This window comes from Umezawaea sp. (genome assembly GCF_057122925.1).
On sequence record NZ_DBNGPQ010000153.1, the window covers coordinates 1 to 56853 of the forward strand.

52 protein-coding genes and 1 pseudogene (1 of these 53 only partly in view) are annotated in these 56853 nt (G+C 70.6%); 24 read left to right on the top strand and 29 right to left on the bottom strand.

Going from position 1 to position 56853, the window contains the following annotated elements:
- Nucleotides 1-62 precede the first annotated feature (62 nt).
- Nucleotides 63-1259: a sensor histidine kinase gene (locus AC156L_RS34195; RefSeq protein WP_330882128.1), complete on the bottom strand. Its 1197-nt coding sequence runs from the start codon at nucleotides 1257-1259 to the stop codon at nucleotides 63-65.
- Between the two features lie 105 nt (nucleotides 1260-1364).
- Here AC156L_RS34195 and AC156L_RS34200 point away from each other — a divergent pair, with 105 nt between their 5' ends.
- Nucleotides 1365-1526: a hypothetical protein gene (locus AC156L_RS34200; RefSeq protein WP_330882126.1), complete on the top strand. Its 162-nt coding sequence runs from the start codon at nucleotides 1365-1367 to the stop codon at nucleotides 1524-1526.
- Between the two features lie 29 nt (nucleotides 1527-1555).
- On the opposite strand, the gene AC156L_RS34205 is transcribed toward AC156L_RS34200, so the two are convergent.
- The 3 genes from AC156L_RS34205 to AC156L_RS34215 all read right to left on the bottom strand — a co-directional run bounded on the left by AC156L_RS34205 (nucleotide 1556) and on the right by AC156L_RS34215 (nucleotide 4083).
- Nucleotides 1556-2719: a nitric oxide synthase oxygenase gene (locus tag AC156L_RS34205; protein WP_330882124.1), complete on the bottom strand. Its 1164-nt coding sequence runs from the start codon at nucleotides 2717-2719 to the stop codon at nucleotides 1556-1558.
- 147 nt (nucleotides 2720-2866) lie between these two features.
- Nucleotides 2867-3520, bottom strand: coding sequence for a tRNA (guanosine(46)-N7)-methyltransferase TrmB (gene trmB / locus AC156L_RS34210; protein ID WP_330882140.1), 654 nt, complete (start codon nucleotides 3518-3520; stop codon nucleotides 2867-2869).
- 104 nt (nucleotides 3521-3624) lie between these two features.
- Nucleotides 3625-4083 carry a hypothetical protein gene (locus AC156L_RS34215; RefSeq protein ID WP_330882122.1) on the bottom strand — a complete coding sequence of 153 codons (459 nt, stop codon included), beginning with the start codon at nucleotides 4081-4083 and terminating at the stop codon, nucleotides 3625-3627.
- A 424-nt stretch (nucleotides 4084-4507) separates the two neighbouring features.
- Here AC156L_RS34215 and AC156L_RS34220 point away from each other — a divergent pair, with 424 nt between their 5' ends.
- Complete coding sequence (locus AC156L_RS34220; protein WP_330882120.1) at nucleotides 4508-5671, top strand: S8 family serine peptidase; 1164 nt, start codon at nucleotides 4508-4510, stop codon at nucleotides 5669-5671.
- Here the strand turns inward: AC156L_RS34220 and AC156L_RS34225 are convergent.
- From AC156L_RS34225 to AC156L_RS34240, 4 genes are all read right to left on the bottom strand, one after another.
- Nucleotides 5668-6570, bottom strand: a complete 903-nt coding sequence (locus AC156L_RS34225; protein WP_330882117.1) for an ABC transporter ATP-binding protein — start codon at nucleotides 6568-6570, stop codon at nucleotides 5668-5670. The genes AC156L_RS34220 and AC156L_RS34225 overlap by 4 nt on opposite strands.
- 40 nt (nucleotides 6571-6610) lie before the next feature.
- Entirely contained in the window at nucleotides 6611-7372 is a 762-nt protein-coding gene (locus AC156L_RS34230) for an ABC transporter permease (RefSeq protein WP_330882115.1), read from the bottom strand.
- A gap of 178 nt (nucleotides 7373-7550) precedes the next feature.
- On the bottom strand, nucleotides 7551-8309 hold the full coding sequence (locus AC156L_RS34235; protein WP_330882113.1) for a hypothetical protein: 759 nt from the start codon (nucleotides 8307-8309) through the stop codon (nucleotides 7551-7553).
- A 4-nt stretch (nucleotides 8310-8313) separates the two neighbouring features.
- Nucleotides 8314-9225, bottom strand: coding sequence for an ABC transporter ATP-binding protein (locus AC156L_RS34240; protein ID WP_330882110.1), 912 nt, complete (start codon nucleotides 9223-9225; stop codon nucleotides 8314-8316).
- 241 nt (nucleotides 9226-9466) lie between these two features.
- On the opposite strand from AC156L_RS34240, the gene AC156L_RS34245 reads away from it, so the two are divergent.
- Nucleotides 9467-9901, top strand: a complete 435-nt coding sequence (locus AC156L_RS34245) for a PPOX class F420-dependent oxidoreductase (RefSeq protein ID WP_330882108.1) — start codon at nucleotides 9467-9469, stop codon at nucleotides 9899-9901.
- Nucleotides 9902-9914: 13 nt separating this feature from the next.
- Here the strand turns inward: AC156L_RS34245 and AC156L_RS34250 are convergent, their stop codons facing one another.
- On the bottom strand, nucleotides 9915-10718 hold the full coding sequence (locus AC156L_RS34250) for an HAD family hydrolase (protein ID WP_330882106.1): 804 nt from the start codon (nucleotides 10716-10718) through the stop codon (nucleotides 9915-9917).
- A 53-nt stretch (nucleotides 10719-10771) separates the two neighbouring features.
- Between AC156L_RS34250 and AC156L_RS34255 the strand changes: the two genes are divergently transcribed.
- The 3 genes and pseudogenes from AC156L_RS34255 to AC156L_RS34265 form a co-directional block, all read left to right on the top strand.
- Nucleotides 10772-11344, top strand: coding sequence for a TetR/AcrR family transcriptional regulator (locus tag AC156L_RS34255; protein ID WP_330882104.1), 573 nt, complete (start codon nucleotides 10772-10774; stop codon nucleotides 11342-11344).
- The gene (locus AC156L_RS34260; RefSeq protein ID WP_330882102.1) at nucleotides 11344-12258 is read left to right on the top strand and encodes an SDR family oxidoreductase; all 915 of its coding nucleotides are present in this window, start codon (nucleotides 11344-11346) and stop codon (nucleotides 12256-12258) included. Before AC156L_RS34255 ends, AC156L_RS34260 begins: the two co-directional genes overlap by 1 nt.
- A gap of 801 nt (nucleotides 12259-13059) precedes the next feature.
- A pseudogene (locus AC156L_RS34265) lies at nucleotides 13060-13335 on the top strand (RlpA-like double-psi beta-barrel domain-containing protein); the annotation flags it as partial.
- 60 nt (nucleotides 13336-13395) lie between these two features.
- Here the strand turns inward: AC156L_RS34265 and AC156L_RS34270 are convergent.
- A complete protein-coding gene (locus AC156L_RS34270) occupies nucleotides 13396-14052 on the bottom strand; it encodes a response regulator transcription factor (RefSeq protein ID WP_330882098.1) in 657 nt (218 codons plus the stop codon).
- A 9-nt stretch (nucleotides 14053-14061) separates the two neighbouring features.
- Nucleotides 14062-15222 (bottom strand): sensor histidine kinase, encoded by a 1161-nt coding sequence (locus tag AC156L_RS34275; RefSeq protein ID WP_330882138.1) that lies wholly within the window; start codon nucleotides 15220-15222, stop codon nucleotides 14062-14064.
- Nucleotides 15223-15339: 117 nt separating this feature from the next.
- Here AC156L_RS34275 and AC156L_RS34280 point away from each other — a divergent pair, with 117 nt between their 5' ends.
- The gene (locus tag AC156L_RS34280; protein WP_330882096.1) at nucleotides 15340-16113 is read left to right on the top strand and encodes a hypothetical protein; all 774 of its coding nucleotides are present in this window, start codon (nucleotides 15340-15342) and stop codon (nucleotides 16111-16113) included.
- Complete coding sequence (locus tag AC156L_RS34285) at nucleotides 16110-16499, top strand: GntR family transcriptional regulator (protein WP_330882094.1); 390 nt, start codon at nucleotides 16110-16112, stop codon at nucleotides 16497-16499. The genes AC156L_RS34280 and AC156L_RS34285 overlap by 4 nt, the downstream gene beginning before the upstream one ends.
- On the opposite strand, the gene AC156L_RS34290 is transcribed toward AC156L_RS34285, so the two are convergent.
- Entirely contained in the window at nucleotides 16484-16957 is a 474-nt protein-coding gene (locus AC156L_RS34290; RefSeq protein ID WP_330882142.1) for a hypothetical protein, read from the bottom strand. The genes AC156L_RS34285 and AC156L_RS34290 overlap by 16 nt on opposite strands.
- Before the next feature lie 105 nt (nucleotides 16958-17062).
- On the opposite strand from AC156L_RS34290, the gene AC156L_RS34295 reads away from it, so the two are divergent.
- The 5 genes from AC156L_RS34295 (at nucleotide 17063) to AC156L_RS34315 (ending at nucleotide 23834) form a co-directional block, all read left to right on the top strand.
- Nucleotides 17063-18595 carry a dynamin family protein gene (locus tag AC156L_RS34295; protein WP_414720108.1) on the top strand — a complete coding sequence of 511 codons (1533 nt, stop codon included), beginning with the start codon at nucleotides 17063-17065 and terminating at the stop codon, nucleotides 18593-18595.
- 56 nt (nucleotides 18596-18651) lie between these two features.
- Nucleotides 18652-18978 carry a nucleotide exchange factor GrpE gene (grpE, locus tag AC156L_RS34300; RefSeq protein ID WP_330882134.1) on the top strand — a complete coding sequence of 109 codons (327 nt, stop codon included), beginning with the start codon at nucleotides 18652-18654 and terminating at the stop codon, nucleotides 18976-18978.
- A gap of 4 nt (nucleotides 18979-18982) precedes the next feature.
- On the top strand, nucleotides 18983-20806 hold the full coding sequence (locus AC156L_RS34305; protein WP_330882092.1) for a dynamin family protein: 1824 nt from the start codon (nucleotides 18983-18985) through the stop codon (nucleotides 20804-20806).
- A gap of 110 nt (nucleotides 20807-20916) precedes the next feature.
- On the top strand, nucleotides 20917-21618 hold the full coding sequence (locus AC156L_RS34310) for a DUF6802 family protein (RefSeq protein WP_330882091.1): 702 nt from the start codon (nucleotides 20917-20919) through the stop codon (nucleotides 21616-21618).
- A 404-nt stretch (nucleotides 21619-22022) separates the two neighbouring features.
- Complete coding sequence (locus AC156L_RS34315; RefSeq protein ID WP_330882090.1) at nucleotides 22023-23834, top strand: phosphoenolpyruvate carboxykinase (GTP); 1812 nt, start codon at nucleotides 22023-22025, stop codon at nucleotides 23832-23834.
- 150 nt (nucleotides 23835-23984) lie between these two features.
- Here AC156L_RS34315 and AC156L_RS34320 read toward each other — a convergent pair whose 3' ends face one another.
- The gene (locus tag AC156L_RS34320; protein ID WP_330882089.1) at nucleotides 23985-25277 is read right to left on the bottom strand and encodes a hypothetical protein; all 1293 of its coding nucleotides are present in this window, start codon (nucleotides 25275-25277) and stop codon (nucleotides 23985-23987) included.
- Between the two features lie 50 nt (nucleotides 25278-25327).
- A complete protein-coding gene (locus AC156L_RS34325) occupies nucleotides 25328-26101 on the bottom strand; it encodes a LamB/YcsF family protein (protein WP_330882088.1) in 774 nt (257 codons plus the stop codon).
- Between the two features lie 77 nt (nucleotides 26102-26178).
- Here AC156L_RS34325 and AC156L_RS34330 point away from each other — a divergent pair, with 77 nt between their 5' ends.
- The 3 genes from AC156L_RS34330 to mctP all read left to right on the top strand — a co-directional run bounded on the left by AC156L_RS34330 (nucleotide 26179) and on the right by mctP (nucleotide 28908).
- Complete coding sequence (locus AC156L_RS34330) at nucleotides 26179-26874, top strand: GntR family transcriptional regulator (protein WP_330882087.1); 696 nt, start codon at nucleotides 26179-26181, stop codon at nucleotides 26872-26874.
- A gap of 118 nt (nucleotides 26875-26992) precedes the next feature.
- Nucleotides 26993-27274 carry a DUF3311 domain-containing protein gene (locus tag AC156L_RS34335; RefSeq protein ID WP_330882086.1) on the top strand — a complete coding sequence of 94 codons (282 nt, stop codon included), beginning with the start codon at nucleotides 26993-26995 and terminating at the stop codon, nucleotides 27272-27274.
- Entirely contained in the window at nucleotides 27274-28908 is a 1635-nt protein-coding gene (gene mctP, locus AC156L_RS34340; protein WP_330882085.1) for a monocarboxylate uptake permease MctP, read from the top strand. The genes AC156L_RS34335 and mctP overlap by 1 nt, the downstream gene beginning before the upstream one ends.
- Nucleotides 28909-28950: 42 nt before the next feature.
- Here the strand turns inward: mctP and AC156L_RS34345 are convergent, their stop codons facing one another.
- A complete protein-coding gene (locus tag AC156L_RS34345; protein WP_330882084.1) occupies nucleotides 28951-29481 on the bottom strand; it encodes a CGNR zinc finger domain-containing protein in 531 nt (176 codons plus the stop codon).
- Between the two features lie 71 nt (nucleotides 29482-29552).
- Between AC156L_RS34345 and AC156L_RS34350 the strand changes: the two genes are divergently transcribed.
- On the top strand, nucleotides 29553-30461 hold the full coding sequence (locus AC156L_RS34350) for a DMT family transporter (protein WP_330882083.1): 909 nt from the start codon (nucleotides 29553-29555) through the stop codon (nucleotides 30459-30461).
- A 28-nt stretch (nucleotides 30462-30489) separates the two neighbouring features.
- Here AC156L_RS34350 and AC156L_RS34355 read toward each other — a convergent pair whose 3' ends face one another.
- The 11 genes from AC156L_RS34355 to AC156L_RS34405 form a co-directional block, all read right to left on the bottom strand.
- Nucleotides 30490-31395, bottom strand: coding sequence for an ROK family protein (locus tag AC156L_RS34355; protein ID WP_330882082.1), 906 nt, complete (start codon nucleotides 31393-31395; stop codon nucleotides 30490-30492).
- A 38-nt stretch (nucleotides 31396-31433) separates the two neighbouring features.
- Entirely contained in the window at nucleotides 31434-32573 is a 1140-nt protein-coding gene (locus AC156L_RS34360) for a hypothetical protein (protein WP_330882081.1), read from the bottom strand.
- The gene (locus AC156L_RS34365) at nucleotides 32564-33637 is read right to left on the bottom strand and encodes a hypothetical protein (RefSeq protein WP_330882132.1); all 1074 of its coding nucleotides are present in this window, start codon (nucleotides 33635-33637) and stop codon (nucleotides 32564-32566) included. Before AC156L_RS34365 ends, AC156L_RS34360 begins: the two co-directional genes overlap by 10 nt.
- Nucleotides 33638-33727: 90 nt before the next feature.
- Entirely contained in the window at nucleotides 33728-34450 is a 723-nt protein-coding gene (locus AC156L_RS34370) for a hypothetical protein (protein WP_330882080.1), read from the bottom strand.
- A 142-nt stretch (nucleotides 34451-34592) separates the two neighbouring features.
- Entirely contained in the window at nucleotides 34593-36770 is a 2178-nt protein-coding gene (locus tag AC156L_RS34375; RefSeq protein WP_330882078.1) for a hypothetical protein, read from the bottom strand.
- A complete protein-coding gene (locus AC156L_RS34380; RefSeq protein WP_330882076.1) occupies nucleotides 36771-37532 on the bottom strand; it encodes an amino acid ABC transporter ATP-binding protein in 762 nt (253 codons plus the stop codon).
- Complete coding sequence (locus AC156L_RS34385; protein ID WP_330882074.1) at nucleotides 37529-38356, bottom strand: amino acid ABC transporter permease; 828 nt, start codon at nucleotides 38354-38356, stop codon at nucleotides 37529-37531. Before AC156L_RS34385 ends, AC156L_RS34380 begins: the two co-directional genes overlap by 4 nt.
- 76 nt (nucleotides 38357-38432) lie before the next feature.
- Entirely contained in the window at nucleotides 38433-39251 is an 819-nt protein-coding gene (locus tag AC156L_RS34390) for a transporter substrate-binding domain-containing protein (RefSeq protein WP_330882072.1), read from the bottom strand.
- A 206-nt stretch (nucleotides 39252-39457) separates the two neighbouring features.
- Nucleotides 39458-42118, bottom strand: coding sequence for an MGH1-like glycoside hydrolase domain-containing protein (locus AC156L_RS34395; protein ID WP_330882070.1), 2661 nt, complete (start codon nucleotides 42116-42118; stop codon nucleotides 39458-39460).
- 91 nt (nucleotides 42119-42209) lie between these two features.
- Nucleotides 42210-43637, bottom strand: coding sequence for a M20/M25/M40 family metallo-hydrolase (locus AC156L_RS34400; protein ID WP_330882130.1), 1428 nt, complete (start codon nucleotides 43635-43637; stop codon nucleotides 42210-42212).
- 20 nt (nucleotides 43638-43657) lie between these two features.
- Nucleotides 43658-46681: a glycosyl hydrolase family 95 catalytic domain-containing protein gene (locus tag AC156L_RS34405; RefSeq protein ID WP_330882069.1), complete on the bottom strand. Its 3024-nt coding sequence runs from the start codon at nucleotides 46679-46681 to the stop codon at nucleotides 43658-43660.
- 565 nt (nucleotides 46682-47246) lie between these two features.
- Between AC156L_RS34405 and pdhA the strand changes: the two genes are divergently transcribed.
- From pdhA to AC156L_RS34425, 4 genes are all read left to right on the top strand, one after another.
- Complete coding sequence (pdhA, locus tag AC156L_RS34410; protein ID WP_484407622.1) at nucleotides 47247-48443, top strand: pyruvate dehydrogenase (acetyl-transferring) E1 component subunit alpha; 1197 nt, start codon at nucleotides 47247-47249, stop codon at nucleotides 48441-48443.
- Nucleotides 48443-49468: an alpha-ketoacid dehydrogenase subunit beta gene (locus AC156L_RS34415; protein WP_330878685.1), complete on the top strand. Its 1026-nt coding sequence runs from the start codon at nucleotides 48443-48445 to the stop codon at nucleotides 49466-49468. Before pdhA ends, AC156L_RS34415 begins: the two co-directional genes overlap by 1 nt.
- A gap of 13 nt (nucleotides 49469-49481) precedes the next feature.
- Entirely contained in the window at nucleotides 49482-50846 is a 1365-nt protein-coding gene (locus AC156L_RS34420) for a dihydrolipoamide acetyltransferase family protein (RefSeq protein WP_330878686.1), read from the top strand.
- A gap of 99 nt (nucleotides 50847-50945) precedes the next feature.
- Complete coding sequence (locus tag AC156L_RS34425; protein WP_330878687.1) at nucleotides 50946-51878, top strand: MerR family transcriptional regulator; 933 nt, start codon at nucleotides 50946-50948, stop codon at nucleotides 51876-51878.
- Here AC156L_RS34425 and AC156L_RS34430 read toward each other — a convergent pair.
- Nucleotides 51868-52257 (bottom strand): VOC family protein, encoded by a 390-nt coding sequence (locus tag AC156L_RS34430; RefSeq protein ID WP_330878688.1) that lies wholly within the window; start codon nucleotides 52255-52257, stop codon nucleotides 51868-51870. The genes AC156L_RS34425 and AC156L_RS34430 overlap by 11 nt on opposite strands.
- 61 nt (nucleotides 52258-52318) lie before the next feature.
- Here AC156L_RS34430 and AC156L_RS34435 point away from each other — a divergent pair, with 61 nt between their 5' ends.
- Both AC156L_RS34435 and AC156L_RS34440 read left to right on the top strand, forming a co-directional pair.
- Nucleotides 52319-52714, top strand: coding sequence for a hypothetical protein (locus tag AC156L_RS34435; protein WP_330878689.1), 396 nt, complete (start codon nucleotides 52319-52321; stop codon nucleotides 52712-52714).
- A gap of 179 nt (nucleotides 52715-52893) precedes the next feature.
- Nucleotides 52894-53355 (top strand): hypothetical protein, encoded by a 462-nt coding sequence (locus tag AC156L_RS34440; RefSeq protein WP_330878690.1) that lies wholly within the window; start codon nucleotides 52894-52896, stop codon nucleotides 53353-53355.
- A gap of 904 nt (nucleotides 53356-54259) precedes the next feature.
- On the opposite strand, the gene AC156L_RS34445 is transcribed toward AC156L_RS34440, so the two are convergent.
- Nucleotides 54260-55474: an acyl-CoA dehydrogenase family protein gene (locus tag AC156L_RS34445; protein ID WP_330878691.1), complete on the bottom strand. Its 1215-nt coding sequence runs from the start codon at nucleotides 55472-55474 to the stop codon at nucleotides 54260-54262.
- 15 nt (nucleotides 55475-55489) lie between these two features.
- Nucleotides 55490-56140, bottom strand: a complete 651-nt coding sequence (locus AC156L_RS34450; protein WP_330878692.1) for an SCP2 sterol-binding domain-containing protein — start codon at nucleotides 56138-56140, stop codon at nucleotides 55490-55492.
- 96 nt (nucleotides 56141-56236) lie between these two features.
- Here AC156L_RS34450 and AC156L_RS34455 point away from each other — a divergent pair, with 96 nt between their 5' ends.
- On the top strand, nucleotides 56237-56853 hold the 5' portion of the coding sequence (locus tag AC156L_RS34455; RefSeq protein WP_330878693.1) for a TetR/AcrR family transcriptional regulator. 46 nt of this gene lie beyond the right edge of the window; 617 of the gene's 663 nt are visible here — the first part of the coding sequence; the start codon lies at nucleotides 56237-56239; its stop codon lies off the right edge, out of view.

Consider the following 56853-nt stretch of genomic DNA (forward strand, 5'->3'; position numbering starts at 1 on the left):
CCCACGAGGGGCCCGGCGCGGAGGAACGCGTCGGGCCCCTCGAACCTCCGCCCGCGGGCGGTTCAGGCCGTGATGGGGATCTGGGCCCGCACCTCCCAGCCGTCGCCCGAGCGGGTGCCCGCGGTGAACGTCCCACCCAGCAGTTCGACGCGTTCGCGCATGCCGACGAGCCCGTAGCCGCCGGACCCGCCGACCGGCGCCTGCCTCGTGCCGCGCCCGTTGTCGGCGACGCGGACGTGGACCGCGCTCTCCCTGGTGGACACCGACACCTCGACCCTGGTCACGTCGGTGGCGTGCTTGCGGGAGTTGGTCAGCGACTCCTGGACCAGGCGCAGCACCGAGCGCTCGAACTCGGGCGGGACCTGCTCGGCCCGGTCGAACTCCAGGTGGACCGGGAGGCCGGACTCCTCGGTCACGGCCCGGACGTCGGCGGCGAGGTTGCTGGTCGAGCCGACCGACCCCGAGCCCGCGGGCTCCGAGCCGCGCAGCGTGCCGACGAGCTTGCGCATGGCGGCAAGCGCCTCCGTGCCGCTGTTGGTGATCACCGGCAGGACCTCGCGGGCCGCGTCCGGGTTCAGCTCCAGCACCGCCTCGGCGGCCTGCGAGTGCACGACGATGCTCGTCACGTAGTGCGCGACCACGTCGTGCAGCTCGCGGGCCAGCGCCATCCGCTCGGCGTGCTGCGCCGCCAGCACCTCCGCCTCGACCGACTGCCTGCGCTCCCGGTCGCGCGACCGGAAGTACAGGCCGGTGCCGACCGAGATGATCAGGAACACGGTGCCGCCGATGACGTTGGGCCACAGCTCGGGCCCGTACGTCTTGGGGCCCTCGCCCCAGTCGATCTGGTAGTCGGGCCTGATCCACGTGGTCGCGGCGATCGTGGCGACCAGGACCACCACGCCCAGCGCCGCCCGCCACCTCGGGGCCTCGCGGACCAGGATCGCGATCAGCGCCATCAGCGCGGCGGTCTCGGTGATCAGGAGCTTGCCGACGATCGGCGGGGACACCCCCAGGCCGCTCAGCCTGAGCACCGCGGAGCCGATCACCAGGGTCGCGGCCGCGGTGAGCGCGGCGTCGAACGGACGGCGCGGCGTCAGCACCGCGATCACGCACAGCACGACCACGCCGGGCAGCTGCCAGGACCGCGAGCCGAGGTCGAACGTGCTCGCCGCGTCCAGGGCCAGCAGGATGAGCAGGGCACAAGCCAGGGGCCACTGACGTCTGACCATGGTCCGCCAGCTCAGGTTGGTGCTCTCCACGTGGACAACCTAGGTCCTGCGGGCTGATACCGCGTCCGACTCCGGTCGGGTCCCACATCAGCCGTAAGGCTGACCCCCGGTCACCGGAAAATACCCCGGTGGCCGATGTCGGATGACGTCGTGAACAGCGACTCTGGAGAGGCGGAGTTCGGGGAAACGGAGGACGTCATGTTCACGGTTGTCGCTACTTGGTTCGGTGCGGTGCTCGGTCTGCTGGTGCTCGTTCTGATGGCCCTATCAGGCGTGATGGTCGACTCGCAGCGCTGAGGAAATCGCCGGGAATTACCGGTGTGTAATTAGGTGGATTCGTCGGCGTGCAGGCCGCTCGAACGATCCTGGTGGTGCTTGAGCAGTTCCGCCAATCGCCCTGGGGATTGCGGTTGGGTGGTTTCCGCGGCCGTTCCGGAAAAACGAGCCGGGCCACCGGTGCGCGCGCGCCGCGCCGCACCGGGGTCGAGGCGGAAGGTCGGGCGGTTGCCGGTGTGCCGCTGCCTGCCGCGCAACCACGACAGCCGGTGCAGCGATTCGGCGTGGTGGTCGGTGATGGTGACCTCGGCGCGGTCGAACGAGTGCAGCACCGCGCGGTTCAGCTCGACGACGGCCCGGTCGCGCCACAGCGTGCGCTCGGAGCTGGTGTCCAGGCCAAGGGCTTGCGCGACGGGTTTCGCGGCGGCGTAGCCGTGCTCGTCGGCGAGGCTGCGGGTGCCGATCTCGGAGCCGACGAACCACGAGTTGAACGGCGCGGCGGGGTAGGTGATGCCGCCGATGGACAGGCGCATGTTGCCGATCACCGGCACCGCGTGCCAGCGCAGGCCGAGCTGCGCGAACCACGGCAGGTCGGGGTGCTCGACGGGCACCTCGTGCACCACCTCGGGCGGCAGGGTGAACAGTCGAGGGCCCTCGTGGGCGGTCTCCACGACGAGCGGGAGCACGTCGAACCGGCCGCGGTCGGCGGGTGCCCGCCAGCCCATGCCCAGCACGGCGTCGGTGAACGCGGCGTAGCGCGGGTCTCCGAGCCCGTCGGAGTACCCGGCGTACCGGATGAGCTGCTCGTTCCAGATGCACGGGCCGGGGCCCGACGGCGAGTCCGGGGCGAACACGGTGATCAGCGGCTTGATCTCACCGCCGTTGGTGGCGAGCCGCAGGTGCTCGACGCACTCGCCCGCCACCGCCGCCGCGTTGCGGAAGCCGCGCAGGTCGCGCACCTTCAGCCTGCGCCACGGCAGCCCGCTGGTGCACCAGCCGCTGTCGCGCATCGCGATGCGGGCGCCGTAGGACAACTCCTGTGCGGTGTGCCGGTAGGTGCCGGTCGTCGCCACTTCCGCCCGCACGTCCGCGAGCCGGGCGCTGACGGCGCCCGCCTCGGGGTGTGCGACGTGGAACATGCGGAGGAAGCCCTCCGCGGCATCGAGGTCTGCTGCCTCGGGGAGCGTGCGTGCTCCGTTGTGGACTGCGGTCACGGTCGGTAACCGTAGTTGCGCTGAGCATTAACTCGTCACTGCCAGACGGGGCACTCCGGGTGATCAACAGTGACCACCCCATCTAGCGATCTAGAAACCCTCAGTGGTGGTACATCGACCACTGAGGGTCGCGGCTTGAGTACACGGTCAGGTGAGCGTGTTCCGCAGGAACATCAGATCGTGGCTGATCCGGCCCTCTTCGACGGCGCGCTGCTCGAACTTGGTGACCGGCCGCCATTCGGGCCTCGGAGCCCATCCGCCGGGCTCGGCCGCGTGCGGGTTGTCGAGCTTCGGCTCGGCCGAGCAGACGGCCATCATCTGATCGGCGTAGTTCTCCCAGTCGGTCGCGAGGTGCAGCATCCCGCCGGGCACCAGCCGCGAGGCGAGCAGGGAGACGAAGTCGGGCTGCACGAGGCGGCGCTTGTGGTGCTTCTTCTTCGGCCACGGGTCCGGGAAGAAGATCCGCACCCCGGACAGCGAGGCCTCGGGGACGTGCTCGGTGATCAGGTCGACCGCGTCACCGCGCAGCAGGCGCAGGTTGTCGACGCCGAGCAGCTCCGCGCGCAGGATCAGCATCGCCAGGCCGGGCTTGTAGACCTCGACGGCCACGTAGTTGACGTCCGGGGCGTCGGCGACGAGCTGGGAGGTGGTCTCGCCCATGCCGGAACCGATCTCCAGCAGCACGGGGGCCTCGCGGCCGAACCAGCCGGAGAAGTCCACGGGCCCCTCGGGCAGTTCCTTGACGTCCCGGCCGAGGCGCTCCCAGTGGGTGTCCCACGCGCGCTGCTGGCCGACCGTCATCCGCTCACCGCGCTGGACGAAGCTGACGATGGAACGGTGGTTCGGCGGGGTCTGCTGGCTGGGGGTCACGACCGCACAGCCTACAAACCACGCCGAACCGCACGTCAGGCGATGTTCTCCAGGTCCTCGATCTGCTCCCGCAGATCGGCGGTGGTGAACGGGATGGGCTGCTGGAGCCCCGGTCCGCGGTGCACGGGCAGCAGGTCGACCCAGCCGGGGTGCAGGTCCGTGAACTGCACGGTCGTCGGCTCGGACGGGCCGTACACGCCGCTCTCCGACGGCACGAACTCCCAGTAGCCGACCTCGCCCTCGGACGCCCACGGCACGTACACCCATCCCGGACGGGCCGACAGCAGCGCGGTCACCTCGTCCTCGACGGCGAAGCCCGCGGCACGGGACGGCAGCTTGCCGCGGTGCAGCGCGCGCAGCCACCACGGCGACGGCGGGTTCTGCGTGACGGTGTGCACCGAGCGGAACAGCGCGAGCACCTGCTCCTCGTCGGCGCGGTGGATCCAGGCCCGCCTGCTCTCGGCGGGGCTCTGGGCCAGGGTGACGGTGTTCATGGCTTCGATGGCGTGGGACCATTCGAGGCCGACCATCGGTTCGACCCGCACGCCGTGTGCGCGCGGGCGGGCAAAGTCGGTCGCCGGGTATCCGGCAGTCGGGTTGGGATCGAGCACCGTCACGGGTTCACCTCCGCGGAGTTCCTTGACGGGGGGATAACCGATCGCGGGCACGGCCACACCTGGAGGGCACCGCGATGTACCAGGGCCGCACGCGATTCGTTGCTTTCCATCTGAGCCTGTCCTGAGCCGCTTGTCATGGCGCTGTGCCGGAGTTCACGTGGTGTTAACGGGTGCCTGGTGCCAGGTGCCCGGAATGAGGTTTTGGAAACATGGTGGACATGGAATATTTGTGATCCGCACCATGCTGTGAAAGGCACCACATCCAGGTTTGAAGTGTGCGGATGCTGATTTGGGGGCTCGGATGTCCGTGAGGGTTCTGGTTCTCGCGGTGCTCGCCCTGCTGTTCGTCACGCCACCGGTCCACGGTGCGTCGATCGAGGACGAGCAGTGGCACCTCGGAGCGCTGGACGCGTACGCGGCGCACGAGATCAGCCGGGGCGACGGCGTGGTCGTGGCCGTCGTGGACAGCGGGGTGGACGAGACCGTCGCCGACCTCTCGGGCCGGTTGCTGCCGGGCCGCGGCTTCGGGTCGGCCGCGGGCACCGACGGCGTGCGCGACACCGACGGCCACGGCACCTCCATGGCGACGCTCATCGCGGGCCGGGGCGACGGCGGCGCCCTCGGGATCGCGCCGGGCGCGAAGATCCTGCCGGTCGCGGCGGGCACGGACGGCGAGGACTTCCCCAGCGACTCCGTCACGGAGAGCGTCCGGTGGGCCGTCGACAACGGGGCTCGGGTGGTCAACCTGTCGCTCGGCACGCCGGTCGAGTCCACACCGGACCTGAAGGGCGCGGTCGAGTACGCGTTCGCCAACGACGTGGTGGTCGTCGCGGCCACCGGCAACGACGGCGCCCGGCACATCGGCGCGCCCGCGAACGTCCTCGGCGTCCTCGCGGTGTCCGGCACGGTCGAGGGCGGCGCGCCGTGGCCGTCGTCCAACACCGGGGCCCTCACCGTGCTCGCCGCACCCGCGCAGGACATCGTCACCGCGTCGCCCCTGTCCGTCTCGGAGAGCGGGTACTCGCAGGTGAGCGGTACGAGCGCGGCGGCGGCCCTGGTCTCCGGCGTCGCCGCGCTGGTGCGGGCGAAGTACCCGGACATGAGCGCGGCGGACGTGGTGAACCGGCTGGTCGCGAGCGCGACCGACATCGCCGGGCCCGGCCGCGACGAGGCGACCGGGTTCGGTCTGGTCAACCCGGTGGCGGCGTTGACGGCGACCGTGCCGCGGGTCGACCGCAACCCCCTGCTGCCCGGTGGGGTCGTCGTGCCGGGTGTCCCGGCCGCCGCCGACCCGGTGGACACCGGCACCCTGCTCGCGCTCGGCGCCGGGGTGCTGCTGCTCGCGGTGGTCGGCGGGCTGGTGCTGCTGCGCCGGGCCCGCGCGCGCCGGGGCCCGCGCATCGAGGTCGTGGCGGGGTGGGAGCCCCCGCCACCGGACGACGAGTTCTGGCGGCCGAAGTACTAGGCCCCGTGGTACTCCACCGACTCCTTGGTCAACTGCATGAACGCCTCCTCCAGCGAGCCGCGCTGCGGGCTCAGCTCGTGCAGCACGACCCCGTTGGCGGCGGCCAGCTCACCGATGCTCGCCGGGTCCATGCCGTGCACCACGAGCGCGCCGTCGATCGCGTCGCTGGTGACGGTCGCCGACCCGGCCAGCAGCTCCTGGAGCTTCGCCGCGTGCGGGGAGCGCACCCGGACGTTGTCCTCGGTGGCGTCCTTGATGAACTGCTCGGTGCTCGTCTGGGCGATCAGCTTGCCCTTGCCGATCACGATCAGCTCCTGCGCCGTCTGCGCCATCTCGGACAGCAGGTGGCTCGACACCAGCACCGTCCGGCCGTCGGCGGCCAGCCGGTGCATGAACTGCCGGATCCACACGATGCCCTCGGGGTCCAGCCCGTTGACCGGCTCGTCGAACAGCAGCACCTCCGGGTCGCCGAGCAGCGCGCCCGCGAGCCCGAGCCGCTGGGACATGCCCAGCGAGAAGCCGCCCGCGTTCCGCTTCGCGACGGCGGTCAGCCCGACCATCTCCAGCACCTCGTCGACGCGCCCGACGGAGATGTGGTTCGACTTCGCCAGCCACCGCAGGTGCGACCGGGCGGACCTGTTGGGGTGCACCCACTTCGCGTCCAGCAGCGCGCCGACCGTCCCGAGGGGACGCTTCAGCTCCGCGTACCGCTTGCCGTTGATGAGCGCCCGCCCCTTGTTGGGCGTGTCCAGCCCCAGGATCATCCGCATGGTCGTCGACTTGCCCGCGCCGTTCGGCCCGAGGAACCCGGTCACCCGGCCCGCCTCGACCGTGAAGGACAGGTCGTCGACCGCCACCGTGGGGCCGTAGTGCTTCGTGAGTCCCGCCGCTTCGATCATGACCACTCTCCGATCACGTCAGTTGTGCGTTGAACGAGTTCTACGCGTCCCGCCGCTTGACCACCACGAGCGCGACCACCAGGAGGCCGACGCAGACGGCGGCGTAGTAGGCCAGCGAGCCCCACGGGCCGAAGGGCTGGTCCGAACCCGTGCCCTCGGTGATGAACGACTGGTTGCCCGCGGTGAGGAAGTGGTCGGAGTTCCGGCCGATCAGCCAGCGCTGGACCTTCGGCCCGACCGTCGGGATGATCCCGACCAGGTTCTCCAGCAGCAGCGTGTAGACCAGCAGGACCGCCACGGCGGCCGCGGTCTGGCGGACCAGGAGGCCCACGGCGACGGCGAGCACGGCGGCGAGCGCGAACACCAGGCCGGTGCCCGCGACGTTGCGCCACTCGGCGGCGGAGTTGATGGCCATGTCGGCTTCGGGCCTGATCAGCGTGCCGATGCCCCACGACCCGAAGGCGATCACCTCGCCGACGGCGCCGGAGAGCAGCGCCACCACGGCGGTCTTGGCGAGCAGCGGCCGCACCCTGCTCGGCGCGGCGAGGAAGGTCGAGCGGATCGTGCCGAACCGGTACTCGGTGGTGACGGCGAGCGCGGCCATCACCATGAGCACGACCATGCCGAAGTTCGTGAACCCCTGCGACACCGGCACCGACAGCGGGAACCGCTCGTCGGTGTTGGCCGCGATCACGGCGGCCATGCCGATGGTGATCACCATCGCCAGCGCCGTGCACCACCAGGGTGAGCGCGTGCTGAAGAGCTTGATCCGTTCGACGGCGAGGAGCGTCACCTGGTCCATCCCCCGATCTCGGCGTTCGTGGCCGTAACCGTCGCGCACTCCGCTGATCTTCGCGAGTGGAGAAGACGAAGGAGCCCGGACCACACCCCGAAGGTGGCCCGGGCTCCCTCTCCCCCGTGTCCGACCAGCGGACGTCCCCTCAAACGTCCGCGGCGGTCGGATCCGTCCCCCGTTCCCCCTACGCGTCCCGCTTCTTGGCGACAGCGAGTGCCACGACGAGCAGACCGACGCTGATGGCCGCGAAGTAGGCCAACGAGCCCCACGGTCCGAAGGGGAAGTCGAGTCGCGGCGGGCCTGCTCCCTCGGGGAGCGCGGCGCCGTCCGCGGTCAGGAAGTTGTTGGCGTGCATGAAGGGCATCCACTCCTGGATCTTCACGCCGATCTTCGGGATGAGCCCGATCAGGCTCTCCACCAGCAGCGCGTAGACCAGCAGGATCGCGACGGCCCCCGCCGTCTGGCGGACGAGCGTGCCGACCGCGATGGCCAGGACCGCGGAGAGCGCGAAGACCAGGCCGGTGCCCGCGACGTTGCGCCACTCCACCGAGGAGTTGATGGCCAGGTCGGCGTTCGGCTTGATCAGCTTGCTGATCCCCCACGAGCCGAAGGCGACGACCTCGCCGACGACGCCCGCGAGCACGGCGACGACGACGGTCTTGGCGAGCAGGGCCTGGATGCGGCCCGGCACCGCGAGGAACGTGGCGCGGATCGTGCCGAAGCGGTACTCGGTGGTGACGGCCAGCGCGGCCATCACCATGATCACGATCATCCCGAAGTTGGAGAACGACTGGGAGAGCCCCACGCTCAGCGGGAACTCGTCGTTCGTGTTGGCCGCGATCAGCGCGGCCATGCCGACGGTGAGCACCACGGCGAGCGCCATGCACCACCACGGCGAGCGGGTGCTGAAGAGCTTGATCCGTTCGACGGCGAGCAGAGTCATCAGTTCACTTCCCGATCTCGGCGTGGTACTCGACGGAGTCGCCGGTCAACTGCATGAAGGCCTGTTCGAGCGAACCGCGCTGCGGGCTCAACTCGTGCAGCACCACGCCGTTGGCCCCCGCGATGTCACCGATCTGGTCACTGGTCGCCCCCACGACCGTGAGCGCGCCGTCGTCGTCGTTGCGGACGGTGTACCCCTTGTCGACCAGCAGCGGACCCAGCTTGCCCAGTTGCGGGCTGCGCACCAGGACGCTGTTCTCGGTCGCCCTCTCGATGAACTCCGTCGTGCTGCTCTGCGAGATGATCTTGCCCTTGCCGATCACCACCAGGTCCTGCGCGGTGACGGCCATCTCCGACAGCAGGTGGCTGGACACGAGCACCGTGCGCCCCTGCGCCGCCAGGTTCTGCATGAACTGCCTGATCCAGAGGATGCCCTCCGGGTCGAGGCCGTTGACCGGCTCGTCGAACAGCAGCACCTTCGGGTCCCCGAGCAGCGCCCCCGCGATGCCCAGCCGCTGGGACATGCCCAGCGAGAACCCGCCCGCGCGCCGCTTGGCGACGGCGGTCAGACCCACCATGTCGAGGACCTCGTCCACGCGGCGGTCCGGCAGCCCGTTGGACTTGGCCATCCAGTGCAGGTGGGCCCTCGCCGACCGGTTCGGGTGCACCCACTTGGCGTCCAGCAGCGCGCCGACGGTCCGCAGGGGACGGTCGAGCTGCGCGTACGGCTTGCCGTCGATCAGCGCCTTGCCGCTGGTCGGCCGGTCGAGGCCGAGGATCATCCGCATGGTGGTGGACTTGCCCGCGCCGTTGGGCCCGAGGAACCCGGTCACCCTGCCGGGCTGGATGGTGAAGGACAGGTCGTCCACCGCCACCGTCGTCCCGTACCGCTTGGTGAGGCCGATCGCCTCGATCATGGTTTCTCCCCCTGGCGGCCCGTGCCGTCCACTTGCGTTCCCCGGTTGACGATCCGTGTTGACGATCCACATCGTGCCGCGCCGCGGGGGCCGACCACATCGGTCGGTAGTTGATTCCTGTGTGCGACTTCAGTCTTACTGTCTCCGATACCTCGGTCGTAGTAATCCGTGGTGACCCTGAGTCGCCCCCTAGGTCTTTCCTGATTTTTCTCAGGGAAGCGGGCCTCTACGGTGTGCGGTCATGGGTTACACGGACGCACCTGAAGGCTGGTGGCGCGAGTTCATCTCGGCGACGCCCGCGAAGACCGGCAAGCTCGCGGTGGTCCGCAAGGACGGCTCGCCGCACGTCTCCCCGATCTGGGTCGACCTCGACGGCGGCACGCTGGTCTTCACCACCAACACCGGCTCGATCAAGGGCAGGTCCATCGCCCGCGACGGCCGGGTCGCGATCTGCTTCGACGACGAGAACCCGCCGCACTCGTTCGTCACGGTCACCGGCCGCGCGGAGATCGACGACGACCGGGAGCAGGTCAAGTACTGGACGGGCCGGATCGGCGCCCGCTACATGGGCGCGGCCCGCGCGGACGAGTTCGCCGAGCGCAACGGCGTGCCGGAGGAGGTCGTCGTCCGGCTGCGCGACGTCGAGGTGGTCGCGAAGCTCGACGTGGCGGGCTGAGGGCGGACGCCCGTCAGCCGGGGAAGAAGCGGTCCAGCACGTCCGCGGCGCCGTCGTCGAAGATCGTTCCGGTGACGGCGTCCGCGGACTGCTGGACGACCGCGGGCGCCTGCCCCATCGCGACGCCGAGGGCGGCCCAGCGCAGCATCTCGACGTCGTTGCTGCCGTCGCCGATCGCCAGGGTGTCCTCCGCCGACACGCCGAGCCGGACGCGCAGGGCCTCCAGTTCGGCCCCCTTCGTCACGCCCGCCGGGCCCGCCGTCAGCCACGCCAGCGTGTGGTCGATGGTCCAGTGCGCGCCGGGCAGCTCGACGTCCACCAGCGCGAAGGCCATCTCCTCCGGGGAGTGGTCGAGCCAGCGGCAGACCAGCCGCGGCGTCGGCTCGGCCACGAACTCCTCCAGGTCGACGTCGCGCAGGTCGCCCCACAGGTCGCCGTCCGGGAACCGGCCGTACACGAGGTTGCCGACCCCGGTCAGCTCGGCGCCGTAGACCGCGCCGGGCAGCAGGCCGACCAGGCGGTCCATCACCGCTCCGGTGTCGAACGTGGAGTGCTTGACCACGGTCTTCGTCGTCGTGTCCCACCAGACCGCGCCGTTGGAGCACAGCACGGTCGTGCCCTCCAGCCCGAGGCTCTCGACGACCGCCCTGGTACCGGTGAGGGAGCGGCCGGTGGACAGCACCACGTGCGCGCCGTGCCCCACCGCCCTGGCGATGGCCGAGCGCACGGCGGGGGCTATTTCGTTCTCACCCATCCGGGCGATCGTGCCGTCGATGTCGAGTGCGATGAGCCGGGGACGCCAATCGGGTGTGGTCACTGCGTCAAGACTAGTCGGTGGCACGAATTAATGAATCATGGTTCACTAATGGGGTGGCGCGACCGAAGACGATCACCGACGAACGGCTCGTGTCCGCCGCGATGGTCCTGATCGGCCGCCGCGGTCCCGAGTTCACGATGGCGGAGGTGGCCGCGGAGGCCGGTGTCTCCGTCGGCACGGTCGCCCAGCGCTTCGGCTCCAAGAGCGGCCTGCTCCAGGAGGTCAGCAGGCTGTCGACCCGCGCCGCCGTGGCGCGGATGCGGGCCGTGGCGGCGGCCGAGGCCGATCCGGTCGACGGGCTGCGCGCCGCGCTGATCACCCTGTTCGGCGAGATCGCGGACGCCGACGTGGCGGCGAACCACCTCGCCCAGCTCGGGGTGGACCTCATCGACCCGCACCTGCGCGCGCTGCTGGTCGAGCACTTCCGGGCCGTGGAGGACGAGCTGCGCGAGCTCGTCCGGCTCGCCGACCTGCCCGGCGCACCCGACCCCGCGCTCGCGGCGCGGGTGCTGGCAGGGCTGATCAACGGGATCTCGATGGACTGGTCGGTCCGGCCGCGGGGCGCGCTCGCGGAGCGGACCGCCGAGGACGTGGACGCGGTGCTGAGGGCGTGGAGGAGGACGTGATGGGGAAACCGTTGCAGGGCAAGGTGGCCGCGGTGACCGGCGCGACGAGGGGCGCGGGTCGGGCGATCGCGGTGGAGCTGGGGGCGGCGGGCGCGACGGTGTTCGTCGGCGGCCGCACGACGCGGGAGAGCCGGTCGCCGATCGGGCGCGCCGAGACGATCGACGAGACGGCGGAACTCGTGACGGCCGCCGGTGGTCGGGGCATCGCGGTGCGGTGCGACTTCACGGTCCCGGCCGACGTGGACGCGTTCCGCGACCGCATCGAGTCCGAAGTGGATGGACAGCTCGACGTGCTGGTGGACGACGTGTGGGGCGGTGAACTGGCCGTCGAGTTCAAGCCGTTCTGGGAGACCGACCTCGACCGGCAGCTGGACATGTGGCGCAACAGCATGGAGTCGCACTTCATCGCGCTGCACAAGCTCCTGCCGCTGGTGGTCCGGCGGCCCGGCGGGCTGGTGGTCGAGGTGACCGACGGCGACGCCGACTCCCCGTACTCCGGGATGCTCGCGTACGACTCGGTGAAGGCGGGACTCCGGCGGCTCGCGCACGGGCTCGCGAAGGACCTCGAACCGCACGGCGGCACGGCGGTCGCGGTGACGCCGGGGTTCCTGCGCTCCGAGCAGATGCTGGAGACGTTCGGCGTCACCGAGGAGACCTGGCGGGACGCGATCGCCAAGGAGCCGCACTACGCGGTGTCGGAGACGCCGCACTACCTCGGTCGCGGGGTGGCCGCGCTGGCCGCCGACCCCGACCGGGCCCGGTTCGCGGGTCAGGCCCTCTCGTCGTGGTCGCTGATGAACACCTACGGCGTCACCGACCTGGACGGCAGCACGCCCGACTGGGGCCGGTGGAATCTCGACGTGGTGTCGACTGGGACCGCTCCCACCAGCGTGGATGCGTCGAAGTACCGATAGGCGACCTCCACAGGTTTCCGGTACTGGTCTGAACCAGCCACCTCGGTCGTCCGTAGGCCTGACTACGCGACGAAAGGAAGTGACGGCATGAGCCGACGGATGCCCGAGGTAGCGCGAAAGCGGCGCTGGACGATCGCTGCCGGTCTCCTCGTAGTGGTTGGCGCGGGTGCCGGATCGGCGTTCGCCATGGGTGGCGGTGCTGCCGGTCAAGCCGCCTGCCAGGGCCAGAACCTCACGTTCTCCGCCGAAGGCGGTGCTCCCGGTGTCACGAGCAACCAGTTCCCGGTGGGCACCCAGCTCAAGATCACGAACCTGGACAACGGCAAGTCCACCACCGTGCCGGTCACCGGTGTGTCGGGCAGTTGCGCCCTGCTGAACCAGGCCGCGATGGACCAGGTCCGCGAAGCGGGCAAGAACGTGATCCGCAACAACTCGGTCGAGGTCGTCAGCGGCGGTCCCGCCGCGGCCCAGCCCCCCGCCGGCCAGCCCGCGGCCGGGGGCGGCGCCTCCGCGTGCCCCGGCAACCTGACCTTCTTCTCCGACACCGCCGCGCCCGGCGTGACGAGCAACAAGTTCGCCGTCGGCACGCAGTTGAAGATCACGAACCTGGACAACGGCAAGTCCACCACGGTGCCCGTCATCGGCACGTCGGCCAGCTGCGCGCTGCTCAACACCGCGGCGATGGAGCAGGTCCGCGAAGCGGGCAAGAACGTGATCCGCAACAACAAGGTCGAGGTCGTCAGCGGCGCGGGCGCGGGCCAGCCCGCCGCGGAACAGCCCGCCGCGACCCAGCCCGCCGCGCAGCCCCCGGCCGCGCAGCCCGCGACCGGCCAGGTCGTCTGCGACGGCTCGACGGTGACCCTCTCCGGTGAGGGCGGCGCTCCCGGCGCCAGCAGCAACCAGTTCCCCGTGGGCACCCAGCTCAAGGTCACGAACCTGGACAACGGCAAGTCCACGACGGTCAGCGTCACCGGTGTCTCGGGCAGCTGCGCGCTGCTGAACAACGCGGCATTCGAGCAGGTCCGCGAGCCCGGCAAGTTCCTGATCCGCAACGCCCGCATCGAGAAGGTCGGCTAGGCCCGGCCGCCCGCCGGGCCGGTGACGTGACGCGTAACGCCACCGGCCCGCGGGAAGGGCTCAGACGTCACCCGGACGGACCAGGCCCGTCTCGTAGGCCAGCACGACGGCCTGCACCCGGTCCCTGATCTCCAGCTTCGCCAGGATCCGACCCACGTGGGTCTTCACGGTCGCCTCGGACAGGAACAGCTTCCGCGCGATCTCCGTGTTGGACAGCCCCTTGGCGATGAGCACCAGCACCTCGCGCTCCCGCTCGGTGAGCACGTCCAGCACGGCCGCGTCCCGCAGCTCGCCGCCGCCCTCGCCGAGGAACCGGCTCAGCAGCCGCTTCGTCACGCTCGGCGAGACCACGGCGTCGCCGCTGGCCACGGCCCGCAGCGCGGACACCAGGTCACCGGGCGGGGTGTCCTTCAGCAGGAACCCGCTGGCCCCGTTGCGCAGCGCGGACAGCGCGTACTCGTCCATGTCGAACGTGGTCATCACGAGGATCTTGGACGTGCCAGCCTCGGCGATCCGCTTGGTCGCCTCGACACCGTCCATCACGGGCATCCGGACGTCCATCAGCACGACGTCGGGCCGGAGCTGGTCGGCGAGCTGCACGGCGTCGAGGCCGTCGGCGGCCTCCCCGACGACGTCGATGTCTGGTTGGGCGCCGAGCACCATGCGGAAGCCCATGCGCATGAGCTCTTGGTCGTCGACGAGCAGCACTCGGATCACGCGATCACCCTAGGTCGCCGCGAGCGGCATGACGGCGCGAACCCGCCAGCCACCGCCCGGATTGGGGCCCGCTTCGAGGGTGCCGCCCAGGACACCGGCCCGTTCGCGCATGCCGATCAGCCCGTTGCCGCCGGACACGGCCACCAGGTCGTGGGGCGTGCCGAAGCCGTCGTCGGTCACCTCGATCACGACCTTCTCGTCGGTCCGCAGCACCTTGACCACGGCGTTCGCGCCGGTGCCCGCGTGCTTGAGAGTGTTGGTCAGGGCTTCCTGGACGATCCGGTAGACGCTGAGCCCGACGCCGGCGGGCAGCCGCTCCACGTCGCCGGTGACCTCCAGCCGCACGGGCAGCCCGGCGGCCCGGCAGTTCTCGGCCAGGTCGTCCAGCTCGCGCGCGTCCGGCTGGGGCGCCCACTGCGTGCCGGACTGGTCCTCGCTGCGCAGCACGCCCAGCAGCCGCCGCAGCTCGGTCAGCGCCTGCCTGCCGGTGTCGGAGATCGTCTTGACCGCGGCCTCCGCCAGCTCCGGCTTCGTCCGGATCGCGTACCCCGCGCCGTCGGCCTGCACGATCATCACGCTCACCGCGTGCGCCACCACGTCGTGCAGCTCGCGGGCGATCCGCGACCGCTCCTCGCCGACCGCGAGCCGCGCCTGCTGGTCGCGCTCGGTCTCCAGCAGCTTCAGGCGCTGCTCCAGCTCCGAGTGGTAGGCCCGCCGCGCTCCGACGAACGACCCGAGCGCCCAGCTGAAGCCGAAGAGCACCGCGACCAGGAAGGTCAGGATCACCGCCGCCGAGGGGTCGGAGAGCCGCCACACCGCCCAGACCAGCGTCCCGACGAACAGGGCCATCGAGTAGAGCAGCGCCTGCTGCTTCCCGACGTACGCCACGACCGTGTACAGCGCGACGGCCAGTGCGAAGTCGGCGGCCCGCACCGGCATGCCGTTCTCCAGCCCGCCGTGCGTCATCAGCTGGAGGAACCCGCCGAGCAGGATCACGTAGCTGCTGCCGAGCGGGTACCTGCGGCGGAACGCCACCGGCACGGTGAGCAGCAACCCGACCAGGAGGATCGCGCCGGGCGACACCTTGTCGGAGCCGACGAACGCGGTCAGGTCGGACAGGAACAGCAGCCCGGCGATCAGGGAGTCCCCGAACACCGGGTGCGCTCGCATCCACAGGCTCAACCGCTGCACGTCGCAAGATTAGGTACTGGGCGAACCTCCCGCGTCGCGCCACGGGCTGAACGTGCGTACGCCTCCAGGTTGACGCCCGTGCGATTCTTGTATCGAGTGCTTGGTACAAACGAGCTGACCGGCCGCGACCAGGAGGACGACGTGCGCGACACCGGGATCGAACTGGGGGCCTTGGCGTTCGTCGGGGTGATGCTCCTGATCGCGCTCTGGCCGACCGACAAGACCGCCGCCAAGGTGCTGCGGAAGTGGAACGTGGTCGACCCGACACCCGCGCAGGTCGCCGAGTCGAAGGTGTACCTGAAGCGGCGGAGGCTGCTGTACCCGTGGCTGTTCCTGGCCATCGGCTACGGCACGTCGAAGCTCCTCCCCTCCGACGACGGCTACTTCACCGTGCAGGTGCTGACCACGGTGCTCGCGGGCATGCTGCTGGCCGAGCTGATCGCCGCCGTGCGCCCGAGCAGGGGCGTCCGCCGGGTGGCCGTGCTGGTTCCCCGGCGGGTCCGCGACCTGGTGCCCGCGTGGGGGCTGGTCGCGTTCTTCCTCGGGGTGGACGTCGTGGTGGTGCTGCTGGTCCTGGCCCGCCCGGTCGCGGTGCCCGCACTCGTGTTCCTGGCGTTCTGCGTGCTCACGTCGACCGGTGCGATCCTGCTGGCCGTGAAGCGCCCGACCAGCGGTGACGAGGCCGTGGACGAGGCGTTCCGGCTGCGCAGCGCGCGGGTGGCCCTCGGTCTGGGGACGGCGGTGGCGGGCGTGCTCGCCGTGGCGGCCGACCCGAGCGGGTACGCGGTGCCTGCGCTGTGCCTGGTGCTGATCGGACTCGGGTGGAACCTGGTCAGCCCGCCGCGGGCCGAAGCGGCCGCCGGGAGATGAGCGCACCGCCGAGGATCGTGGTCGACGTCGACAGCGGCGTGCCGCCGTGGCGCCAGGTCCGCGACCAGATCACCCGGCTGATCGTGCACGGCTGGCTGCCGACCGGGGCGCGGCTGCCGACCATCCGGCAGCTCGCGGGCGACCTCGGGATCGCACCGGGCACGGTGGCGCGGGCCTACCGCGAACTGGAGGCGGGCGGGGTGCTGAGCACCGGCCGCAGGCAGGGCACGGTCGTGGCGTCCGTGCCCGCCGCCGCCCCGAACGCGCTCCAGGCCGCCGCGGCGGAGTTCGCCGGGACGGCCAGGGCGCTGGGCGTAGACGTGGAGGCGGCGGTCGCGGCCGTGCGGGCCGCCTACCCTGGCGAAGCGGCCTACCTGGACGAGTAGGGCTTCTCGGTGCTCCTGGTCCCGGTCGCGCGCTGCTCCACGACCGGCGCGGACTCGACGCGGCTCTGCGGGATGCCCCGGTGCTTCTCCTCGAACTGCCGGTGCTCCTCGGCCATCTCGTCGACCAGCGCCTGCTGGAGCTGCTTGTCGCGGATGCGGCCCAGGATCGCCATCGTCGCGCCGTGCGCCAGCGCGAGGAGCAGCAGCACGATGCCCAGGCGGAACACGACGTCCTGGACGGGGTCGCCGGTGCTCACGTCGATCGTGGAGATCAGCATGAGCAGCCCGAGCACGACCAGGTGGAAGAGCACGGCCACGAGCCGGTTCATCGACCGCGCCGACTCCTCGTTCCCGTAGGCCTTGCTCAGGTAGCCCCGGCCGCTGCGGTAGATCAACTGCCCGTCGACGACGACGAGCACGACCCCGAGAAGCAGGAAGACGGCGTAGCTCTGGTCCATCGGACTGGCTCCCTCCGCGAACGTCATCGATCTTCGTGTACCCACCCGACGAGGGCCGAAACCGAACGACCACCACGATCCACCCGGTCGTGGCACGATCTGGCCGTGACCACGGCTACGGGGCGACAGTTGGCCGGACCGCTCTCGGCGGCGGTCGCGAACCTGTGCGTCGCGCTCCAGCCGCAGGTGTCGCCGGAGACCGCCGCGGGCTTCCGCGAGGTGCTGCGCAGGCTGTCGGCCCCGTTGCAGGTCGCCATCGCCGGCCGCATCAAGTCCGGCAAGTCGACGCTGGTCAACGCGCTGATCGGCCGCCGCGTCGCCCCGACGGCGGTCGGCGAGTGCACCCGGCTGGTGACCCGGTTCCAGTACGGCACGGTCGACCGGATCGAGGTGATCTTCACCGACGGCCGCAAGCAGGTGCTGCCGTTCGACGCGGAGGGGATGATCCCCGCGTCGCTCGGCGTCGACGTGGCCGAGGTGTCGCACGTCGAGGCGTACCTGACCAACGCCGTGCTGCGGGACCTGACGGTGATCGACACCCCCGGCCTCGGCTCGCTGGACGCCGCGTCGGTCGCGAGGACCGAGGAGCTGCTGGGCGCGGCCGGTGACCTGGACCCGGTCTCGCGCAACGCGGTCGCGGGCGCCGAGGCCGTGCTCTACGTGGTGACCCAGGGCGTGCGGGCCGACGACCACCAGGCCCTCGCCGCGTTCACCGCGGCCACCGCGAGCCGCGAGGCCGGGCCGGTGAACGCCATCGCCGTGCTGAACAAGGCCGACACGATCGCGCCCGAGTCGGTCGACGGCTCCGACGGCGACGTCTGGAAGGCCGCGCTGCTGCTCGCGGAGAAGCAGGCGCGCATCCTCAAGCCGAGGGTCGCCGACGTGCTGCCGGTGATCGGCCTGGTCGCCGAGTCCGCCGAGACGGGCGGGTTCACCGCCGCGGACGCCGAGGCGCTGCGCCGGATCGCCGCGCTCGACGCCGACACCCTCGACATGATGCTGATGTCGGCCGACCTGTTCACCGGCTGGGAGTGCGACGTGCCCGCCGGGGTGCGGGTGCGGCTCGTGGAGAAGCTCGACCTGTACGGCGTGCGGTGCGCGCTGGCGGCGCTCGCCGCCGAACCGGCGGTCACCGCGGGGGCGCTGCGGCGCAAGCTGCTCGACTCCTCCGGGCTCGACGGGGTCCGCGCCAAGCTGAACGCGGTGTTCCGCGCCCGCGCCGACGGCATCAAGGCCGCCGCCGCGCTCGCGTCCGTGACGGCGCTCGCCCAGGCCTCCGGCGACGCGGGCGAGCGGCAGCGCGTGCACAACGCCATCGAGGTGCTGCTCGCCAAGCCCGAGGCGCACCAGTTGCGCCTGCTGGAGGCGTTGACGCTGGTGACGTCCGGTGCGGTCGCGATGCCCGCCGAGCTGGTGGAGGAGGTGCTGCGGGTCGGTGGCAGCCCGCACATCCCCGACCAGCTCGGCCTGCGCGGCAGACCGCTGCCGGAACTGCTCGCGTACGCGCTGGCCCGCGCGGGCTGGTGGCGGTCGTTCGCGTCGTTCGGCGCGACCCCGGCGCAGAGCAGGGTGGCGCACGTGGTGCACCGCGCGTACTTCTTGATCTGGCAGCAGCTTCGCGGCGGGGGGCAGCGATGAGCGGGGACGGAACCGACGCGGTGGCGACCGCGTCGCAAACGGGTGTGGCGGCACCCATGATGGAGACGATCGGCGACGAACTGCTCGACCAGGCGCTGGCCGAGCGGCGGGCGCTGGTCCAGCTCTGCCTGTACGCGCTCGACCGGGCCCGCAGCGCCGGGGTCGTCGAGCGGATCGAGGAGGGTCTCGCGGACATCGGGGTCCGCGCCGTGCGGCCCGACGGCGACCGGTTCGACCCGTCGCGGCACGAGGCGGGCGGCACCGTGCCCACCGACGACCCGACCCTGGACGGCGTGGTCGCGGAGACCGAGGTCGTGGGCTTCACCGACCGCGAACGGCCGCTGCGCCCGCCCGTCGTGACCGTGTACACGGCGAGGGCCTGACCCGGTGACCCTGCCGCAGACCGTCAAGCAGGTCAGGGAGAAGCTGACCGCGCTGGTCCGCGAGGTCGACCCGAAGGCGGCCGACTGGGTCGACGAGGTCCGCGGCTCCCGCGACCGCACGCCGAGCGTTGTCGTCGTCGGCGAGACGAACCGCGGCAAGAGTTCGCTGGTCAACGCCCTGCTGGCCACGCCGGGCCTGTCACCGGTGGACGCCGAGGTCGCGACCAGCACCTACCTGGTGTTCCGGCACGGCGAGCGGTGGGCGGCCCGCGCCTGCTACCCCGGCGTGCTGGAGCCCGTCCCGTTCGACCGCTCCGAGCTGGTCAACTGGGTGTCCGCGGCCCACGAGCTGCCCGACGGCCAGCTCCCGCCGCGCCACGTCGAGGTCGACGTGCCCGTGCCGCTGCTGGAGCGGATGTCCGTCGTGGACACCCCCGGTGTCGGCGGGCTCGACTCGGCGCACGGCGAGCTCGCGCTGGAGGCCGCGGCCTCCGCCACCGCGCTGCTGTTCGTGGTGGACTCGTCAGCCCCGTTCACCAAGGGGGAGCTGGACTTCCTGCACGAGGTCGGTGACCGCGTCGAGACCGTCGTGTTCGCCCTCACCAAGACGGACCAGTTCCGCGGCTGGCGGGAGCTGCTGGCCGCGAACAAGGCGCTGCTGTCCCGGCACGCGCCGAGGTTCGCCGACGCCGTGTTCCACCCCGTGTCGTCGCGGATGTTCGAGATGGCCGCGAAGGCGCCGAACCCGGACGCCGCGGCCATGCTGCGCGAGCGCTCCGGCATCGCGGCCCTCCAGTCGGCGTTGCAGGAACTGGTCGTCGGCCGCGCGTCGATGCTCGCCGAGGCGAACACCCTGCGCGCGCTGGCCACCGTGCTGGCCGAGATCGACGTCCGCCTCGCGGGCGAGCAGCGCGCGCTGAGCGTCGGCGAGGAGGAGGCCGAGTCGCTGCGGGCGCGGCGCGAGGAGCTGAACGCGCAGCGCCGCTCGTCCACCAGGGGCTGGCAGCTCACGCTGCGCGGCGAGGTCCAGCGGGCCCGCGTCGAGTGCTCCCACGAGGTGAACCGCCAGGTGCGGGACGTGCAGACCTGGTTCCGCCAGGCCATCGACGCGGCCGACCGCGAGGCGCTGGTGTCGTTGCCGCAGCAGGTGGACGCCGCCCTCCAGGTCGTGTCCGGCAGGCTCAGCGGACTGCTCGCCACCCGGCTGGCGCAGGTGACCGACGCGTCGCTGGCCGAGCTGTTCTCACCGGACGAGCTGGCCGTGATCCGCTCCCAGTTCGCCAGGGGCGGGGCGCAGCCGGTCGTGCTGCGGCCCCCGGACAAGCGCCCGCCGACCGCCGAGGACAAGCTGCTGGTGTTCATGGGCGTGTCCGGCGGACTCGGCGCGGGGAGGTTGGCCGTGCTGCCGCTGGCGGGGTTCGGCGTGGCCGCGCTGAACCCGATCGTGCTGCCGGTGACCCTCGTGCTCGGTCTGGGCGCGGGCTGGTGGATGGCCAGGACCCGCAAGCACTCGGCCGACAAGCAGCACCTCAAGCAGTGGCTGTCCGACGCCATCGCCGACGCCCGCTCGACCGTCGACCAGCTCGTCGCGGAGCAGCTCATCGCCGCGGAGCAGCACCTGTCCCTGGCGCTGGACGAGGCGCTGGGCAGGCGGGTCGAGGCCATCGAGGCCGAACTCCGCGACGTCGACAAGGCGCTCCGCATGGAGGCGGGCGAGCGCGGGCGCGAACTCCAGACCACCACGCGCCGCCAGGCCGAGGTGCGCGCGGGCCGCGCCCAGGTCGACCAGCTCCTCGGGCGCATCCGCGCGGTCCGGGACCGCGCCTGAGCGGTTCCGTCCGTTCGGACGAGCACGAAACGGGTGTGCAGTCTCACCTTCGGAACCGAATCGGCCTAACGTGGGTCGTACCGGTACGAAACGCTCAGGAGGGGTGCCCGGTGTACATCGACGAGAACGGCGGAGCCGACGGCGAGCTCAAGGTCACCGTCGAGGGCGAGGAGTACACCGCCGAGACGACCTACGACCTGGACCGCGACGGTGTCGAGGACAGCGCCGTGGTGGAGACCGACGACGGTGGGCACCTGACCTTCACCGACACGGACCGCGACGGCGACGCGGACCTGATGAGCACGTTCGACCGGGACGGCAACCTGGTCGCGCAGGCCAGGTTCGACGGGCACTCGGGCGAGTGGATCTCGGTCGACCCCGCGGACGCGCGCGAGCAGACGAACACCAACGCCGGTCAGGCGATCATCGTCGACACGGACAGCGGCGACCAGAACGTGGGGGTCCCGACCGAGGACACCGACGGTGACGGCCGTGCCGACACCGCCGTGGTGAAGGACGAGCAGGGCGACACGTGGCTGTTCACCGACGTCGACGGTGACGGCAGGGCCGACCTGGCCACGGAGATCACGACGGAGGGCGAGGTCGTGATGACCAAGCACACCGCCGAGGACACGTGGACCGAGGTCGAGCGCGGCCACATCGATTCCGACGGCAAGTACGTGCCGGACAGCAAGAGCGGTGTGCTGTCGGAGGAAGACGTGTGGGCGGACGACCGCGAGGAGCCGTTCGGATCGGTTTCCGGTGTCGTGCGAATCGATTCCACCACCGGGCAATGGATCAGTCCGAACTAGACCCGAAACGGACTTGTGCCGGAAACAGCACACAGTTCGCACTGAATCGCACTCGAACACTCACTGGTCCGGACCACTGAGAGCGCTCCCACATTCACGCTGGAAAAAGTGCCCCGTGTGCTGTTCGACGCACTCGGGGCACTTGCTTTTCCCCGGATAAAGCCCAGGTCACAATTTCGTGCGCGCTGAACGGGTGCTGAATCGATTCCAGAATCGGTCTTGTGAGGCACCCGACAGGTCAGCCGTCGGTAACCGGGGATTAACCCCGCTAGCCTCGGTCTATCCCCTTCACAGAACGTCCGGGTTCCCCCGGACGTTGTGGAGCTATTTCCGAGGACGTTGTCGTCCCACGCCGGGCGACGACGTCCGATGTGGGCTGTGGCGCAGTCAGGAGACGAGACGAGATGACGGCAGTGACCATTCCCGGTCTCGACAAGGCACCTACCAACCATGCGGGCCTGTTGTCCTGGGTCCGCGAAGTGGCCGAGCTGACCTGTCCCGACGAAGTGGTGTGGGCGGACGGCACCGAAGCGGAATGGACACGGCTCACCGGGAAGCTCGTCGACGCCGGAACGTTCGTGCCCCTGAAGAAGAAGCAGAACTCGTTCTGGGCCGCGTCCGACCCGACCGACGTCGCGCGGGTCGAGGAGCGCACGTTCATCTGCTCGGTGGACGAGGCCGACGCCGGACCCACGAACAACTGGATGGACCCCTCGGAGATGAAGGCCATCATGACGGACCTCTACCGGGGTTCCATGCGCGGCCGCACGATGTACGTGATCCCGTTCTGCATGGGGCCGCTCGACGCGGACGAGCCCATGCTGGGCGTCGAGATCACCGACTCCGAGTACGTGGTCGTGTCCATGCACATCATGACCCGCATGGGGGACAGGGCGCTCGCGAAGTTCGGCGAGGACGCCGAGTACGTGAAGGCGCTGCACTCGATCGGCGCGCCGCTGGAGGACGGCCAGGCGGACGTGCCGTGGCCGTGCAACGACACGAAGTACATCACCCAGTTCCCCGAGGAGCGGACGATCTGGTCGTTCGGCTCGGGCTACGGCGGCAACGCCCTGCTGGGCAAGAAGTGCTACTCGCTGCGCATCGCCTCGGTGATGGCGCGCGACGAGGGCTGGCTGGCCGAGCACATGCTGATCCTCAAGCTCACCTCGCCGGAGGAGAAGGTCTACTACATCGCCGCGGCGTTCCCGTCGGCGTGCGGCAAGACGAACCTGGCGATGCTGGAGCCGAGCATCCCCGGCTGGAAGGTCGAGACGCTGGGCGACGACATCGCCTGGATGCGCTTCGGTGACGACGGGCAGCTCTACGCCGTGAACCCGGAGAACGGCTTCTTCGGTGTCGCGCCCGGCACGGACTACCACACGAACCCGAACGCGATGCGGACGATCGCGAAGGGCAACTCGCTGTTCACCAACGTCGCGCTGACCGACGACGGCGACGTGTGGTGGGAGGGCATGGGCGAGCCCCCGGCCCACCTGACCTCGTGGAAGAAGGAGGACTGGACGCCGGGCAACGGCGAGCTGTCCTCGCACCCGAACTCCCGCTACTGCACGCCGATCGAGCAGTGCGACATCAAGGCGCCGGAGTGGGACGACCCGAAGGGCGTGCCGATCTCGGCGATCTTCTTCGGAGGCCGCCGCGCCACCACGATCCCGCTGGTCACGGAGTCCCGCGACTGGCAGCACGGCGTGTTCATGGGCGCCACGCTGTCGAGCGAGACGACGGCCGCCGCCACCGGCAAGGTCGGCGTCGTGCGCCGCGACCCGATGGCGATGCTGCCGTTCATCGGCTACAACGCGGGCGACTACTTCAAGCACTGGATCGAGGTCGGCAAGAACGCCGACGCCGAGAAGCTGCCGAAGATCTTCTACGTCAACTGGTTCCGCCGCGGCGAGGACAAGCGCTTCCTGTGGCCCGGTTTCGGCGAGAACGTCCGCGTCCTGAAGTGGGCGATCGAGCGCATCGAGGGCAAGGCCGCCGCCGTGGAGACGCCGATCGGCCACGTGCCGACGGCCGACGCGCTGGACCTGTCCGGGCTGGACGCGCCGACCGAGGACGTCGAGACCTCGCTGAACGTCGACGTGGAGGAGTGGAGGGCCGAGATCCCGCTCATCGAGGAGTGGTTCGCCAAGATCGGCGACAAGCTGCCCACCTCGCTGCGCGACGAGTTCGAGGCGTTGAAGCAGCGCCTCGGCTGATCGTCCGAGGTGCGTCCAGGAAGACCCGGTGGCCAGTGCCGTCCACCGGGTCTTCCGTCGTTGTGCACAACTATCCACATGCCGTGAACTGCGCGGACGCACAGTTGTCCACAGCCTGTGGAACACACTGTGCACAGGGTGTGGAGAAGGTCAGACGACGCCGACCAGCGCCACGGCCTGGTTGGCGATGTCCCGCCGCTGCGCCTCGAACGCGGCGTCGGTCAGCGCCGCCGGGTCGACCGGCTGCGTGAGCACGGGCGTGTGCAGGTGGCCGCCGAGCACGGTCGTCGCGCCGAGGCCGGTCCGCACGCGGTTGGCGCGGTACATGCTCTCGTTGGACAGGTAGTCCCCGCCGCCGCCGGACGCCGCCGCCGCACCGGGCGTGGGCTCGTCGCTGCGGCACGACATCGGGCCGGTGCCGGGGACGCTGCCGACCGGCCACTCGCAGAAGGACCGGTTGAGCTGCACGGTGAACGGACCGGTGCCCGCGTCGATCATCTTCTGGAACGGCAGCGTGGTCTCGATGAACTCGGTCGACGGCTGCGGCCAGCCCGCCGCGTCCGGCACGGGGCCGCGCGACGAGGCGTCGTTGTTGTCCGGGAACCCGCCGCGCCACCGCGACGCCCAGCGCTCGACGTCGAACCGGCCGGGCCTGCCCTGGCTGATCGTCACGAACGCGTCCGGCTTGACCTGCGCCTCCAGCGCCGTGCCGTAGACGGCTTCCACGACGCCCTCGTCGAACGCGCCCCACAGCACCGGCAGCACGGCGGCCTGCACGACGACCTTGCCCTGCGGGGTGTCGAACACCTTGCCGTCCAGTTGCAGCGCCGCCGCGCCCGCGGGGTTGCCGCGCCGCACGGACGTGCCCTGGAGCTGGAACGGGTCGAAGCCGGTCACGACGATCCGGCGGACGTCCGCCTGCACCGGGAACCGCACGTCGGACACGCCGCGGGAGGTGCGGTCGACCGAGTCGACCAGCGCGGCGCGGTCGGCCGCGCTGACCCCGAGCCTGGGCGTCCACTGCCGCAGAGCCCTGGTCAGGTGGAGCCGCGCCCAGTACAGGGGGCGGTCGTCGTAGGCGTCCCAGGTGGTCTGGGTGCTCTGGGCCCGCTGCACCGCGGCCTGCCACAGGGCGGTGCCGGTCGAGCTGACGAGCTGCCGGGCGGCGCGCGCCGACGGTGCGGCGCACAGCTTGTCGGTGAACCGCTCGACGGTCTCGGTGAAGCCCGCGAGCCGGACCAGTTCGGGGCCGACGGCGGGGCCGCCCGCGACGAGGACGTCGTCGAGCCGCTGCTCCTCGACGGTCAGCGGGGCGGCGGGGTCGAAGCACGCGCGGGCGGTGGTGTCCTGCTGCGCGGACGCGACACCAGGAGCCATGAGCAGGGACAGGGCGACGGCGGCGGGCAGGAGCGCGCGCAGTCGGTGGGTGCTTTCACGGGTCACGCTGCGATCGTTTCCGATCACCGAGGGTGCCGGAACCCCGTGTTCCGGGCTCAGGCCGTCAACCTGCGGTTTTCCAGGCTGAAAGCTTTTAACTTCACACCTGCCGCCGCGAGGGCGTCGCGCAGGGAGACCGCGGTGGCGACGGCGTCCTGGTTGTCGCCGTGCACGCGGATCGAGTCGACCCTGGCCCGGATCCGCCGCCCGTCGATCGTGGTCACGGTGCCCTCGGTGGCGAGCTGGACGCCGCGCCGGGCGATCTCCGCCGGGTCGTGCAGGACCGCGCCGGGCCGTTCGCGCGGCACGAGCGCGCCCGCGGCCGTGTACGCCCGGTCGGCGAACGCCTCGAACCGCACCCGCAGACCCGCGACCTCGGCGCGCTTGAGCCACACGGCGCCCGGCAGGCCGAGCACGGTCAGCGCCGGGTCGTAGGCGCGCACCGCGTCGACCACGGCGTCGGCCTGCGCCTCGTGCCTGACCAGCGTGTTGTACAGCGCGCCGTGGGGCTTCACGTACCCGATCCGCGTGCCCGCCGCCTTCGCGCACGCGTCGAGCCCGCCGAGCTGGTAGAGCACCTCGGCCGTGAGCGTGGCCGGGGCGACGTCGACGAACCGGCGGCCGAACCCCGCGAGGTCGCGGTAGCCGACGTGGGCGCCGACGGTGACCCCGCGCTCGGCGGCCAGCCTGCACGTGCGCAGCATGGTGTCCGGGTCGCCCGCGTGGAAGCCGCACGCCACGGTGGCGCTGGTGACGATGGTGAGGAGGGCTTCGTCGTCGCCGAGTCGCCAGTGGCCGAAGCCCTCCCCGAGGTCCGCGTTGAGGTCCATGGTGTTGTCCTCCCTGGATACCAAGGTAAGGATTGTTCAACAATCCTTCAATACTCCAAACCGGGTAAGATGGGCGGATGACCACGGCGCCGTCCCACGACTGGCTGGGCACCCTCGCAGACGACCGCCTCAGCCAGGACCGGGCCCGCGCCGAGCGCGTCGCGGACAAGCTCCGCGACCGGATGCTCGACGGCGAGCTGACCCCAGGGCTCCAGCTCAACGAGAAGGCCATCTCCGAGGCGCTCGGCATCTCCCGCAACACGCTACGCGAGGCGTTCCGCCTGCTCACCCACGAACGCCTGCTCGTCCACGAGCACAGCCGGGGCGTCTTCGTGTGCGAACCGGGCGTCGAGGAGGTCGCCGACATCTACGCCGCCCGCCGGGTGATCGAGTGCGGCGCGATCCGCCGCTGGGCCGACGCGACCGAGGAGGCCCGCCAGGGCGTGCGCGACGCCGTGGCGTTCGGCGTGCGCGGCGCGGAGACGGACAACTGGCTCGACGTCGGCACGGCGAACATCCGCTTCCACCGGGCGATCACGGCCCTCGCGGGCAGCCTGCGGCTGGACGAGGAGGTCCAGCGGCTGCTCGCCGAGCTGCGGCTGGCGTTCTACGTGATGGGCAACCCGCGCGAGTTCTACCAGGACTACCTGCCGATGAACCAGGCCATCCTGGCCCTGCTCGACGCCGACTCCGTCGCCGAGGCCGAGCAGGAGCTGCTCCGGTACTTCGACACGGCCGAGTCCCACCTGGTGACCAGGCTGTCCGGCCCCTAGTTGGTCACGATTCGGTCCCTCTCTCCGCGATCGGTCCACTCGACACGGTGACGCTCGAGACCCCTCCGGCCTAACATCTCGAAACACCTGAGTAACCAGGGCCGTACGGAGGGGCAACATGCCTTCTGCTCCACAGACCAGCGGTTTGCGCTGGAGCAACTGGAACCTGCTGCTGCTGGTTCCGCTGTTGATGTTGATCACGCCGTTCTTCAACACCGCGAAACCCGCGGTGCTCGGCTTGCCGTTCTTCTACTGGTACCAGTTCGCGTTCGTCCCGGTAGGGGTCTTGTGCGTGGGACTGGTCTTCGTCAAGACCAAGGACGAGCCGGTGGAGCACGGAGCCGACCACCTCGCGGTCGACGACCTCGACGCCGGCGACCCGAAGAAGGGGAAGCACTGATGCAGTGGACCGAGTTCATCGTGTTCACGGTCCTGTTCCTGCTGGTCACCGTGCTGGGGTTCTTCGCGGCGAAGTGGAAGCAGGGCGACACCCTCGAACACCTCGACGAGTGGGGGCTCGGCGGCCGCAAGTTCGGCTCGTGGATCACCTGGTTCCTGGTGGGCGGTGACCTCTACACGGCGTACACGTTCGTCGCGGTCCCGGCGCTGATGTTCGGCGCCGGCGCGATGGGCTTCTTCGCGCTGCCGTACACGGTCATCCTGTACCCGATCGTCTTCCTGCCGCTGGTCCGCATGTGGTCGGTGTCGCGGGTGCACGGGTACGTCACGCCCGCCGACTTCGTGCGAGGCCGCTACGGCTCGCACTGGCTGGCGCTGATCATCGCGGTCACCGGCATCGTCGCGACCATGCCGTACATCGCGCTCCAGCTCGTCGGCCTGGAGGCCGTGCTGCGCACGATGGGCCTCAACGGCAGCGGCATCCTCGGCCACCTGCCGCTGTTCGTCGCGTTCGTCGTGCTGGCGCTCTACACCTACCAGTCCGGCCTGCGCGCGCCCGCGCTGATCGCGTTCGTCAAGGACACGCTGATCTACCTGGTGATCATCGTCGCGGTGATCTACCTGCCGAGCAAGTTCGGCGGCTGGGGCGAGATCTTCGGCGACGCGCAGGCGAAGTTCGACGCGACCCCGACGCCCGCCGACGGCACGCTGCTCAACGCCAACAACCAGCTCCAGTACGCGACCCTGGCCCTGGGCTCGGCCCTGGCGCTGTTCCTGTACCCGCACTCGCTCACCGGCATCCTCGCGTCGCGCGGTCGCAAGGTGATCAAGCGGAACATGGTGGCGCTGCCCGCGTACTCGCTGCTGCTGGGCCTGCTGGCGCTGCTCGGCTACGTCGCCATCAGCGCGGGCGTCAAGCCGATCACCAACCAGGCCACCGGCCGCCCGGACACGAACACCATCGTGCCGGTGCTGTTCGGCCAGGAGTTCCCGTCCTGGTTCGCGGGCATCGCCTTCGCCGCCATCGGCATCGGCGCGCTGGTCCCGGCGGCGATCATGTCGATCGCGGCGGCGAACCTGTGGACCCGCAACATCTACAAGGAGTACGTCAAGAAGGACGCCACCCCGGCGCAGGAGGCCAAGCAGGCCAAGCTGGCCTCGCTGGTGGTGAAGTTCGGCGCGGTCGCGTTCATCCTGTTCATCGACCCGCAGTTCTCCATCGACCTCCAGCTCATCGGCGGCGTCATGATCCTCCAGACGCTGCCCGCCGTCGCCATCGCGCTCTACACCCGCTGGTTCCACGTGTGGGGCATGATCGCGGGCTGGGTCGTCGGCATGGGCTGGGGCATGTACCTGCTCTACACGATCCCGAACGCGGCGGCGGGCAAGAACCACTTCGGCGGTTCCGCGCTGGCGCTGGACAAGCTGTCGCTGCTCGGCTGGCACCCCTTCGGCGGGTCGACCGTGCAGATCTACGTCGGCTTCGTCTCCCTGGTCGCGAACATCCTGGTCGCGGTCGTCGTCACGCTGATCGCCCGCAGGATGCGGGTGTTCAACGGCACCGACCAGACCACCCCCGCCGACTACCACGTCGACGAGGACAGCCCGCGGGTCAAGGTCATCGCCGGGCACTAGCCGCACGGCGTCGAGGGCCATCGGGGTTCGCCCCGGTGGCCCTCACGCGTGCCTGGCCCGGAACTGCGCGGCCTTGACCCGGTTGCCGCACCTCTTCATGTCGCACCACCGCCGCGCGCCCCGCCGCGAGCTGTCCACGTACAGCCGCGTGCACGTCTCGGCGCCGCACTCCCGCAGCTCGGAGGCCAGCGGCCGGGCCAGCAGGTCCACGGCCGACCTGGCGATCGTCGCGAGCACCGCGTCCAGGTCGCCGGTCCGCCGCACGCCGCCGTCCGCGTCGAGCGCCGCGGTCACCGGCGGCCGGGCGGCCCACGCGTTGAGCGGTCCCACGTCCCCGTAGTCCTCGCCGTCACGGGCGGCGCACGCCAGCCGGTACAGCTCCTCCCGCAGGTCCACCGCCTCGGCGAACCCGCGGTCGTCCACGGCGGGCGCTTCGTCGAGCAGTCCGGCCGCGGTCGTCCACGCTGCCAGGTCCGCCGGTCCGGCGAGCAGTTGGATCCGCTCGGTGCGGCGGGAGCCGACCGTGCCGACGAAGTCGAGGGCGAGGTTGCCGCTGACGAACGTGACGTCCATGGGTGGAGCATAACCGGTTCAATAGGTTACGGTCATGAGTAACCGCTCTAACTGGTTACTCGGGAGGCGTCGTGGGACGGATAGCTCCACCGGTGTTCGTCGTGCTCTGGAGCAGCGCGTTCGTCGCCGCGGTGATCGGCACCGACGTCGCCCCGCCCATGCTGCTGACGTTCAGCCGGTTCGCCCTCGCGGGCGTGCTCCTCGCCGTGATCGCGTGGGTGTCGGGGTCGAGGTGGCCGAGGGGCAGGCAGCTCGCGCACGTCGTGGTCGTCGGTCTGCTCATGCAGGGCGTGCAGTTCGGCGGCTTCTACTCGGCCATCGGCCTCGGCCTGCCGGGCGGTGTCGTGGCGCTGGTGCAGGGCCTCAACCCGGTCGTCATCGCCCTGCTCGCGGCGGGCGTCCTGCACGAGCGGATGACCCGCTACCAGTGGCTCGGCTTCGCCGTCGGCGGTGGCGGCGTGCTGCTCGCCGTGTCCGACCGGCTCGACTCCTCGCTCGGCGCGATCCTGCTGTGCGTCGTCGGCCTGCTCGGCCTGAGCCTCGGCACCGTCTACCAGAAGGCCTTCACGCCCGACGTCGACGTGCGCAGCAGCACGGCCGTCCACTTCCTGGTCGCCACCCCGTTCATGGGCGTGGCCACGCTCCTCCTGGAGACGCCGCACGTGTCCGACTGGGGCGTCTTCGGCGGCGTGCTCGCGTGGATCGTGCTGGTCAACTCCGTCGGCACGTTCCTGCTGCTCAACCTCATGCTGCGCCGCGAAACCGCGGGCAGGGTCGGAGCCCTGTTCTTCCTCACGCCCGCCGTCACCGCGCTGCTGGCCTGGCTCGTGCTCGGCCAGACCCTCAGCGCGGTCGCCCTCGTCGGGCTGGCGCTCGGTGGCGTGGGCGTGCTGATCGCGACCGTCGTCAGGCCTCCCGCGTCCACGGCGGGCGCGGGACGGGCTCGTCCGGCCACGCCGGTTCCCGCACCGCTTCGATGAGCGCCGGGGTGGGCCTCGCGGACGACCCTCAGCGGTCGACCACCAGCGCCGCCGCCCCGACGAGGCCCGCCTCGCCGCCGAGCCGTGCGGGCTCGACCCGCAGACCGTCGAGGTACGACAGGCCCGCGTGCTGGCGGAGCGCGCGGCGGATCGGGTCGAACAGCAGGTCACCGGCCTGCGCCACCCCGCCGCCGACCACGGCCAGGTCGAGGTCGCACAGGGCGGCGGTCGCCGCGATGGCCAGCCCGACGGCGTACCCGGCGCGGTCGAACGCCGCGAGCGGCACCTCCTCGCCGTGCTGCGCCGCCGCCGCGAGGTGGGCGGCGTCGGCGTGCTTCGGCGCCTGCCAGCCCTGCCGCCGCGCCCACGCCACCAGGTGCGGTCCGCCCGCGACGACCTCCGCGCAGCCGCGCCCGCCGCACGTGCAGGCGACGCCGTTCGGCTCGACCACGACGTGCCCGATGTGGCCCGCGTTGCCGGTCCGCCCGCCGAAGGGCCGTCCGCCGAACACGAGCCCGCCGCCGACCCCGGTCGACACGACCAGCCCGACCATGAACCGGCTGCCCTGCCCGGCGCCGCGCCAGTGCTCGCCCAGCGCCATGCACACGCCGTCGCCCGCCAGTTCGACCCGCACGCCGGGCAGCAGGTCGGCCACCCGGTCGCGCAGCGGGAAGCGCTGCCACAGCGGGATGTTGATCGGGCTCGTGGTGCCGGCCTCGGCGTCGACGGGGCCCGCGCAGGCGATGCCGACGCCGGACACGAGGTCACCCCGGAGCACCTGGTCCACGGCCGACGCGACGGCGGCCCAGGTCGCTTCCGCGTCGTCCACGGGCGTCGGCACGCGCGCGGACCGCAGCACCGCGCCGTCGCGGTCGACGAGCCCGGCGGCGATCTTGGTGCCGCCCACGTCCAGCGCCAGCACGACATCCGTCACGGTCGGAACTCCTCACGAAGGCGGGGTGTGCGGCCACCTTAAGCTCCGACGTGCTTGTCCCCGCCGAACAGGTCGCCCTCGACGGTGACCGTGGAACCGGTGATCCGCACGCCGCCGCTCCCGGCCCGGCGGTCGGCGACCGGCTCGACGGTGGGGACGCCCCGGAGGGCGCCACCGGCCGCGGCGGGCAGCCAGACGGCCTGCGCCGCCTCGAAGGGGTCGGCCAGTTCCGTCAGCAGCCGGAGCGACCGGGGCACCCCCTGGCTCCGCCACACCGGGTGGCCACCCCAGCGGGGCGGGTCGAACGAGCCGAGGCCGTCCACGAGCAGCCGGTGCTCCTCGGGGTCGGCGGGGCGTTCGAAGACACCGCCGAGCGCGTGCGCCAACGACCCGAGCACCGAGTCGTCCAGCCACGTCGGTGCGGTGACGGTGACGCGCAGCGTGAACACCCAGCCCCGGTAGCGGGCCGCCGCGTCGTGGAACAGCGGCGCCGCCGTCACCGCGAACGGGTCGGCGTCCAGGTGGACCGGAGCCGAGTAGAGGCCACCGGAGCGGAACTCAGTCGGCCTGGCGAGACGGTCGTACTGCGCGGCGACCGTGCCGAGCATGGTCGAGAACTCCGGCGGCACCCACGTGGGCCGCAGCGTCGTGGAGACGGTCAGCGGGGGGAGCCGGTCGAGCAGGTTCGGCCAGGCCTCGGGCGCGGACCGGAACGGCGGCACGGCGAGGTAGAAGCGGACGCCCGCGTACGGCCTGCTCGGATCGACGACCCAGCACTGCCGCCGCAGCTCGGCGGCCCCGCCCGGTGGCGGGGCGCACGGGATCGGTTCGGGGGCCACGGGTTCCGCCCGCACGTGCTCCGGCACCTCGACCAGCCTGGCCAGCGCGTGACCCGCGGCCTGCTCGGCCGCGGCGCGGTCCGGCCTGCGCAGCCTGCCGATCACGGTCGCGACCGGGCCGTCGGGGCCGACGTCCCACCGGGCTTCGAACGCGCAGCTCGGATCACCCGCGCACAGCCTGCCGAGGTAGCCGACGTCCTCGCCGCGCGCCCGCTCGTACCGGGCCGCGGTCGTGAGGTCGGCGTACCCGACCAGCAGGGACAGGTCGACGGCCGCGGTGATCCGGATGCCGAAGGTCGCCGTCCAGCCGCTCGCGGTCTCGGTGAGGATCACAGCCACTGGACGGCGGACCGGTCCTTCAGCAGGGCGATGGCGCCGTTCTCGTCCCGCACGGTGATCCCGTTCTCGGCGCTGTCGTGCACGACCTGGAAGGTCGCGCCGGGCTCGACGGTGCCCAGCGGGTGGTGGTCCTCGGCCGAGTACACCTCGGCCCGGCGCAGCACGGTCACGGCGGGCGGCTGGAGGACGGGCTGCGGTCCGGTGTGCTGCTGCGGTGCCACGACGGGCTGCGGTCCGGTGTGCTGCGGTCCGGTGTGCACCGGGGGCTGGGAACCCTCGGGTTCGATCTCGATGTCGTAGCCGAACGTCTCCACGAGCGGGATCGAGCGGCCGATGACCGCGGCCTCGATGGCACTGCGCAGGGCGTTGTGCACGGTCTCGCGCATCGCCTTGATCGGCTCCATCTCGATCATGCCCGAGTAGCCGGGGTCGCCGCCGAACAGCGAGCCGAGCCAGCGGAACACCACGAGGATCGGGATCTGCCTGCGCCACAGCGTCCAGCCGAGGTAGAGGTCCTTGCCGAACGCGTACACCGAGACGTACGAGAAGTACTTGCCGATCGCGATGTGCAGCAGGTTGCGGACGCCCGGCACCGGCGGCCCGACCCGCACCCGCTTCGGCGCCACGGTCGCCGGGATGTGGTGGTCGACGGTGAGGGAGCGGAACACCACGCCGTACGCGGTGTCCGCGATCTCCGCCTTGCCGTCGAGCAGCAGGTGCCAGTCGCTGAGCACCTCGGTCGTCGGCAGGAACAGCACCAGCGCGATCCAGATCCACGGCAGCAGCAGCGCCATCAGGCCGAAGAACCCGCCCACCGCGCTGGACGAGTCGAGGCCGCGGCTGACCGCGGCGGTGCCGATCGTCGCGATCAGGCCGAGACCGCTGAACGCGAACCCGATCAGGACGGCGCCGAGCGCGGCCCTCTTGAGGATCTGCTTCGCCTCGTCACCGCTGATGGCGTCGGTCAGCCCTACCTCGACCTCGCCCGAGCGCTGGAAGAGCAGGCGGTTGCCCAGGTAGGTCTCGTTCTGGCTCACGGTGTTGGGTCCGGACTGCCCGGCCATGAACGTCACGGCGACAGGGTCGTCCGGTGGGCGAACGTGGATCAACGCATTTTTGCGGATTGTCGTCGATGTGGAACGGTGCCGACGTGGTCAGCGGGTGTACTTGTTGCCGCCGAAGACGTCGCCCGCCACGGAGACCTGGGAGGAGCCCGTGATCACCACGCCGCCTGGGGCGGGCGGGGCTTCCGCGGGTTCCGGGGCCCGGGCTGGTGGGTGCGGGGTGGTCGGTCGGGGTGGTTGGCCCACCAGGTGCAGCCAGGCCCTGGCTTCGGTTTCCTTCTCCCGGATGGTGACCTGGGTGTAGGTGGTCGGGTCGATGCCGGGGTGGCCCTCGGTGATCACGTCGTCGTGGAAGCTGTCGGAGACCAGGACGGCGACGGTGGTTTCCGGGGTGGTGGCCAGGGCTTCGCGCAGCGGTGCGGCGTTGAGGAGGCGGGCCAGGAGGACCTTGGGTGTGCCGGTGAGGCCGTGGGAGTCCACCCGGAGGTCGCCCGCGTGGATCGCCACTCGGACCCTGAGTCGGGTCGCCCGGCTCGCGTAGCGGTTGTGGTGGGCCAGGCCTGCCGCCAGGGTGGGCAGGAGGGGGTGGACCAGGCGGCGCTTCGAGCAGCCCTCCGGTGCTACGACGATCATGCCGTCGCCGGTGTCCTGGCGGGTGCAGTCGTTCCAGGGGATGCCGCTGGTGTCGAAGGCGTTGCGCAGTTCGGTGAAGAGGGCTTCGCGGAAGAGGACCGAGGCTGTGCTGTCGCGGCTGCCTGAGCCTTCCACGTCCACGGAGAGCAGGGCGCGGTGTACGGGTTCCTGGTCGGGCATGATCCGTCTTGTACACCGTGGGGGTGGTCGTCTTCTCCGCAGTAGTGCGGTTTGGCTGCCGGTCCTCGGGATCGGCGAATCCCCCGAGCAAATCGGCCTTGGTGTCGGGAAGGCAGTGGCTCACCGTCTGGTGGTTGTGCCGTCAGCGCTTCAGCATTCTTGTCAGGCCCGCCGCGACTGTTGTTGCCAGGGTCCAGCCGCTGACTATCAGGGCTGAGGCTATCCACTGGGCCGCGCCCGGTGTCTGCCAGCGGTTCTTGTTGCCGAAGTCGACGATGGGGACCACCAGGTCGATGGTGAAGAGCCACGGGTTCCACTGGAGGGTGTCGTCGGAGTTGATGACCGTTAGTGGTGGGCCCACGGCGAAGTAGGCGCTGCCCAGGATCCAGGAGACGACCAGCCAACCCAGTGCGCGGCCAGGGCGGTAGCCGTAGCCGACCATCCAGCGTTGCAGCCAGCTCCACAGCAGCACCAGTGGGCCGACCAGCCTGGTGCCCTCCGCCACGGCCTTGTACCTCAGGCGCTGCTTTTCCATGAGGACCGTTGACGCGTGTTCGTCGTTGCCGCTGGCGCGCAGCAGTTCCGCCAGCTGGTCGTAGGGGCCTGGGCGGTAGCGGTGGCGCATTGCCTGGCGGAGCCAGCGGAGCCTCCTGAGCACCGACTCGTCGTCGCGCAGGTCGATGGAGTGGCGGAGCGAGTCGTAGCGGAAGCCCTCCAGGTCTATGCGGCCCGTGGCGCTCCAGAAGGTTTCGTTGTCCTCCAAGGAGGTGCAGCCCGCGCCGCGCAGGGTGACCTTGCCCTTGGGTGGGCTCACCACCGTCAGCACGAGTTCCGGTGCCTGCATGCCCAGGGCGTTGAGGGCGTGGCTGTCGAGCTTGTCTCCCAGCACGGCGCCCGCGAAGTTCGCGGTGCGGCCGATCTGGGCGCGTCTGGTGCGGACGCCGCCGTGTGCGACGAACTCCTTGGTCCCCTTGGCGCAGATGAGGTCGCGGCCGACGGTGGCGCCGCCGATGTCCACCGAGGCCTTCTCACCGGGCTGGTGGCGGTACTTGCCCGGCTGGATGAGCCTGCTGCCGCGCAGGTCCAGGTTCGCCCCGATGTGGACCGCCCGCAGTTCCAGCACGCCTGCCACGTTGGCCTCGCGGGCGCTGAAGTTGCTGCCGACGTGGCAGCGGTTGGCGAGCACGGTGTCGGCGCGCGGGTTGTCCAGCGTCGAGGCGTCCAGCACGAGGCTGCCCCTGATGGTCGCGTCGACCATGCGGAACTGGCCCTTCATGGTCAGTTCGCGCGCGGTGACGTCGCCGCCGATCTGCGCGCCGTCGAGGTGGACGGCCCGGCCGCGGCCCACGGGGTCGGTGTTGCCGCCCGGTGGTCTGACCGCGTCCAGCTTCGCGCCGGACAGCGAGAGCGTGCCGCCGACGGTGGCGTTCAGCATCCGCAGCGTGCCAGCGCTGGTGAAGCCGCGGTCCAGTTCCACGTCACCGCTCACGGTGATCCGGTCCAGCACCAGCGAGGCGTGCGGGTCGGCGTGCGGGTCCACCAGGTCCGGCTCGGTGCGGTCGGCGCCCGCGTGCAGGGCCGCGCGGCGCATGGTGAACGCCGAGCTGATCGTCGCGTTCGGCAGCATCACGGTGCCGTGCGCGGTGAAGTGCTGGTCGGTCTCGGCCCACACCCCGCACAGCAGGTTGCCGCCGACCTGCATCCCGTTGCCGTTCAACGAGAAGCCGGTCGGGTTGTGCAGCACCGCGCCGCTGAAGTTGCAGTTGCCGCTGACCTGCGCTCCCGCGACCCTGACCTCGCCCTCGGTGCGGATCCCGTACGCCAGCAGCGCTCCCGCGACCTTCATCCGGTCCGCGTGCAGCGCCAGTTCACCGGGCACGCGCAACGTGCAGGTGCGCAGCAGCACCGATCCCGCGATGTCGGAGTCGGTGAGGTCGACCGGGCCCACCACGGTGCAGCCGTCGAGCGCCACGTCGTTGGCGCTGGTCAGGTTGCGGCCCGCGAGGCCGGGCAGCCAGCACTGCCGGAAGTCGATGCCCGCCAGCTTGCTCTGCCGCAGGTCCGGTGGCTGCTCGAACCGGCAGCGCTCGAACTCCAGCAGGTAGTTCAGCTCCACCGCCCGCAGGTCGAGCACGCCGGTGAGGAAGCGGTCCACGATCCGGATCACCGGCGGTGCGCTGGCCTTCCGCCGGGGCAACCGCCAGTTGCCCGTCGCGTCCGGCTCGCCGACGCCGCGCAGGACGTCGGCCGCGGGCATCCGGAAGGACCGCGCCGGGCTGGGGTCGAAGACGTCCAGCCCGCGCGCGCCGCTTTCCGCCATCTAGTCGGCTTTGTCCTGGTGCGTCGGGTTCAACACCCTGGCCAGGAACGACTTCGTGCGCTCGTGCTGGGGGTCGCCGATGACCTGCTCGGCCAGCCCCTCCTCGACCACGTACCCGCCGTCCATGAACAGCACCTTGTCCGCCACCTCGCGGGCGAACTGCATCTCGTGCGTCACGACGAGCATGGTCATGCCCTCTTCGGCGAGCTGCCGCATGACGCCCAGCACGTCGCCGACCAGCTCCGGGTCCAGCGCCGAGGTCGGCTCGTCGAACAGCATCACCTCGGGGTCCATCGACAGCGCCCGCGCGATGGCGACGCGCTGCTGCTGGCCGCCGGAGAGCTGCGCGGGCATCGCGTGCGCCTTCTCGCTCAGCCCGACGCGCTCCAGGTTGCGCAGCGCCACCTCCTCCGCGTCGGCCTGGCTGCGCTTGAGCACCTTGCGCTGCGCCACGGTCAGGTTGTTCAGGACGGTGAGGTGCGCGAACAGGTTGAACGACTGGAAGACCATGCCGATCCTGGTGCGGGCCGCGTCGATGTCGACGTCGGGGTCCGTCAGCTCGACGCCGTTCACGACGATCTTGCCGCCGGTCGGCTCCTCCAGGAGGTTCACGCAGCGCAGCAGCGTGGACTTGCCGGAACCGGACGGGCCGATGATGCAGATGACCTCACCGCTGTCGACGCGCACGTCGATGCCCTTGAGCACCTCCAGCGGTCCGAAGGCCTTCTTCAGGCCGGTGATCTCGACTGCCAGCTCGGTCATGCGGACGCCCCCACACCACTCGCCTCGGGTGAACTGCTGATCTTGCGGCCGCCGGTGCGCTTCTCCAGCCTCCTGGACAGGTGGCCGAGCGGCAGCGTGATGATCAGGTAGCAGAGACCGGCGATCATGATCGGGGTCATGCCCCGGTACTCGTTCATGGCCTGCCTGCCGAACTGCGTCAGCTCGCGCTCGTCGATCGCGAGGCCGATCACGTAGATCAGCGACGAGTCCTTCGTCAGCATGATCAGCTCGTTGGTCAGCGGCGGCAGGATGATGCGGAACGCCTGCGGGATCACCACGGTGATCATCGCGCGGGCGGAGGACATGCCCAGCGAGCGGGCGGCCTCGATCTGGCCCTTCGGCACGGCCTGGATGCCCGCGCGGATCGTCTCGGCCATGTACGCGGCGGCGACGATGCCCAGCGCGAGCATCACCGTCGTCAGGTTGTCGAACCGGACCTGGAACGCGATGGGCACGCCGTAGCCGAACGCGATGAACACGAGCAGGGCGGGGACCCCGCGGAAGAACTCGATGTAGACGGTGGCGATCCACCGGTAGGGCGCGACCGACGACAGCTTCATCAGCGCCAGGACCAGGCCGAGCGCGAGGCCGAACACGAAGCCGAGCGCCGAGTAGACGATCGTGTTGCGCAGCGAGTCGACGATGATGGTGGGGAAGAGCTTGACCGCGACCTCGGGGTCGAAGAAGGCCCGCTGGACCTTGCCCCAGTCGGCGACGAGTGCGATGACGATGATCGCGATCACCAGGAGGCCGTACTGGACACCGCGGAAGGCCTTCGCCCGTTGCCGCTTGGAGAGTGCCATGGGAGTTCCTCGCGAGAGTGGAGACGGGGACAAAACGGCGGGGCCGGTGCGTGCGCACCGGCCCCGCGTCAGACGGCTACTTCGATGCCGGCTTCTTGCCGAACCACTTCTCGTAGATCTTGTCGTACTCGCCGCTGTCCTTCGCCTTCTTCAGCGATTCGTTGATCTTGGCGGCCAGCGGGCTGCCCTTCTTGACGCCGATGCCGTACTTCTCACCGGTGGGGAACTCGGTGGTGACCTCGGTGTCCGCGTTCTTCTTCGCGTAGTCGTACAGCACGCCGTTGTCGTTGATCGCGGCGTCGACCTGGCCGGTCTGCACGGCGGTCAGTTCGAGGGCGAGGTCCTCGAACTCGATGACGGTGTAGCCGTTGGCCGCCGCGTTCGCGTCCAGGTAGTCCTTGCCGGTCGTCGACGCCTGGCCACCGACCTTCTTGCCCTTGAGGTCGGCGAGCGACTTGATGCCCGCGCCCTTCTTCACCAGCAGGGCCTGCTCGGCGTCGAAGTAGGGGTCGGAGAAGTCGAAGTTCTGCTTGCGCGCGTCCGTGATCGTCATGCCCGCTGCCGCGAGGTCGCACTTGTTCGTGTTCAGGTCCTCGCCCGACTGGATTCCCTCGAACGGGGTGTCCACGATCGTCTGGGTGAGGCCGAGGTCCTTCGCGACGAGGTCGACCAGGTCGACGTCGAAACCGACCGTCTTGTCGCCCTCGCGGAACTGGAACGGCTCGTACGGCAGGTGCGTGCAGGTCGTGAGCTTGCCGGACTCGACGACGGCGATGCCGCTGTCGCCCGCGGTGCCGGTCGTCTGCGTGCTCGTGGCACAGCCCGCGGCCGCGACGACGGCGAGCCCCAGTGCGGGAAGCAGGGCGAACACCTGGTTGCTTGTTCGACGGGCCACTGAGGTCACTCCTCGTAACTGAGTTGGTCGAGTGTTCGGGATACTGCCACTTGGGTGACAACCTGGACAGCACGTGCGTGTTACATCCCGTTCGCGTTGCCGAATCGAGCGTCACACTCCTGTTCGGCCGAATGTCGTACACGCGATCGGGTCACATCACACCGCACGAGCACGCAGCGCGCACGTTCTGAACCGATTCTTGCTGGTCACGGATGGAGCAATCCCGCTACCAGTGCTGTCCAGCCCGTTTGGTGCGTGGCGCCCAGCCCCTCACCCGTGTCGCCGTCGAAGTACTCGCTGAACGTGATGTGCTCGCGCCACAGCGGTGAGTCCGTCGACTCGACCCGCTTGCCGTCCGCGGGCCTGCGGCCGTCGTGGTCGGGCAGGAACAGCGACACCAGCCGCCGCGCCAGCTCGTCGGCGGCCTGACCCGCTGTGACCTCGCGTTCCGACCTCGTGGGCAGCTCGACGCGGAACCGGCCGTCGTGGAACGAGTCGAGCGTCCGCAGCGACTCGACCAGCAGCGCGTTGGTGGGGAACCACACCGGGCCGCGCCAGTTCGAGTTGCCGCCGAACATCGGCGTGCGGGACTCGCCGGGCTCGTAGCCGATCCGGTGCTGCTGGTCGGCGACGTGCACCTCCATGCCCTCGCGGTGCGCGACCGACATCGAGCGGATGCCGTGCGGCGACAGGAACTCGCCCTCGTCCAGCATCCGCGCCAGCACGAGCCGCAGCTTCCGGTCGTCGAGCAGCGACAGCAGGTTGCGGCGGCCGTCCGGCCGGTCCTGCCAGGTCAGGAACTGCACCAGTTCCGGCCTGCGCGTCATCAGGTGGTCCAGCCGCCGGGTGAAGCTCGGCAGCTCCTCGAACACCCACGGCTCCAGCACGGCCGACGCCAGCAGCGGGATGAGGCCCACCATCGACCGCACCCGCACCGGCTGCGACTCCACCGTGCCGTCGGCGAGCCTGCGCGACACCACGTCGTAGCAGAACCCGTCCGCCTCGTCCCAGATCCCGCCGCCACCCGAGCCGAACTGGGTCGACGCCTCGGCGATGCCGAGGAAGTGCTCGACGAACTTCGTCGCCACGTCCTCGTACGACTCGTCGTGCCGCGCCAGCTCCAGCGCGATCTGCATCAGGTGCAGGCTGTAGGCGGCCATCCACGACGTGGCGTCGGACTGCTCCAGCCGCCACGCGCCCAGCATCGGCTCGGACCGGTTGACCGGCCCGATGTTGTCCATGCCGAGGAAGCCGCCCTCGAACAGGTAGCTGCCGTCGGCGTCCTTGCGGTTGACCCACCAGGAGAAGTTCAGCAGCAGCTTGTGGAAGATCTTCGCCAGGAACTTCCGGTCCGGCACCTCCTCCGCCCGGTACACCTGGAGCGCCGCCCACGCGTGCACGGGCGGGTTGACGTCGCCGAACTCCCACTCGTAGGCCGGGAGCTGGCCGTTCGGGTGCATCAGCCACTCGCGGCACAGCAGCAGGAGCTGCTCCTTCGCGAACGCCGGGTCGACCATCGCGAACGGCACGGTGTGGAACGCGAGGTCCCACGCCGCGAACCACGGGTACTCCCACTCGTCCGGCATGGAGATCACGTCGGCGCAGTCGAAGTGCCGCCAGTGCGTGTTGCGCGCGGCGGGCGACTTGCGCGAGCCGGGCGCGGCCGGTTGCGCGGGGTCGCCGTCCAACCACTCCCTGGTGCGGAAGCGGTAGTGCTGCTTCGTCCACATCAGACCCGCGAGCGCGCGCCGGGCGACGGCGGCCCTCTGCGGGTCCGCGTCGGGCATCAGGTCGTGGTGGAACTCGTCGGCCTCGGCCCTGCGGGCGTCCACGGTGGACCGGAACGTCGGCCCGAACGCGTCCTGGTGCCCGTCCCCCTCGACCAGCCGCAGCCGGATCGACGCGGTCCCGCCGGGCTCGACGGCGTCGAACGAGTACCAGGCGGCGGCCTTCGTGCCGGGGTCCGAGGTCCCGTCCACGACCTGGCACGAGGTCGGGTTGCCGCCGACGACGTGCTGGTCGATGCCGTCCTTCGTGTACTCGGTCGGGTTCTGCCCGGCGCCGAACAGCGCCACGTCGTTCGTCTCGTTGTCGGTGACCAGCAGTGACGGCGCGCCCTCGACGTGCAGCGTGTACCGCCCGAGCTTCCCGTGCTCGGCGGTGACCCGGTGCCACCCGTCGGCGGTGGACGCGACCAGCGACGGCCGCCGCTCGTCCCGCCCCCACGCCCACGTGTTGCGGAACCAGAGCTGCGGCAGCAGGTGCAGCGGGGCCGCGTCCGGCCCGTGGTTGGTCGCGGTGACCTCGACGCACACGTCCGTCGGCCCGGCCTTGGCGTAGCTCACGACGACGTCGAAGAACCGGTTCTCGTCCAGGGCACCGGTGTCGGACAGCTCGGGCTCACGGGACTCGCGGCCCGCGCCCGCGGCCAGTTCCCGCAGCTCGGCGTAGGGGAACTCGGTCTGCGGGTAGCGGTACAGCACCTGCATCCACGAGTGCGTGGGCGTGCCGTCGGTCACCCACCAGTACTCCTTGGCGTCCTCTCCGTGGTTGCCCTCGTTGTTGGTGAGCCCGAAGTACCGCTCCTTCAGGATCGGGTCCGCGCCGTTCCACAGCGCCAACCCGAGGTTGAGGAACCCGTGCACGTCGCAGATCCCCGCGATGCCGTCCTCACCCCACCGGTAGGCACGGGCCCGCGCGTGGTCGAACGGGAATGACGTCCAGGCGTCACCTGATGCGGAGTAGTCCTCGCGGACCGTGCCCCACTGGCGTCCGGCCAGGTAGGGGCCCCACAGGCGCCAGGGCGCATCGGGTGGGTCCGACTCGGCGAGCCTCAGCCGTTCGGTCCTCTGCCGTTGCTCGTTCACCGGACCAGTGTGCGGCATCGATCCAGAGGGGCCGGTCACCTCGGTGCCGCGGGTGTCGGACGGGGCCGTGCGGCCCCGTCCGGCACGGGGGTCAGCCCTGCCTGGAGTGCGCGTCCAGCACCAGCGCGACGGCCTCCGTGACCTTCCTCGCCTGGTCCAGGTGCAGCGACTCGTCCGGCACGTGGCAGTTCGAGTCCGGGCCGACGGCACCGGTGACCAGGAACTGGGCCCGCGGGTACGCCTCGTGCAGCAGGCCCATGAACGGGATGGAGCCGCCGAGCGCGACGGTCCGCCACGGGCTGCCGAAGACGTCCTGCGCGGCCCGGTCGAGGCTGTCGCGCAGCCACGGCGCCAGGTCGGGGGCGTTCCAGCCGCTCGCGGACTCGACCCGGCTCAGCTCCACGGTCGCGCCGTACGGCACGTCGGACGTGAGCAGCTTCTTCACCGCGTCGAGCGCCACGGCGGCGTCGACGGTCGGGGGCAGGCGGAAGCTGAGCATCAGCGTCGTGAACGGCCGCAGCACGTTGCCCGCGTCGTCCAGCGGGGGCAGGCCTGCGGCGCCGGTGACGGACAGCGTGGGCCGCCAGCCGCCGTTGAGGGCGAGTTCGACCTCGTCCTCGTCGACCGCCGTGGTGCCGCCCGCGAACGGGACGGTCGCGGTCAGCGAGCCGGGCACGGCGGCGACGGCCTCGCGCACCTCGTCCACCCGGTTGGCGGGGACGTCGCCGTGCATCTCGCGCACCAGCACCTCGCCGGTGGTGGAGTCCTCGACGCGGTCGAGCAGCTGCCGGGCGATCCGGAACGAGCTGGGCACGATGCCGCTGGCCATGCCGGAGTGCAGGCCGCTCTCCAGCACGCGCACGGTCAGGCCGACCTGCACGAGGCCGCGCAGCGACGTGGTCAGCCACATCCGCTCGTAGTCGTTGCCGCCGGAGTCGAGGCAGACGACCAGCGACACGTCGCCGAGCTTGTCGCCCAGGTGCTCCAGGTAGGCGGGCAGGTCGGGGCTGCCGGACTCCTCGCTGGTCTCCAGCAGCACGATGCACCGGCCGTGCGCGCCACCGGCCGCGTGCACGGCCTCCAGCGCGGCGATGGCGGCGTACCCGGCGTAGCCGTCGTCGGCCGCGCCCCGCCCGTAGAGCCGACCGTCCTTGACGACCGGCGTCCACGGGCCGAGGCCGGGCGACCAGTCGGCCACCGGGGGCTGCTTGTCGAGGTGGCCGTAGAGGACGGTCGTGCCCTCCACGCTGCTGCCGCTCGCGGGCACGTCCACGAGCAGCAGCGGCGCGTGGCCGGGCAGCTCGTGCACCTCGGTGGTCAGTCCGGGCAGGTCGCGGGTGGTGATCCACGCCCGGACGTGCTCGATGGCGGCCGCGAGGTGCCCGTTCTCCGCCCACCGGGAGTCGAAGATCGGTGAGATCGCGGGTACGGCCACCAGTTCGGACAGGCTCGGGAGGATGTCGTCATCCCACAGCCCTCGGACGGTACGGGTCAGCGTTGAACGGTCCACGCTCCCGATCCTGTCACGAGCGGTGCAGGTCAGCCGAAGGCGATCGACCTCCAGTTCGGGACGTCGCCCGCCGCGAGCGCCCTGGGCAGGACGGCCATCCGGTCGACCGCGCCGGTGAGCCGCTGCCCGCCGTCCTGGTCGGCGCCGAACCGCAGCTCCCTGGTCGCGCACGCGTTGATCCCGCTGGCCGCGACCTGCGCGGTCGCCGCCTGCCGCCCGTCGAGGTAGACGGTGACCGTCCCGTCGAGCAGCGTGACCACGATGTCGACATAACGACCTGTCGGCACGACCGCGGCCGTCGTCACCCCCGTGCCCGCCCCGATGAACCGCACCTGGTTGGTCGGCGTGAGGTCGATCAGCACCCCGTCGGTGCCGGGGTCGCCGGAGGGCTGGAAGTCGAACAGCCGCCGGTAGGTGCCGGACGTGGTGGCCTTCACCTCCGCCGCGAACGTGGCCCTCGGCAGTCGTCCGAGCGCGGTCGGCTGGCTACGCAGGTACCGGGTGCCGTCGAGCAGCAGCGCCGTGCCGGTCGGGCCTTCGGCGCCGTACGCCGCCCCGGCCTGCACGGTGGCGTGCCGGGCGTTGCGGGACCGGTCGGTAACGGTGTTACCGGATTGCGGGTCCCACGCGACCACGGCCGTGTCCGCCGCGGGCTCGCCGCACCCGCTCGTGGCCGCGTACCGGTGGCCTGCCTGCGCGGTGAACGTGACCGAGTCGCCGTTCGCCGTCACCGGCACGGTCTGCCCGGTCGTGGCGTCCACCAGCCGGTAGCCCTGCCGGAACAGGCCGTTCCGGACGGTCAGCGGCCCGTCCTTCGAGGCGGTCACCCCGATCTCGGTCGCCGAACCGCCGGACCAGCGGACGTCGACCGTCGTGCCGCCGCGCGCCCTGAGCCCGGCGTACGAGCCGCTCGGCCACGACGACGGCAGCGCGGGCAGCACGTGCACGACCCCGTTCTGGCTCTGGAGCAGCATCTCCGCCACGCCGGAGGTCGCCCCGAAGTTGCCGTCGATCTGGAACGGCGGGTGCGTGTCCCACAGGTTCGCCAGCGTGCTGCCGGTGAGCTGCTCGGACAGCATCTTGTGCGCGTGGTCGCCGTCCAGCAGCCGCGCCCAGAAGTTGATCTTCCACGCCTTGCTCCAGCCGGTGCCCCCGTCACCGCGCGCGGTCAGCGAGACCTTGGCGGCGTTGGTCAGCGCCGTGGTGGTCAGCTGGTTGCCGGGGAAGAGCCCGAACAGGTGCGACACGTGCCGGTGCGTGTCGGTGGGGCTGTCCCAGTCCTCCTTCCACTCCTGCAACTGGCCCCACGAGCCGATCCGCGTGCCGGGGTCGAGCCTGGTCAGCACCTGCCGCACCTCCTCGCCGAACGCCGCGTCGCCCACGAGGCCCGCCGAGCCGACGACGGTGGTGAACAGGTTCCAGACGATCTGCTGCGACATCGCCGCGCCCGCCGAGAAGTCGCCGTTCTCCGGCGAGTAGCTGGGCGTCACGACCAGCTTGCCGTCACGAGGGTCGACCCTCAGCTCGTCCAGCCAGAACTGGGCCAGCGACTTCAGCACCGGGTAGGCGCGGTCGCGCAGGAACGCCTGGTCGCCGGTGAACAGGTAGTGCTCGTAGTAGTGTTGCGCGAGCCACGCCCCCGCCTCGGGGAACCAGAACGACTGCGCGTAGTTGTGCACACCGGTGAAGCCGTAGGGGTTGGTCTCGTTGTGCACCACCCAGCCGCGGTTGCCGAACATCTCCCGCGCGGTCACGGCGCCGGGCTCGCGCATCTCGTCGACGTAGTCGAACAGCGGCGCGGTGGTCTCGGACAGGTTCGTCGTCTCCGCGGGCCAGTAGTTCATCTGGAGGTTGATGTTCACGTGGTAGTCCGCGTCCCAGGGCGGTGACGTGCTGTTGTTCCACACCCCCTGGAGGTTCGCGGGCAGGGACCCGGCGCGGGACGACGAGATCAGCAGGTACCGGCCGTACTGGAAGTACAGGACCTCCAGCGCCCGCTTGATCGCGGGCGCGGCGGTCGCGTAGCCGGCGAGCAGGTCGTCGGTGGGGATCGTCGGCACCTGCTGGCCGAGGTCGAGCCGGACCCGGTCGAACAGGTTCCGGTAGTCCCGCTCGTGGGCGCTGAGCAGGCCGTTCCAGCCCTTCGCCACGGCCGCGTCGACCGTCGACCCCACCCGCTGGTGCGGGTCGGCGCCGCGGTAGGCGGGGTGGTCGGCGGCGTAGTTCGTCCCCATCGCGAGGACGAGCACGGCGCTGTCCGCGCCCGCCACGGTCACCGAGCCGTCGCCGTTGTCGGTCCGCGACCCGCCCTGGCCGACGACCTGGAGCTGCGACTCGAACTTCAGCCCGTTGTCGTTGAGCGTTCCGGCGAACGTGCTGCGCCCGCCGCTCGCGGTCGTCCGCTTGGACCGGTTGTCCGGCGCGGTGATCGCCGCGGTGAAGCCGACCCGGCCCGGCTGGCTCGCCGAGAGCCGCGCGACCAGCACCCCGTCGGCCGCGCTGGCGAAGTACTCCCTGGTGTAGCGCACGCCGCCCGCGTCGTAGGCGACCGTGGCGACGGCCCGGCCGAGGTCCAGGTCGCGCCGGTAGTTCGTGACGCCGCTCGGTGCGTTCGTGAGCGTGAGACCCAGCTCGCCGAACGTCTGGTAGGAACCGAAACCGCGTTTTGGTTGCCCGAGGGCGGTCGCGACGGCGGACGGCGCGACCCGGCGTTCGCGGTCGATCCGGTCCTGCGCGTCCCTGATGGCGTTCGGGCGCGGACTGGTCCAGTTGCCGAAGTCGTACCCCTGCGTCGAGCCGGGACCGCCGGTCCACAGGGTCTTCTCGTTGAGCTGGATCCGCTCCTTCGCGACGGTGCCGAAGACGCCGCCGCCGAGCGCCCCGTTGCCGATCGGCAGGGATCGGGTTTCCCAGTCCGTGGCGGGCTCGTCGTACCAGAGGGTGAGTGGTCCGGCCGCCGTCGTGCCCACGTCGGGCGCCGCCGCGACGGCCGGGGTGAGTGCGGAGAGCAGGATCGTCACGAGTGCGGGAACGGTTGTGCGCAGGGCGTTCATGCGTCCTCCACCGACCGGGTGCGCGCCGAACGGCGGTGACCGCCGCGTCGACGCATGCAGGTGCTCCCGACGTTAACAAGACATCTGATGTCTGTGTAGCTCACAGCAGGCAATCAGGCTGTATGGCGTATCCGATGAACTAATTAACCGCACTTGGGTGCTACGAACGAACCAAACGCGCGCTCAGAGTGATCGGATGTCTGAGGGGTGGATCTCACCGCGTGGACGATCGGCGCGGTGATCGCCCCACGGCGTGTCCGGAGGGTGGTCAACCGGTTAACGAACGGTAACCGGGACAGTGGTGTTCGGTGACCGAACTTGGTGCTCGGAGGGCAGATGGTCGACCTTCCAACTGTTCTCCCAGTTCAGGGCGCTGGCCTGTGTGTTACGAAGTGGGATGGCACTCACCAAGTCGGGCGGGGCCGTGTCAGGATGTGGATGAGAACCACCGTCAGCGCCGACGGTTGACCGCCGCCCCCACAGGGGCGGAGGCGGCTGGCGGTGCACTGCCGCACACACGTCGCCACAAGCGACCGGGCGGCCTCGTAGACGAGGAGAAGGCGCAATGTCGTCCCCCGAGCAATGGACGCACCCCGAGCCTGCGTCGGCACCCGCCGCGACCGCGGCGAAGCCGACCGCGGAACAGGTGATCGCAGGTTTGCGAGCGACAGACCAAGGTGACGCCAACCTGGTGCAACTGCTGACCCCCGAGGGTGAGCGCGTCCAGCACCCGGACTTCGACATCGACATCACGGCGGAGGAGCTGCGCGGTCTGTACCGCGACATGGTTCTGATCCGCCGCGTCGACCGCGAGGCGAACGCCCTCCAGCGCAAGGGCCAGCTCGGCATCTGGGTGCCGCTGCTCGGTCAGGAGGCGGCGCAGATCGGCGCGGGCCGCGCGATGCGCCCCGACGACATGGCGTTCCCCAGCTACCGCGAGCACGGCATCGCCTGGACCCGCGGCGTGCACCCGACCGAGCTGCTGGGCATCTTCCGCGGCACGGACATGGGGACCTGGGACCCGGTCAAGCACAAGTTCCACCCCTACACGATCGTCATCGGCAACCAGGTCCTGAACGCCGCCGGGTACGCGATGGGCCAGAAGTTCGACGGCCAGGTCGGCGACTCCGACAGCGAGGCGACGATCTGCTTCTTCGGCGACGGCGCCACCAGCCAGGGCGACGTGCACGAGGGCTTCGTGTGGGCCGCCGTCTACGACGCGCCGCTCGTGTTCTTCTGCCAGAACAACCAGTGGGCCATCTCCGAGCCGACCGAGCGCCAGTCGCGCCTCCCGCTCTACCAGCGGGCCCGCGGCTACGGCTTCCCCGGCATCCGGGTCGACGGCAACGACGTCCTCGCCACCCTCGCGGTCACCCGCTGGGCGCTGGAGGAGTGCAGGCAGGGCAACGGCCCGATCCTGATCGAGGCCTTCACCTACCGGATGGACGCGCACACCACGTCCGACGACCCGTCCCGCTACCGGCTCTCCGACGAGCTGGAGCTGTGGAAGCTCAAGGACCCCATCGAGCGGGTCAAGGTGCACCTGGTCAAGCAGCAGTGGGCGGACAGCGCCTTCTTCGAGTCGATCGAGCGGGAGTCCGAGGCGCTGGCGGTCGAGCTGCGCGAGTTCTGCGTCAACATGCCCGACCCGCCACCCGAGCGGATCTTCGCCAACGTGTACGCGGAGGGGAACCCCGTGCTGGAGGCCCAGCGCGACGAGTTCCTCGCCTACGTCGAGGGTTTCGCGGGAGGCGAGCACTGATGGCCGCTCCGACCATGAACCGCGCGGGTTCCGAGTCCGGTGACTCCGCCGTGCAGACGTTGACGATCTCCAAGGCCCTGAACATGGGGCTGCGCGCCGCGATGGAGGCGAACCCGAAGGTCCTCATGATGGGCGAGGACATCGGCAAGCTCGGCGGCGTCTTCCGCATCACCGACGGCCTCCAGAAGGACTTCGGCGAGCAGCGCGTGCTCGACACGCCGCTCGCGGAGTCCGGCATCATCGGCACCGCCGTGGGTCTCGCGATCCGCGGCTACCGGCCGGTGTGCGAGATCCAGTTCGACGGCTTCATCTTCCCCGGCTTCGACCAGATCGTCAGCCAGGTCGCGAAGCTGCACTACCGCACCCAGGGCCGCAACAAGCTGCCCATGGTCATCCGCGTGCCCTTCGGCGGCGGCATCGGCGCCGTGGAGCACCACTCCGAGTCGCCCGAGTCGTACTTCGCGCACACCGCGGGCCTCAAGGTCGTGTCGTGCTCGAACCCGACCGACGCCTACTGGATGATCCAGCAGGCCATCGACTGCGACGACCCGGTGCTGTTCTTCGAACCGAAGCGCCGCTACTACGAGAAGGCGCCGGTCGACACCACCAAGGCGCCCGGTCCGCTGTTCGAGTCGCGCGTCCTGCGCACCGGCACCGCGGCCACGCTGGTCGGCTACGGCCCGATGGTCCGGGTCTGCCTCGACGCGGCCGCGGCCGCCGCCGAGGACGGCACCGAGCTGGAGGTCATCGACCTCCGCACGCTGTCCCCGCTCGACCTGGGCCCGGTGTACGACTCGGTGCGCCGCACCGGCCGCCTGGTCGTCGTCAGCGAGGCGCCCAGCGAGAGCTCCATCACCAGCGAGATCGCGGCGAAGGTCCAGCAGGAGTGCTTCTACTCCCTCCAGGCGCCGGTGCTGCGCGTGACCGGGTTCGACACCCCGTACCCGCCGTCGAAGCTGGAGGAGGAGTTCCTCCCCGACCTCGACCGGGTGCTGCACGCCGTCGACCGCTCACTGGCCTGGTAGGGGGACACTCGTCATGCCGCAGTTCAAGCAGTTCCCCATGCCCGACACGGCGGAGGGACTGACCGAGGCCGAGATCCTGACCTGGAACGTCAAGGTCGGCGACACGGTCGAGGTCAACCAGATCATCGTCGAGATCGAGACGGCCAAGGCCGCGGTCGAGCTGCCGTGCCCGTGGGACGGCGTCGTCACCGAGCTGCTGGCCGAGGTAGGCCAGACGGTGAACGTCGGCGTCCCGATCATCACGATCGACGTCGACCCCTCGGGCGCCGCCGCGCCCGCTCCGGTGGCCGCGGAACCCGCCACCAACGGCACCTCCTCAGGCAAGATCGGCGAGGAGATGCCGGGTGGCCGCATCGCGACCCTGGTCGGCTACGGGCCCCGCGCGGGAGCGGCGAAGCGCCGTGCTCGCAAGGGTTCCGAGCCCGCTCCGGTCGCGGTGACCGCACCCCCGGCCCCCGTGGCACCCCCGGCTCCGGTGGCCGCTCCTCCGGCTCCGGTGGCCCAGCCCGGCGGTTACGTGCCGCTGGCGAAGCCCCCGGTCCGCAAGCTGGCCAAGGACCTCGGCGTCGACCTGCACGCGGTGACCGGCTCCGGCGCGAACGGCGTCATCACCCGCGAAGACGTCGAGCAGGCCGTGGCCGCACCGGTCGCCGAACCCGTGCCCACGGTGGACAACGGCACGCGTGAACGCCGGGTGCAGATCAAGGGCGTCCGCAAGGCGACCGCGCAGGCGATGGTGGACAGCGCGTTCACCGCGCCGCACGTGACCGAGTTCCTCACCATCGACGTCACGCCGATGATGGAACTCCGGGCCCGTCTCAAGACCTCGCCCGCGTTCCGCGACGTGAAGGTCACGCCGCTGACGTTCGCCGCCAAGGCCGTGGTCCTCGCGGCCAGGCGGACCCCGGACGTCAACGCGACCTGGGACGCGGCGGCGGGCGAGATCGTCTACAAGGACTACGTCCACCTCGGCATCGCCGCGGCCACCCCGCGCGGCCTCGTCGTGCCGAAGGTCCGCGACGCGGACCGGATGTCCCTGCGCGAGCTGGCGGTGGCGCTCGACCAGCTGGCCACCACCGCCCGCGACGGCAAGACGTCACCGGCGGACATGATGGGCGGCACGTTCACCATCACCAACGTCGGCGTCTTCGGCGTCGACACCGGCACACCCATCATCAACCCCGGTGAGTCGGCCATCCTCGCCCTCGGCGCCATCCGCGACATGCCGTGGGTCGTCGACGGCCAGGTCGTCCCCCGCAAGGTCTGCCAGCTCGCGCTGAGCTTCGACCACCGCGTGGTCGACGGCCAGCAGGGCTCGCAGTTCCTCGCCGACGTGGGAGCGCTCCTGGCCGACCCGGCCATGGCGATGACCTACTAGCGACCCCACCGGAACGCCGGGAGCGAGCACCACGGCTCCCGGCGTTCCGCGTGTCCGCCGTCATTCGCGGTTGACCCTCCAGTGACTGGAAAGTTCACGATGGATCCCGTGGCGCACTACTCGATCGGTGAACTCGCCAGGCTGACCGGCCTGTCCACGCGGACCATCCGCTTCTACTCCGACGCCGGGCTCATCCCCGTCGCCAGGAGGACGGCGGGCGGCTACCGCTCCTACGACGTGGGCGGGCTGAACCGGCTGAAGCTCCTCCGCACCCTGCGCGACCTCGGCGTCGACCTGCCGACCGCGCAGCGCGTGCTGGAGGACGAGGTGGGGATCACCGAGGTGGCGCGGATCCACGCGGACGCGATCGACGTGCAGATCAAGACCCTGCGGCTGCGCCGCTCGGTCCTGCGCGCCATCGCCAAGGGAGGGGAGATGGAACTCGTGAACGAACTGGCACGGCTGTCCGACGAAGAGCGGCAGCGCATCCTGGACGACTTCTTCGAGGACGTGTTCGGGGGCTACGACCTGGAGCCGGGCTTCGACGCGATGATGCGCTCGGTGCGCGTCGAACTGCCGGACGACCCCAGCACCGAGCAGCTGGAGGCGTGGGTCGAACTGGCGGAACTGGTGCAGGACGAGGACTTCCGGGCGAGCATCCGCCGGATGTCCCAGAGGCACGCCGAACGCAGGGCCACGGGCGAGGACATGGGCGCACCGGGTCCCGAGCAGCTTCGGGCGTTCAACCACTCGGTCGAGCGGGCGCGAGCCGCGCTCGACGCGGGTGTGGCCCCGGAGTCCGCGCGGGCCAAGGAGATCGTCGAGGACGTCAACGCCACGTGGGCCGAGGCGCTCGGCATCCCGAACGACGAGGAGCTGGTCGCGAAGCTGCGGGAGCACGAGTCGTTCGCCGACCCGCGCGCCGAGCACTACTGGCGGCTCATCGCGGTCGTCAACGGGTGGCCCGCGGTGCCGGACACCACGGCGGAACGCGCCTGGCTGCGGGCCGCGGGGGAACCGCTCAGCGGCTGACCAGCTCCCGGACCAGGCAGAAGGGGTGACCGGCCGGATCGGCCATGATCCGCCAGATCCGGCCGTCCTCACCCGCGTCCACCAGCGTCGCGCCCAACGCGACCGCCCCGGCCTGCGCCGCGTCGAGGTCCGCGACCCCGACGTCGAGGTGGAACTGCTGCGGCCGTTCCGGATCGGACCACGCGGGCGCCCGGAAGTCGTCCACGCCCTGGAAGCACAGCACCAGACCCGTGCCGGTGTGCAGGGTCGACCACCGCTCGTCCAGCGACCACCGCCGGTCGGGCCGGTCGACCTCACCACCGAGGAGCGCCCGGTAGAACTCCGCCAGCGCACTGGGGGCGGGGCAGTCCAGCACGACGCACTGCAGGTTGCCGATCACGCCGAACAGGGTAGGGGAACCAGGAACCCGATCACGGCGTTGTTGCATCCGGGGGTGAGCCATGTCGGCGTGGAGGCGGTGGGTCGCGGGCCTCTTCCGCCGCGGGGAACCCGGCCGGAGCGGCACCGTCGCGAGCAGGCTGGCCGAGTTCGAGGCGGGCGGCGAACCCGTCATCGCCGCGGCCGTCCTGGCCGACGGCGTGTGGCGCGAGGGCAGGCTCAAGGCGGGGCGCTACCGCCTGGTGTGGTGGGTGCCGGGCGAGGACGGGGTGCTCGACTTCAGCAGGCGCGACGGCGTCGTGGAGCGCCTGGGCGGTGTCGACGGCGGCAACGGCTGGACCATCGACCCGAACCTGGTGGTCCTGCACTACCGCCGGGGCCCGGAAGTCCTGCACCTCGCCGTGCCCCCGGCCGAACTGGAGCTGGTCGGCCGCATCCTCCCGCTGCCCCAGCGCTGATTGGCCGTTATGTCCTTTTCGGCCACTCCTGTTGAGACGGACCGTTCGGTCTGCCCGCCATCCCGAGGAGTGGTGTTCGCCCTGCGCAGGATGTCATCCGGCGCACCGGCAACGCCGTTCGCGATCGCGTCCGCCAAACCGCGTCGTCTCCCGTCCCCGGCGTTTGAGAGCATGTAGGCGTGGACATCGTGGCGCAGTGGGTGCGAACCGTGTGGACAGAGGACGCGACCGGCGGACCCGCCGCGACCCTGCCGGTCGCCTTCGAGCTACCAGAACTGGCTCCGCTGCTGACCCACGAGGTCACCCAGCAGGAGTGGCACGACTTCGCGCCGAGGTCGACCGTGCACCACGGCCGCCCGGACGAGAACCAGGTCACCCTCCACGAGGAGAACGACCGGATCCGGGTGAACCTCCAGGTCTCCCCCATCGGCCGCCCCTTCAGGGCAAGACGCCCACCGGCGGTCTGGGTCAAGCCGGGCGAGGTGGTCCGCTGGCAGATCAACTACCGCTACTCGGGCCTCACCACGGACGCCTGGATCTACGCCCTGGACACCCTGAACGTGGCCTGCGGCCCGGTCTCGGAGGACGTCTTCCTCGCCACCCCGACCCACCACGTCAACGAACTGGTGAACTTGTTCTAGAACCGGAAAGCCACGGCTCGGGCGTCGTGCCAGCGGACCTGCTGTGATTCCTCTTTTCTCCAGTGGTTCCAGGCGAGAAGGCTCCTGATCGTCAGGATGAACGCGCGGACGAATTCCTGATCGAGATGGAGTCGAACAAGTGCGAAGCGAAATGCGCCGACCCCAGCACCGGAAAGATCAACTTCAAGGTGCGTGCTGAGAGCTGGCTCAAGGGTTGCTCGCCAGATGCTCCCGCGGGGGTGTCTATGAGGAGCTTGCCGAGTACCTGAGCACGAGCTTCGCGCGGCTGACGGGGTCTTCAAGCCTCGGGAGGCGCAACCGGTTATGGCGGGTCGACTTCTGCGGAACTGCACTTTCAGTTCTGTGTCTGACGTTGTCGCTTCACCGTCTTTCGGTGTTGCGGCACGCTCGGAAGACAGTTGGTCCCCACGCTGCCGGTGCGCCGAGTGAGTGAAATTGCAAGGCGCCTGTTGCGCTGCGCAAGTTCAGTGCGATCTAGCGTTCACCAGTCCCGACGGTTGGAGGAAAAATGACCTGGACGTGCTCCAAGTGTCGTCACACCAACTACGACGACGACGCTGCGATCTGCGGTGGTTGTCGTAAGCAGAATCCCGGCCGCAACTCCCGCAACCCCTACACCCCTGATCACCAATCCCAAGGCCGGGTCACGTGTCCGCACTGTGGGTACTCGAACGCCAGTGGGCAGGACAAGACCTGTTACCGATGCGACAAGAAGCTCAGACCTGGAAGTTAGTCAACTCCGCCGAGGACCTGCGTTCTGCGGGTGGGGGCGCAGGTCGGCAGGTTTCGGCCGTCGACGCACCTGAGGAAAGTGGGTGGGGTCCCCAGGCCGAGGAAAACCCCACCCACTCGGACGGCCTCAGGACGGCCTAAGGTGATCAACTCACCTGATATACATCCCGGAGATCGCCCTGGCCACGACCAACCGCTGAATCTCCGACGTCCCCTCGAAGATGGTGAAGATCTTCGCGTCCCGGTGCATCCGCTCCACCGGGTGGTCGCGCGTGTAGCCCGCGCCGCCGAGGATGTGGATGGCGCGTTCCGTGGCCCACACCGACACCTCCCCGGCCTTCAGCTTCGACATCGACCCCTCGCCCGCGGTGAACGGCACGTTGTTCCGCCCCATCCACGCCGCCCGCCACACGAGCATCCGCGCGGCGTCGATCTCCATCCGCATGTTGGCCAGGTCGAACGCGATCGACTGGTTCTCGATGATCTTGCGGCCGAACGCCTCGCGCTCCTTCGCGTACTCCAGCGAGTACTCGTAGGCCGCACGTGCGACCCCGATCGCCATCGCGCCCACGGTCGGACGGGTCGTCTCGAAGGTCGCCATCGCGGCCTGGCCGCCGGACTTCTGGCCCTCACGCGCCCTGGCGAGCCGCGCGTCCAGCTTCTCCTTGCCGCCCAGCAGGCACCGCCCCGGCACGCGGACGTCGTCGAGGAACACGTCGGCCGTGTGCGACGCCCGCATGCCGTGCTTGCGGATCTTCCCCGGACTGGACACGCCCGGTGTCCCCGGTGGGATGACGAACCCGGCCTGCCCGCGTGACCCGAGGGTCGCGTCGACGACGGCGGTCACGACGTGCACGTTGGCGATGCCGCCGTTGGTGGCCCACGCCTTCTGGCCGTTGATCACCCACTCGTCGGTGGCCTCGTCGTAGCGGGCGCGCGTGCGGTAGCCCGCCACGTCCGACCCGGCCTGCGGTTCGGACGCGCAGAACGCGGCCAGCTTCGGGTCGTCCTCGGTGCCGAAGCACTCCGGCACCCACTCGGCCAGCTGTTCGGGTGTGCCGGACGCGAAGATCCCGGCCGCGGCGAGGCCGGTGCCCATGAGGGACAGGGCGATGCCCGCGTCACCCCAGAACAGCTCCTCGGTGGCGATGGGCAGCGACAGGCCGATCGGGTCGGCGAACCACGTGGCCAGCGCCTCGAACCCGTAGAGGCCGATCTTGGCGGCCTCCTGGATGACGGGCCACGGTGTCTCCTCGCGTTCGTCCCACTCGGACGCGGCGGGGCGGATGACGTCCTTGGCGAACCCGTGCACCCAGTCGCGCAGGTCGGTCTGGTCCTCGTTCAGCTCCAGCGAGAAGCCACCCATCGAACTCTTTCCCCCTCAGGCCTTCGGAATGTTGAACAGGCTCATGAACCCGGCGGCGAAGCCCAGGTCCCCCTTGACCTTCAGCTTGCCGGTCATGAACAGCACCGGCGCGGACGCGTTGCCGGTGGCGAGCTTGAGGAACTCGACCGGGCTCAGCGTCACGGCCGCGCGGCCCTCGCGGGTCTCGCCCTTGTTGATCGTGCACGCCGCGTCCTCGATCACGGCCTCGTACGTGTCGACGCCGCTCCCGTCGAAGCCGCCGGTGAGGTGGAAGTGCACGACGGCCCTGGTGGCGCCCGCGCGGTCGCCGCGGAAGTGCGCCTCCATGCGCCGGAACACCTCGTCGAGCACGCGTTCGCGCAGACCCGCCCTGGCCGTGACGGCTTCGATCTGGTCCTTGGAGGCGCGCGAGATGATGCGCGCGAAGTTCTGCGGGTCCATCGCGGCCAGGTCGAGGTTCGCGCCGCCGTCGGCGAGGTCGCCGAGAGCCCCCAGGAGGTCGGCGAACTCGTCCTTGCCCAGCTTCTTCGGGTCGATGCCCCTGGCGATCACGTCGATGTCGACGTCGTTCAACGCCGGGTCCGCGGGGTCGATCTGCTTGAGTGTGCCGATCAGCTCAGCCGGGCTGAGCTTCGCGACCGCCTCGGTGGTGAGGTCGATGGTCATGGACGCCTCCTGTACCTACTGGCCAGTAAATCTACTGGCGAGTAGGTACGCCCGCAAGTCTGCCGAGTAATCTTGTTCCAGCCTTCAGGGGGTGCGATGCACGCAGACCAACCGGTCCGTACCGGTAGAGCCAAACGATTGCCGCGCGCGGTGCGTGAACGCCAGATCATGGACGCCGCCGTGGACGTCTTCTCGCGCCTCGGGTTCCACGCCGCCTCCATGGACGAGATCTCCGAGGTGGCGGGCATCTCCAAGCCCATGCTCTACGCCTACCTCGGCTCGAAGGAGGAGCTGTTCGCGACCTGCATCCGGCGCGAGGCGACGATGATGATCGAGGCGATCGCCACCGGCGTCGAACCGGACCAGCCGCCGGACGTGCAGCTGTGGAGCGGGCTCCGCGCGTTCTTCGGCTTCGTCGGTGAGAACCGGGCGAGCTGGCAGGTCCTCCACCGCCAGGCCAGCTCCCAGGGCGGCCCGTTCGCCGCCGAACTGGCCGAGATGCGCGGCCGGGCGGTCAGCCTGGTCGCCGCGCTGCTCGTCCACAGCTCCCGGAGCGGGGAGGTGCCCAGCACGTCGGAACGGGAGGCGGAAAGCCTCGCCGCGGCACTGGTCGGTGCCGGGGAGTCCCTCGCGGACTGGTGGCTGGACCACCCGGACGAGCCCGCGGGCGTGGTGGCGTCCCGCCTGATGAACCTCGTCTGGATGGGCTTCGG

Coding starts and splice junctions, on each gene's coding strand:
- AC156L_RS34245 (WP_330882108.1), top strand. CDS start 9,467: ATGGGTTACACGGACGCACCTGAAGGCTGGTGGCGCGAGTTCATCTCG.
- AC156L_RS34225 (WP_330882117.1), bottom strand. CDS start 6,570: ATGATCGAAGCGGCGGGACTCACGAAGCACTACGGCCCCACGGTGGCG.
- AC156L_RS34285 (WP_330882094.1), top strand. CDS start 16,110: ATGAGCGCACCGCCGAGGATCGTGGTCGACGTCGACAGCGGCGTGCCG.
- AC156L_RS34370 (WP_330882080.1), bottom strand. CDS start 34,450: ATGCCCGACCAGGAACCCGTACACCGCGCCCTGCTCTCCGTGGACGTG.
- AC156L_RS34365 (WP_330882132.1), bottom strand. CDS start 33,637: ATGGCCGGGCAGTCCGGACCCAACACCGTGAGCCAGAACGAGACCTAC.
- AC156L_RS34220 (WP_330882120.1), top strand. CDS start 4,508: ATGTCCGTGAGGGTTCTGGTTCTCGCGGTGCTCGCCCTGCTGTTCGTC.
- AC156L_RS34405 (WP_330882069.1), bottom strand. CDS start 46,681: ATGAACGCCCTGCGCACAACCGTTCCCGCACTCGTGACGATCCTGCTC.
- AC156L_RS34450 (WP_330878692.1), bottom strand. CDS start 56,140: ATGACCATCGACCTCACCACCGAGGCGGTCGCGAAGCTCAGCCCGGCT.
- trmB (WP_330882140.1), bottom strand. CDS start 3,520: ATGACGGTCGGCCAGCAGCGCGCGTGGGACACCCACTGGGAGCGCCTC.
- AC156L_RS34345 (WP_330882084.1), bottom strand. CDS start 29,481: ATGGACGTCACGTTCGTCAGCGGCAACCTCGCCCTCGACTTCGTCGGC.
- AC156L_RS34435 (WP_330878689.1), top strand. CDS start 52,319: ATGTCGGCGTGGAGGCGGTGGGTCGCGGGCCTCTTCCGCCGCGGGGAA.
- AC156L_RS34275 (WP_330882138.1), bottom strand. CDS start 15,222: ATGCGAGCGCACCCGGTGTTCGGGGACTCCCTGATCGCCGGGCTGCTG.
- mctP (WP_330882085.1), top strand. CDS start 27,274: ATGCAGTGGACCGAGTTCATCGTGTTCACGGTCCTGTTCCTGCTGGTC.
- AC156L_RS34325 (WP_330882088.1), bottom strand. CDS start 26,101: ATGGACCTCAACGCGGACCTCGGGGAGGGCTTCGGCCACTGGCGACTC.
- AC156L_RS34260 (WP_330882102.1), top strand. CDS start 11,344: ATGGGGAAACCGTTGCAGGGCAAGGTGGCCGCGGTGACCGGCGCGACG.
- AC156L_RS34330 (WP_330882087.1), top strand. CDS start 26,179: ATGACCACGGCGCCGTCCCACGACTGGCTGGGCACCCTCGCAGACGAC.
- AC156L_RS34240 (WP_330882110.1), bottom strand. CDS start 9,225: ATGATCGAGGCGATCGGCCTCACCAAGCGGTACGGGACGACGGTGGCG.
- AC156L_RS34385 (WP_330882074.1), bottom strand. CDS start 38,356: ATGGCACTCTCCAAGCGGCAACGGGCGAAGGCCTTCCGCGGTGTCCAG.
- AC156L_RS34445 (WP_330878691.1), bottom strand. CDS start 55,474: ATGGGTGGCTTCTCGCTGGAGCTGAACGAGGACCAGACCGACCTGCGC.
- AC156L_RS34290 (WP_330882142.1), bottom strand. CDS start 16,957: ATGGACCAGAGCTACGCCGTCTTCCTGCTTCTCGGGGTCGTGCTCGTC.
- pdhA (WP_484407622.1), top strand. CDS start 47,247: ATGTCGTCCCCCGAGCAATGGACGCACCCCGAGCCTGCGTCGGCACCC.
- AC156L_RS34420 (WP_330878686.1), top strand. CDS start 49,482: ATGCCGCAGTTCAAGCAGTTCCCCATGCCCGACACGGCGGAGGGACTG.
- AC156L_RS34200 (WP_330882126.1), top strand. CDS start 1,365: ATGTCGGATGACGTCGTGAACAGCGACTCTGGAGAGGCGGAGTTCGGG.
- AC156L_RS34215 (WP_330882122.1), bottom strand. CDS start 4,083: ATGAACACCGTCACCCTGGCCCAGAGCCCCGCCGAGAGCAGGCGGGCC.
- AC156L_RS34230 (WP_330882115.1), bottom strand. CDS start 7,372: ATGGACCAGGTGACGCTCCTCGCCGTCGAACGGATCAAGCTCTTCAGC.
- grpE (WP_330882134.1), top strand. CDS start 18,652: ATGATGGAGACGATCGGCGACGAACTGCTCGACCAGGCGCTGGCCGAG.
- AC156L_RS34380 (WP_330882076.1), bottom strand. CDS start 37,532: ATGACCGAGCTGGCAGTCGAGATCACCGGCCTGAAGAAGGCCTTCGGA.
- AC156L_RS34335 (WP_330882086.1), top strand. CDS start 26,993: ATGCCTTCTGCTCCACAGACCAGCGGTTTGCGCTGGAGCAACTGGAAC.
- AC156L_RS34425 (WP_330878687.1), top strand. CDS start 50,946: ATGGATCCCGTGGCGCACTACTCGATCGGTGAACTCGCCAGGCTGACC.
- AC156L_RS34235 (WP_330882113.1), bottom strand. CDS start 8,309: ATGACTCTGCTCGCCGTCGAACGGATCAAGCTCTTCAGCACCCGCTCG.
- AC156L_RS34415 (WP_330878685.1), top strand. CDS start 48,443: ATGGCCGCTCCGACCATGAACCGCGCGGGTTCCGAGTCCGGTGACTCC.
- AC156L_RS34375 (WP_330882078.1), bottom strand. CDS start 36,770: ATGGCGGAAAGCGGCGCGCGCGGGCTGGACGTCTTCGACCCCAGCCCG.
- AC156L_RS34315 (WP_330882090.1), top strand. CDS start 22,023: ATGACGGCAGTGACCATTCCCGGTCTCGACAAGGCACCTACCAACCAT.